At 61.1% G+C, this 57,134-nt stretch carries 57 protein-coding genes (1 of these 57 only partly in view); 23 read left to right on the forward strand and 34 right to left on the reverse strand.

The annotated features are described in order from the left end of the window. Window positions 1-1,127: hypothetical protein (locus P7F28_RS28990; protein WP_277188295.1), on the forward strand; the 1,127-nt coding region annotated here is incomplete at its 5' end. A gap of 99 nt (window positions 1,128-1,226) precedes the next feature. Here P7F28_RS28990 and P7F28_RS28995 read toward each other — a convergent pair. Then, entirely contained in the window at window positions 1,227-1,778 is a 552-nt protein-coding gene (locus P7F28_RS28995; RefSeq protein ID WP_277188297.1) for a peptidylprolyl isomerase, read from the reverse strand. Window positions 1,779-1,811: 33 nt separating this feature from the next. Here P7F28_RS28995 and P7F28_RS29000 point away from each other — a divergent pair, with 33 nt between their 5' ends. Beyond that, complete coding sequence (locus P7F28_RS29000; RefSeq protein ID WP_370467428.1) at window positions 1,812-3,047, forward strand: JmjC domain-containing protein; 1,236 nt, start codon at window positions 1,812-1,814, stop codon at window positions 3,045-3,047. Between the two features lie 657 nt (window positions 3,048-3,704). Here P7F28_RS29000 and P7F28_RS29005 read toward each other — a convergent pair. The 10 genes from P7F28_RS29005 to P7F28_RS29050 all read right to left on the reverse strand — a co-directional run bounded on the left by P7F28_RS29005 (window position 3,705) and on the right by P7F28_RS29050 (window position 12,768). After that, the gene (locus P7F28_RS29005) at window positions 3,705-4,478 is read right to left on the reverse strand and encodes an MBL fold metallo-hydrolase (RefSeq protein WP_277188417.1); all 774 of its coding nucleotides are present in this window, start codon (window positions 4,476-4,478) and stop codon (window positions 3,705-3,707) included. A 6-nt stretch (window positions 4,479-4,484) separates the two neighbouring features. Further along, window positions 4,485-5,627 carry an outer membrane protein assembly factor BamC gene (bamC, locus tag P7F28_RS29010; protein WP_277188300.1) on the reverse strand — a complete coding sequence of 381 codons (1,143 nt, stop codon included), beginning with the start codon at window positions 5,625-5,627 and terminating at the stop codon, window positions 4,485-4,487. A gap of 165 nt (window positions 5,628-5,792) precedes the next feature. Then, window positions 5,793-6,707, reverse strand: a complete 915-nt coding sequence (gene dapA, locus P7F28_RS29015) for a 4-hydroxy-tetrahydrodipicolinate synthase (protein ID WP_277188302.1) — start codon at window positions 6,705-6,707, stop codon at window positions 5,793-5,795. 74 nt (window positions 6,708-6,781) lie between these two features. Continuing rightward, window positions 6,782-7,336 carry a bifunctional 2-polyprenyl-6-hydroxyphenol methylase/3-demethylubiquinol 3-O-methyltransferase UbiG gene (locus P7F28_RS29020; RefSeq protein WP_277188304.1) on the reverse strand — a complete coding sequence of 185 codons (555 nt, stop codon included), beginning with the start codon at window positions 7,334-7,336 and terminating at the stop codon, window positions 6,782-6,784. Between the two features lie 8 nt (window positions 7,337-7,344). Beyond that, window positions 7,345-8,547, reverse strand: a complete 1,203-nt coding sequence (locus P7F28_RS29025; protein ID WP_277188306.1) for a tryptophan--tRNA ligase — start codon at window positions 8,545-8,547, stop codon at window positions 7,345-7,347. A gap of 4 nt (window positions 8,548-8,551) precedes the next feature. After that, complete coding sequence (locus P7F28_RS29030) at window positions 8,552-9,217, reverse strand: site-2 protease family protein (RefSeq protein WP_277188308.1); 666 nt, start codon at window positions 9,215-9,217, stop codon at window positions 8,552-8,554. A 128-nt stretch (window positions 9,218-9,345) separates the two neighbouring features. Beyond that, window positions 9,346-9,975, reverse strand: a complete 630-nt coding sequence (locus tag P7F28_RS29035; protein ID WP_277188310.1) for an L-threonylcarbamoyladenylate synthase — start codon at window positions 9,973-9,975, stop codon at window positions 9,346-9,348. Window positions 9,976-10,085: 110 nt separating this feature from the next. Then, complete coding sequence (locus tag P7F28_RS29040; protein ID WP_277188312.1) at window positions 10,086-10,916, reverse strand: 3',5'-nucleoside bisphosphate phosphatase; 831 nt, start codon at window positions 10,914-10,916, stop codon at window positions 10,086-10,088. Window positions 10,917-10,980: 64 nt separating this feature from the next. Continuing rightward, complete coding sequence (locus P7F28_RS29045; protein WP_277188313.1) at window positions 10,981-11,886, reverse strand: alpha/beta fold hydrolase; 906 nt, start codon at window positions 11,884-11,886, stop codon at window positions 10,981-10,983. 36 nt (window positions 11,887-11,922) lie between these two features. Further along, on the reverse strand, window positions 11,923-12,768 hold the full coding sequence (locus tag P7F28_RS29050; RefSeq protein ID WP_277188315.1) for a ferritin-like domain-containing protein: 846 nt from the start codon (window positions 12,766-12,768) through the stop codon (window positions 11,923-11,925). 232 nt (window positions 12,769-13,000) lie between these two features. Between P7F28_RS29050 and P7F28_RS29055 the strand changes: the two genes are divergently transcribed. The 3 genes from P7F28_RS29055 (at window position 13,001) to P7F28_RS29065 (ending at window position 14,949) form a co-directional block, all read left to right on the forward strand. Beyond that, window positions 13,001-13,525, forward strand: coding sequence for a gamma carbonic anhydrase family protein (locus P7F28_RS29055; protein WP_277188317.1), 525 nt, complete (start codon window positions 13,001-13,003; stop codon window positions 13,523-13,525). Window positions 13,526-13,572: 47 nt separating this feature from the next. Continuing rightward, window positions 13,573-14,523, forward strand: a complete 951-nt coding sequence (gene hslO / locus P7F28_RS29060; protein ID WP_277188319.1) for an Hsp33 family molecular chaperone HslO — start codon at window positions 13,573-13,575, stop codon at window positions 14,521-14,523. 75 nt (window positions 14,524-14,598) lie between these two features. Then, the gene (locus tag P7F28_RS29065; RefSeq protein ID WP_277188320.1) at window positions 14,599-14,949 is read left to right on the forward strand and encodes a hypothetical protein; all 351 of its coding nucleotides are present in this window, start codon (window positions 14,599-14,601) and stop codon (window positions 14,947-14,949) included. Window positions 14,950-15,020: 71 nt separating this feature from the next. Here P7F28_RS29065 and ftsB read toward each other — a convergent pair whose 3' ends face one another. From ftsB to P7F28_RS29110, 9 genes are all read right to left on the reverse strand, one after another. Then, complete coding sequence (gene ftsB, locus P7F28_RS29070) at window positions 15,021-15,476, reverse strand: cell division protein FtsB (protein ID WP_277188323.1); 456 nt, start codon at window positions 15,474-15,476, stop codon at window positions 15,021-15,023. Between the two features lie 111 nt (window positions 15,477-15,587). Beyond that, window positions 15,588-16,871: a phosphopyruvate hydratase gene (eno, locus tag P7F28_RS29075; protein WP_277188325.1), complete on the reverse strand. Its 1,284-nt coding sequence runs from the start codon at window positions 16,869-16,871 to the stop codon at window positions 15,588-15,590. 313 nt (window positions 16,872-17,184) lie between these two features. Then, entirely contained in the window at window positions 17,185-18,039 is an 855-nt protein-coding gene (gene kdsA / locus P7F28_RS29080) for a 3-deoxy-8-phosphooctulonate synthase (protein WP_277188327.1), read from the reverse strand. Next, window positions 18,036-19,727 (reverse strand): CTP synthase, encoded by a 1,692-nt coding sequence (locus P7F28_RS29085; RefSeq protein WP_277188328.1) that lies wholly within the window; start codon window positions 19,725-19,727, stop codon window positions 18,036-18,038. Before P7F28_RS29085 ends, kdsA begins: the two co-directional genes overlap by 4 nt. Before the next feature lie 134 nt (window positions 19,728-19,861). Next, entirely contained in the window at window positions 19,862-20,671 is an 810-nt protein-coding gene (locus P7F28_RS29090; RefSeq protein ID WP_277188330.1) for an alpha/beta fold hydrolase, read from the reverse strand. A 9-nt stretch (window positions 20,672-20,680) separates the two neighbouring features. Continuing rightward, window positions 20,681-23,152: a DNA internalization-related competence protein ComEC/Rec2 gene (locus tag P7F28_RS29095; RefSeq protein WP_277188332.1), complete on the reverse strand. Its 2,472-nt coding sequence runs from the start codon at window positions 23,150-23,152 to the stop codon at window positions 20,681-20,683. 33 nt (window positions 23,153-23,185) lie between these two features. Next, on the reverse strand, window positions 23,186-23,974 hold the full coding sequence (locus P7F28_RS29100; RefSeq protein WP_277188333.1) for a TatD family hydrolase: 789 nt from the start codon (window positions 23,972-23,974) through the stop codon (window positions 23,186-23,188). A 25-nt stretch (window positions 23,975-23,999) separates the two neighbouring features. Then, a complete protein-coding gene (gene lolD / locus P7F28_RS29105; protein WP_277188334.1) occupies window positions 24,000-24,719 on the reverse strand; it encodes a lipoprotein-releasing ABC transporter ATP-binding protein LolD in 720 nt (239 codons plus the stop codon). After that, entirely contained in the window at window positions 24,712-25,965 is a 1,254-nt protein-coding gene (locus P7F28_RS29110; protein WP_277188336.1) for a lipoprotein-releasing ABC transporter permease subunit, read from the reverse strand. The genes lolD and P7F28_RS29110 overlap by 8 nt, the downstream gene beginning before the upstream one ends. Before the next feature lie 232 nt (window positions 25,966-26,197). Between P7F28_RS29110 and P7F28_RS29115 the strand changes: the two genes are divergently transcribed. The 6 genes from P7F28_RS29115 to P7F28_RS29140 all read left to right on the forward strand — a co-directional run bounded on the left by P7F28_RS29115 (window position 26,198) and on the right by P7F28_RS29140 (window position 33,858). Then, entirely contained in the window at window positions 26,198-27,289 is a 1,092-nt protein-coding gene (locus tag P7F28_RS29115; protein WP_277188338.1) for a regulator, read from the forward strand. 12 nt (window positions 27,290-27,301) lie between these two features. Further along, complete coding sequence (gene recJ / locus P7F28_RS29120; RefSeq protein WP_277188339.1) at window positions 27,302-28,996, forward strand: single-stranded-DNA-specific exonuclease RecJ; 1,695 nt, start codon at window positions 27,302-27,304, stop codon at window positions 28,994-28,996. A gap of 121 nt (window positions 28,997-29,117) precedes the next feature. Further along, entirely contained in the window at window positions 29,118-30,026 is a 909-nt protein-coding gene (locus P7F28_RS29125; RefSeq protein WP_277188341.1) for a DUF5672 family protein, read from the forward strand. Between the two features lie 89 nt (window positions 30,027-30,115). Beyond that, window positions 30,116-31,220 (forward strand): peptide chain release factor 2 gene (gene prfB, locus P7F28_RS29130; RefSeq protein ID WP_277188343.1). Its coding sequence is split into 2 segments (ribosomal slippage): window positions 30,116-30,196 and window positions 30,198-31,220, totalling 1,104 coding nucleotides; the frame shifts between segments, so codons are not numbered across the junction. Window positions 31,221-31,299: 79 nt separating this feature from the next. Then, window positions 31,300-32,826: a lysine--tRNA ligase gene (lysS, locus tag P7F28_RS29135; protein WP_277188345.1), complete on the forward strand. Its 1,527-nt coding sequence runs from the start codon at window positions 31,300-31,302 to the stop codon at window positions 32,824-32,826. A gap of 270 nt (window positions 32,827-33,096) precedes the next feature. Beyond that, on the forward strand, window positions 33,097-33,858 hold the full coding sequence (locus P7F28_RS29140) for a glycine zipper 2TM domain-containing protein (RefSeq protein WP_277188346.1): 762 nt from the start codon (window positions 33,097-33,099) through the stop codon (window positions 33,856-33,858). A gap of 77 nt (window positions 33,859-33,935) precedes the next feature. Here P7F28_RS29140 and pssA read toward each other — a convergent pair whose 3' ends face one another. From pssA to P7F28_RS29165, 5 genes are all read right to left on the reverse strand, one after another. Then, window positions 33,936-34,802, reverse strand: coding sequence for a CDP-diacylglycerol--serine O-phosphatidyltransferase (pssA, locus tag P7F28_RS29145; protein WP_277188348.1), 867 nt, complete (start codon window positions 34,800-34,802; stop codon window positions 33,936-33,938). A gap of 13 nt (window positions 34,803-34,815) precedes the next feature. Next, a complete protein-coding gene (locus tag P7F28_RS29150; RefSeq protein ID WP_277188349.1) occupies window positions 34,816-35,460 on the reverse strand; it encodes a phosphatidylserine decarboxylase in 645 nt (214 codons plus the stop codon). 121 nt (window positions 35,461-35,581) lie between these two features. Further along, a complete protein-coding gene (gene ilvC / locus P7F28_RS29155; protein WP_277188351.1) occupies window positions 35,582-36,598 on the reverse strand; it encodes a ketol-acid reductoisomerase in 1,017 nt (338 codons plus the stop codon). Window positions 36,599-36,656: 58 nt separating this feature from the next. After that, entirely contained in the window at window positions 36,657-37,148 is a 492-nt protein-coding gene (gene ilvN, locus P7F28_RS29160) for an acetolactate synthase small subunit (RefSeq protein WP_035939651.1), read from the reverse strand. A gap of 107 nt (window positions 37,149-37,255) precedes the next feature. Further along, a complete protein-coding gene (locus tag P7F28_RS29165) occupies window positions 37,256-39,019 on the reverse strand; it encodes an acetolactate synthase 3 catalytic subunit (RefSeq protein WP_277188354.1) in 1,764 nt (587 codons plus the stop codon). 388 nt (window positions 39,020-39,407) lie between these two features. Here P7F28_RS29165 and P7F28_RS29170 point away from each other — a divergent pair, with 388 nt between their 5' ends. The 10 genes from P7F28_RS29170 to P7F28_RS29215 all read left to right on the forward strand — a co-directional run bounded on the left by P7F28_RS29170 (window position 39,408) and on the right by P7F28_RS29215 (window position 46,659). Beyond that, window positions 39,408-39,971: an RNA polymerase sigma factor gene (locus tag P7F28_RS29170; protein ID WP_277188355.1), complete on the forward strand. Its 564-nt coding sequence runs from the start codon at window positions 39,408-39,410 to the stop codon at window positions 39,969-39,971. Continuing rightward, window positions 39,968-40,426 (forward strand): DUF3619 family protein, encoded by a 459-nt coding sequence (locus P7F28_RS29175; protein WP_277188357.1) that lies wholly within the window; start codon window positions 39,968-39,970, stop codon window positions 40,424-40,426. The genes P7F28_RS29170 and P7F28_RS29175 overlap by 4 nt, the downstream gene beginning before the upstream one ends. Window positions 40,427-40,492: 66 nt before the next feature. Further along, complete coding sequence (locus P7F28_RS29180; RefSeq protein WP_277188359.1) at window positions 40,493-41,251, forward strand: DUF3106 domain-containing protein; 759 nt, start codon at window positions 40,493-40,495, stop codon at window positions 41,249-41,251. Window positions 41,252-41,255: 4 nt separating this feature from the next. After that, window positions 41,256-41,768, forward strand: a complete 513-nt coding sequence (locus P7F28_RS29185; protein WP_277188361.1) for an RDD family protein — start codon at window positions 41,256-41,258, stop codon at window positions 41,766-41,768. Between the two features lie 79 nt (window positions 41,769-41,847). Further along, the gene (locus P7F28_RS29190; RefSeq protein ID WP_277188419.1) at window positions 41,848-42,825 is read left to right on the forward strand and encodes a UDP-2,3-diacylglucosamine diphosphatase; all 978 of its coding nucleotides are present in this window, start codon (window positions 41,848-41,850) and stop codon (window positions 42,823-42,825) included. A 53-nt stretch (window positions 42,826-42,878) separates the two neighbouring features. Then, window positions 42,879-43,913 (forward strand): glycosyltransferase family 1 protein, encoded by a 1,035-nt coding sequence (locus P7F28_RS29195; protein ID WP_277188363.1) that lies wholly within the window; start codon window positions 42,879-42,881, stop codon window positions 43,911-43,913. Beyond that, on the forward strand, window positions 43,910-44,452 hold the full coding sequence (locus tag P7F28_RS29200) for a diacylglycerol kinase (protein ID WP_277188365.1): 543 nt from the start codon (window positions 43,910-43,912) through the stop codon (window positions 44,450-44,452). Before P7F28_RS29195 ends, P7F28_RS29200 begins: the two co-directional genes overlap by 4 nt. 143 nt (window positions 44,453-44,595) lie before the next feature. Continuing rightward, window positions 44,596-45,315, forward strand: a complete 720-nt coding sequence (locus P7F28_RS29205; RefSeq protein ID WP_277188367.1) for a TetR/AcrR family transcriptional regulator — start codon at window positions 44,596-44,598, stop codon at window positions 45,313-45,315. 2 nt (window positions 45,316-45,317) lie between these two features. Next, window positions 45,318-45,902, forward strand: coding sequence for a TIGR00730 family Rossman fold protein (locus P7F28_RS29210; RefSeq protein WP_277188368.1), 585 nt, complete (start codon window positions 45,318-45,320; stop codon window positions 45,900-45,902). A 10-nt stretch (window positions 45,903-45,912) separates the two neighbouring features. Next, a complete protein-coding gene (locus P7F28_RS29215) occupies window positions 45,913-46,659 on the forward strand; it encodes an SDR family oxidoreductase (RefSeq protein ID WP_277188370.1) in 747 nt (248 codons plus the stop codon). A gap of 6 nt (window positions 46,660-46,665) precedes the next feature. Here the strand turns inward: P7F28_RS29215 and P7F28_RS29220 are convergent, their stop codons facing one another. From P7F28_RS29220 to sugE, 6 genes are all read right to left on the reverse strand, one after another. Continuing rightward, a complete protein-coding gene (locus P7F28_RS29220) occupies window positions 46,666-47,244 on the reverse strand; it encodes a DUF924 domain-containing protein (protein ID WP_277188421.1) in 579 nt (192 codons plus the stop codon). A gap of 5 nt (window positions 47,245-47,249) precedes the next feature. Next, window positions 47,250-47,981 (reverse strand): alanyl-tRNA editing protein, encoded by a 732-nt coding sequence (locus tag P7F28_RS29225; RefSeq protein WP_277188372.1) that lies wholly within the window; start codon window positions 47,979-47,981, stop codon window positions 47,250-47,252. 83 nt (window positions 47,982-48,064) lie between these two features. Continuing rightward, complete coding sequence (locus P7F28_RS29230; RefSeq protein ID WP_277188374.1) at window positions 48,065-48,472, reverse strand: group II truncated hemoglobin; 408 nt, start codon at window positions 48,470-48,472, stop codon at window positions 48,065-48,067. Window positions 48,473-48,488: 16 nt separating this feature from the next. Further along, on the reverse strand, window positions 48,489-50,978 hold the full coding sequence (locus P7F28_RS29235) for an ABC transporter permease (RefSeq protein ID WP_277188377.1): 2,490 nt from the start codon (window positions 50,976-50,978) through the stop codon (window positions 48,489-48,491). A 98-nt stretch (window positions 50,979-51,076) separates the two neighbouring features. Further along, window positions 51,077-51,703 (reverse strand): DUF4126 domain-containing protein, encoded by a 627-nt coding sequence (locus tag P7F28_RS29240; protein ID WP_277188379.1) that lies wholly within the window; start codon window positions 51,701-51,703, stop codon window positions 51,077-51,079. Window positions 51,704-51,975: 272 nt separating this feature from the next. Further along, window positions 51,976-52,296 carry a quaternary ammonium compound efflux SMR transporter SugE gene (gene sugE, locus P7F28_RS29245; RefSeq protein WP_277188381.1) on the reverse strand — a complete coding sequence of 107 codons (321 nt, stop codon included), beginning with the start codon at window positions 52,294-52,296 and terminating at the stop codon, window positions 51,976-51,978. A gap of 231 nt (window positions 52,297-52,527) precedes the next feature. Between sugE and P7F28_RS29250 the strand changes: the two genes are divergently transcribed. After that, on the forward strand, window positions 52,528-53,973 hold the full coding sequence (locus tag P7F28_RS29250) for a cytochrome ubiquinol oxidase subunit I (RefSeq protein WP_277188383.1): 1,446 nt from the start codon (window positions 52,528-52,530) through the stop codon (window positions 53,971-53,973). 20 nt (window positions 53,974-53,993) lie between these two features. After that, the gene (gene cydB / locus P7F28_RS29255; RefSeq protein WP_277188385.1) at window positions 53,994-55,001 is read left to right on the forward strand and encodes a cytochrome d ubiquinol oxidase subunit II; all 1,008 of its coding nucleotides are present in this window, start codon (window positions 53,994-53,996) and stop codon (window positions 54,999-55,001) included. Window positions 55,002-55,008: 7 nt separating this feature from the next. Here the strand turns inward: cydB and P7F28_RS29260 are convergent, their stop codons facing one another. The 3 genes in view from P7F28_RS29260 to P7F28_RS29270 are tightly spaced (at most 55 nt apart) and all read right to left on the reverse strand, a layout consistent with a single transcriptional unit that may run on beyond the window. Continuing rightward, complete coding sequence (locus P7F28_RS29260) at window positions 55,009-55,482, reverse strand: hypothetical protein (RefSeq protein ID WP_277188387.1); 474 nt, start codon at window positions 55,480-55,482, stop codon at window positions 55,009-55,011. Between the two features lie 27 nt (window positions 55,483-55,509). Further along, on the reverse strand, window positions 55,510-56,079 hold the full coding sequence (locus P7F28_RS29265; RefSeq protein ID WP_277188389.1) for a peroxiredoxin: 570 nt from the start codon (window positions 56,077-56,079) through the stop codon (window positions 55,510-55,512). Between the two features lie 55 nt (window positions 56,080-56,134). Next, window positions 56,135-57,134, reverse strand: partial view of an EAL domain-containing protein gene (locus P7F28_RS29270; protein ID WP_277188391.1) — the 3' portion only. Its footprint extends 296 nt past the window's final position; only the last 1,000 of its 1,296 coding nucleotides appear in the window; its start codon lies beyond the right edge, outside the window; the stop codon is at window positions 56,135-56,137.

Below are 57,134 nucleotides of genomic sequence, written 5' to 3' on the forward strand. Positions count from 1 at the left end.
CTACGCGCGCCGAAACCAACTCGACACTGAGCTTCGCGGTCGTCTCCAACGCCCTCACCCGTTCATCCGATGAACCCGCCGTGCGTTCGATGCTCGACGCCATCGGACGTGATCGCAATCTTTCGTTCATCGTCTACGACGGCAATGTCAAGGGCGGCAACGAGCCATGCCGCGACAGCATCTACCAGTCACGTCACGATCTGCTCGATGCATCGCGCACGCCGGTCGTGCTGCTGCTCGGCCAACACGATTGGGCCGACTGCGGCCTCGTGCATCCGGGCGGCTACGATCCCGTCGAACGCCTCGATTTCGTGCGTCAACTGTTCTTTCCCGACGCAAACTCACTCGGACAAAATCCGCTAACTTTGGCACGCGAAAGCGATGTTGCGCGCTTTCGCACCTATCGCGAAATCGTGCGATGGCAGGATCAGGGCGTGGCGTTCATCGGCCTGAACGTTCCGAGTCCGAACAATTATTATCTGACCGCTGGCGGACGTAACGGCGAATTCGAAGATCGCGCCGTCGCAACGGGTTTCTGGATCGAACATGCAGCGGAAACCGCGCGCCGCAGCGAGATGCGCGCGCTCGTCATCATCCTTCAGGGCGATCCCGATTTCGGCCGATACGAACGTCGTGAGCGCTTCGCATGGCTGCGTTTCTCACGATCGAATCAACCGCGCGATGGCTTTCTCGAACTCAAGCGCAGTCTGGTGAAAGCTGCGGAGACGTTTCGTGGTCCGGTGATCGTCATTCATGGCACTGAAACGCCGGAGCCGAACGGCTTTCATATCGATCAGCCTTTGCGCAACGACAAAGGCATCACGGTGACCAATCTCACGCGCGTGGCCATCGCGTTCAAAAAGCCGCAATCGCAATGGCTCGAAGTGCAGACCGATGCGCAATGGCATCCGCCATTTCGCCTGCGCGTGCGCAATACGAGCGATGTCCGCAAGCGCGAGAACACGGATACGCCGCCGCCCGAAGCGCCTGCGTTACCGCGGAATGATCTTCCTGACTACCTGCCACCGCCAGCTATGCCCGCATCGGACTTGCCGCCGATACTCACGCCTCCATCGAGCATGCCGCCGATCCTTCCCGCGCCCGCATCAGGCGTACAGGACAACTGAACCGCCCAATAAGCCAAATAAGCCAAATAAAAAAGCGCAGCCGAAGCTGCGCTTTCGTATCTTGATGAACGCTTTGCGCGATGCGCTCAGTGCAACCGCTCAGTGCAGCGTCGGACCCGTGTCCTTGCGTGGCTCGCCGTCTTCATCGTCCTCGTCTTCATCGACAATGGACAGGCCGTCCGCGCCATGCGCATGCTGATGCTCAATCTCGTCTTCGGTGGCATCGCGCACTTCCTGCACCGACAGCGCGAAACGCAGCGCCATGCCGGCCAGCGGATGATTGCCGTCGAGCACAACCTTGTCTTCCGCGACGTCCGTCACCGTGTAGATGAGCGTGTCGAGTTCGTCGTCGCTGTCTTCGGGCGTGCCTTCGAACTGCATGCCGACTTCGAGCGGCTCCGGAAAGCGATTGCGTTCTTCGATCTTCACGAGTTCGGGATCGTATTCACCGAACGCGTCTTGTGGTTCGAGCTGAATGCTCGTTTCAAAACCGGGCTCGCGACCGTCGAGCGCTTCCTCGATCTTGGGGAACGTGCCATCATAGCCGCCGTGCAGATAGACCATCGGCTCGTCGCTTTCCTCGATCAGATTGCCTTGCGCATCCGATAGCTTGTAAGCGACCGAAACCACGGTGTCTTTCGCAATTTTCATTGGATCCTCCAAGATACAAGCCTCAATTATACGATGCCCAAGCGGCCCTCAGACGTAACTCACGCCCCCATCAGCCATTCGACCGATGCCCGCGCGCCAATGCCCGACGAGCCAACACCTCTGTTGGGCAATCGCACTCCCCGACAGTTCATGCGGCGTTACTGGCAAAAGAAACCACTGCTGATCCGGCAGGCGATTCCCGGCCTCGCCGCCCCGCTCGCACGCGACGAATTGTTCGCGCTCGCCGATCTCGACGATGTCGAATCGCGCCTGATCACGCACTTCCGCAACGCCTGGAATCTGGAACACGGCCCGTTCGCACCCGATGAATTGCCATCGGTCAAGAAACGTGAATGGACGCTGCTCGTGCAAGGCGTGAACCTGCACGACGACCGCGCGCATGCGTTGATGAACCGCTTTCGCTTTATCCCCGATGCGCGGCTCGACGACCTCATGATCTCGTACGCAACCGATGGCGGCGGCGTCGGCGCGCACTTCGACTCTTATGACGTGTTTCTGCTTCAGGTTCATGGCAAACGGCGCTGGCGTATCGGCGCGCAACGCGATCTGTCGTTAAATCCAGACTTGCCGTTGAAAGTTTTACAGCACTTCGAGCCTGAAGAAGAATGGGTGCTGGAGCCAGGCGACATGCTTTATCTGCCGCCGCATATCGCGCATGACGGCGTGGCCGAAGGCGAATGCATGACGTGTTCGATCGGCTTTCGCGCGCCTTCAGAGCATGAATTGACGGCACAGTTCCTCTATCACCTGGCCGAACGGATGAGTGATACGCAGGACACGCCCAAAGCGAACGCGCGTTATCGCGATCCAAATCAGGAACCGGTCGAGCATCCCGCAGCGCTGCCCGCCATGCTCACCGAAAGGGTTGGCGCGATCCTTGCGAACGTAGACTGGGATGAGACGGATGTCGCGCAGTTTCTAGGCAGCTATCTCAGCGAACCGAAATCGAATGTGGTATTCGATCCGCCTGAACGCCCATTGAATGAAGATAAATTTGTTCAGCGTGCTAAAAAATCAGGCATAAAGCTGGATCGAAAAACGATCTTGCTTTACAACGCGAAGTCATATTTTGTTAATGGAGAAGCGGAGAAGTTATCGGCGAAGGCTAAAAAATGGCTTCCCGAATTAGCCGATTCACGCGGTCTGGAAGCGAAACGCTTTGTAACACTTACAGACGATTCGGCAATGACATCGCTGCTTTACGAGTGGTATCGTGCGGGCTGGATTCAGATTGACCCTTCAGCCTGAGTATCTTGCGCTTGATGTAAGCATCGGATATCAGTGAATGAATGGTTTTTGCTGTTCCGCAATATGAAAATTTGTATGAGAAAGACAACGTACCGGCCCCCGATTGATCGACGGTCGTTACGAAAGTGCCTATAATTTCCGGCCAAGCCGTAGGTGTCTCACATCAAAAAAATATTGTGAGCCTCCACAGCGGCCCAGGTCGGTGTTGGAGCACACATTACCGGTACTTTGCGCTGTTGCTTACCTTTAACCATAAAAGGACGTGATCATGAAGAAATCCCTCCTCGTAGCATCCCTGTTGGCTGCTGTTGCTCTGGCTGCATGCAACAAGTCTAGCGATTCGGCTGCTCCGAGCGCTGCCAGCGATTCGGCTGCTGCATCGGCTCCGGCCGCTGCTGCTTCGGACGCAACCGCAGCTGCATCGAGCGCTGCTGCTGCAGCAAGCGACGCAGCCTCGGCTGCTGGCGCTGCTTCGGACGCTGCTGCTTCGAGCTCGGACGCTGCCGCTTCGGCTGCTGCTCCGGCATCGGGCGCAAGCCAGTAAGGCTTCAGGCGCTACGTCACGGACTGCTTCATCGCAGTCCGCGAAACGAAAAAACCGGCTCTTGGGCCGGTTTTTTCGTATCTGCTGTCTCTGCTTTAGCTTCGCTTCAAGCGCTATAACGCGAGCCAGTCAAAGCCCTCATCCTGCGTCGCGACCACCACATCGATCGCCGATGCACCCAGCACGCCCGCCAACGCATCCTGCGCCAGATGCGGCAGATTGTTTTGCTGACTGAGATGCGCGGCCACGATATGCCGCAGCCTGGAACGATCGATCGAGTCCAGAATAGCGGCCGCCGCTTGATTGTTAAGGTGTCCGTGCGTCCCGCCGATACGCGCCTTCAGAGAGGGCGGATAGCGGCTCGCAGCGAGCATGGCGACATCGTGATTGGATTCGAGCACGAGCCCGTCACAGCCGCTCAGAACGCTCGTGATATGCGGTGTCGATACACCGACGTCAGTCAGTACACCGAGCCGGCTGGCGCCATCAGAGAACACGTATTGGAGCGGCTCACGGGCGTCGTGAGGCACGGTATAGGGCAACACACTCAGATCGCCGATCGGGACGCTCTCGTCGCCCCATAGCACGTTGAGCGTGACATCGGCTTCATCGGCACCGACGGCGCGCGCCGTGCCCCAACTCATGTAGAGCGGAATGGAAAACTTGCGCGCGAGCGTCAGCGCACTGCCGATGTGATCCGTATGCTCGTGCGTAATGACGATGGCCGTCAGTTGCTCGGCACTGCAGCCGAGCCGCGCGAGACGACGCTGCGCTTCCTTCGCGGAGAAACCGCAATCGAGCAGAACGCGCGTCGCGGTCGTGCCACTCGCCGCCTCGACGAGCAAACCATTCCCTTCACTACCGCTGCCGAGGCTGGCGAATCGCAACATGCCTTAGTTCAGTTGCGCATGCAGCAGCGACACGATGCGCTGCGCATCCGACGATGTATCCGGCTGACCGTTTGCATCGACCACACCGACTTGCGTGAGCGTGTCAGCCTTCGGCTTCACGTTGACGAGGAACTGGCGCGTGGGCATCGGCGTATTGCTGCTGAAGAACTTGCCGAACAGGCCTTCCTTCTTCAGATCCGCCATGGAGTCCGAATAATGCACGTAGTAGATGCCCTTCTCGCGATCGCGATTGTCGACCGTGAAGTTGGTGCGATCGAGCGCGAGGCCCACACGCAGCCATGCGCGATCGAACGGCTCGGCGAGATCGAGCGTGGACGTGCCGCCGCTTTGATCCACCGCGACCTTCGCGCCCGCCGGACGCGCCTTCGCGATCAACTGCTTCGACTGGTCTTCGGTGAGGCCGAACTTCTGCATGATCTTCTGCAGGATCACGCCTTCGAGTTGCGGGTTGCGCGGACGCGTTTCCCACTTCGACGAGGTCTTGTCCTGACCCGTCAGCACTTCTTCCATCGCGCTGTGCGTGACCGAAATATCCGTCGATCCATCCGATGCGCGGTCCACCTGCGTGCGGAACATATCGCGCGTACCCGACGAATACGCGAAATCGAACAGCTTGCCGACGCTGTTGCGGAACCAGTCGCTGGGAATGTTCGCGCGATTCTCGGCCCAGTCGGTGGCCATGATGCCGGTATTCGCGGAGTCGGTCTTCAGCGTGAAGCCGTTGTCGGTCCAGAACTCCTGCAACTGCGGCCAGACCTGATCCGGCGTGCGGCCATCGACCACCAGCCAGCGGCGATCGCCATCGACTTCGACGTGCATGCCGTACGGGTCCTGCGCGTTCGGCACGCCGAGCGTCAGATTGCCCTGCGGCGTCTTGGTACGCGAAGCCGTGCCGCCGAGCGTGTTGACCGCGGGCGGCGCGGCGTAGCGCTGGCTGATATCGGCGGTGCTGAGGTCGGACGGAACCGCGAGATTCGGCGCCGTTTCCGCAGTCTTGTAGTTGACGCGGTCCGGTGCGAGCCAGTCGTTCAGCGTGTCGCAGCCGGCGAGCGCAAATACGGCGCATGCGCCCAGCGACAATACGCTCAGGCGTTGGGCTTGAGTGAAGAAAGCGGAACGTTTCATGAGGTCCTTCTTTGCTGCGAAGATCGCATGGCTTCGGGTCGATCCTTAACGCTGCCGGATGCCGAGGCCAATGGGTGAAATGTGTTGATGGGCTTTTCGATGCATGACGATTGCTTGCGGCGGCTCGAACTGATGATGTGTTCTATGCCGCCGCAGTCGATTCGATCAGGCGAGCAGCCCGGCGTCGCGCAACGCGCCACGCACGACATCGTGATAACGCGCATCGAGCGGCGTGAGCGGCAGGCGGATGCCGCCTTCCATGCGGCCGAGTACTTGCAGCGCGTACTTGGCCGGGATCGGATTCGATTCGCAGAACAACTGCTTGTGCAGCGACAAAAGCTGCATGTGAATACGACGCGCGGTGATCGCATCGCCTTCGATGGCTGCGCGGCACAACTGGCTCATTTCCTTCGGCGCGACGTTGGCCGTCACCGAGATATTGCCGTGGCCGCCCAGCAGCATCAGCGCGATGGCAGTGGGATCGTCGCCGCTGTAGATGGCGAAGTGCTTCGGCGCGTGCTTGATCAGATGCGCGGCGCGATCGATATTGCCCGTCGCTTCCTTCACGCCGATGATGCCCGCCACGTCCGCGCAACGCAGAATGGTCTCGTTGCTCATATCGGCAACGGTGCGGCCCGGCACGTTGTAGAGAATCACGGGCAAATCGACGGCTTCGGCAATCGTCTTGAAGTGACGATAGATGCCTTCCTGCGTCGGCTTGTTGTAATACGGAACCACTTGCAGCGTGGCATCGGCGCCGACTTTTTTGGCCTGCTTCGACAGTTCGATGGCTTCCGACGTGGAGTTGCCACCCGCGCCCGCGATGATCGGGATGCGTTTTGCAGCATGCTCGACTGCCGTCTGGATCATCAGCACATGCTCTTCGACCGACAAGGTCGCCGATTCGCCGCTGGTGCCGACCACGACCAGCCCGTTCGAACCCTGTTCGATGTGCCAGTCCACGAGTTTTCTAAACGCCGGCAGATCGAGACTACCGTCCTCGTGCATCGGTGTGACGATGGCAGGAATGCTGCCGCGGATCTGGATGCCGCCGTTGGTTCCACTCGTTCCGTTTGTCATGAAACTCTATGAATTTAATCGTGAATTTAATCGCGAAATTCGCGCGAAAAGCGATATTCCGCGATTGTAGCGGATTAGCCGGTCAACGCGTAACGCGGCATACCCGATGCAGTGTTACCAAACGTGAGATCGCTGACTGCGCAGATTCGCTGGATGTACGCGGGGCGCGGCGTTTCGAGGAAACCGTCCTCGAAGGCGATCACCCGCAAGCGCCCACGCACCGCATCGAGCAATTCGCCGGGTGCGAGCAGAAACGCCGGATTCGAAGGCTTGCCGACAGACTCGTTACCGATAGCGAAAGTTTCGTAAATCAGCACGCCGCCGGGCGCGAGCGAGTCGAGCAAATGCCCGAACAGCGGGCGATGCAGATAATTCGTGACGATCACCGCACCGAACGTTCGGTCGGCGGGAATGGGCCACGGTGAGCCGTTTTCGAGATCTGCCTTGAGTGTTTCGATGCCCGATGGCATGGACGCCAGCGCTTCCTCGTCACGATCGACGGCGAGCACCGTATTTCCGCGATCAGCAAAGAACCGCGCATGACGCCCGCGGCCCGATGCGACATCGAGAACACTTGCGTCGGGCGCGATCAGATGCGCCCAACGCGTGACCCAGTCACTAGGCTCCATCAGTCGCGTCAGTTGTACGAGAGGCCCATCGCCTCGCGCACATCGCGCATGGTTTCGGTGGCGAACTTGCGCGCCTTGTCGCAACCATCCGCGACGATCGCGCGCAGCAGCGACGGATCGTCCATGTACTTCTGCGCGCGCTCAAGCATCGGCTGCTGCTCGCGCAGAATGCCTTCGATCACCGGCTGCTTGCACTCCAGACAACCGATGCCCGCGCTGCGGCATTCCTTCTGCACCCACTTATGCGTGGCTTCGTCGGTGTAGACCTCGTGTAGCTTCCACACCGGACACTTGTCCGGATCGCCCGGATCGGTGCGGCGCACGCGGGCGGGGTCGGTCGGCATCTTGCGCACTTTCTGCTCGATGGTCGCCGCGTCCTCACGCAAGCCGATGGTGTTGCCATACGACTTCGACATCTTCTGGCCGTCGAGACCCGGCATGCGCGACGCTTCCGTCAGCAGCACCTGCGGCTCGACCAGAATGATCTTGCGCGCGCCTTCGAGATAGCCGAACAGACGCTCGCGATCGCTCATCGACAGGCTTTGCGACTCCTGCAACATCGCGCGCGCTTGTTCGAGCGCTTCGTCGTCGCCTTCCTGCTGATACGCGGTGCGCAACTCGTGATACAGCTTCGCGCGCTTGCCGCCGAGCTTCTTCGCGGCTTCAAGCGCCTTCTCTTCGAAGTCCGCTTCCTTGCCGTAGAGATAGTTGAAACGGCGCGCGATTTCACGCGTCATTTCGACGTGCGGCACCTGATCCTCACCCACCGGCACCAGCGACGCGCGATACAGCAAAATATCCGCCGCCATCAGCACCGGATAGCCGAGAAAGCCGTAGGTATCGAGATCCTTTTCCTTCAGTTTCTCGATCTGTTCCTTGTAGGTCGGCACGCGTTCGAGCCAGCCGAGCGGCGTGCCCATGCCGAGCAAGAGCGACAGTTCCGCATGCTCGGGCACGCGGCTCTGGATGAAGAGCGTCGCCTGTGCCGGATCGATGCCCGAAGCGAGCCAGTCGATCAGCACTTCCCAGACGTTTTTCTCGATCACCTCGGGCGTTTCGTAGTGCGTCGTCAGCGCGTGCCAGTCGACCACGGCGAAGAAGCACGGATACTCGGATTGCAGCCGCACCCAGTTTTTCAGCACGCCGTGATAGTGGCCCAGGTGCAGCGACCCGGTGGGCCGCATGCCGGAGAAGATACGGTCAGGGAACATGATCTTATGGAAAGAGTGAAGCGAGGGGATTCAGTACCGCCGATACAGCCGCGTAACCCACATTCACGAGCGGCGACAGCCAGAATCGCGTGAGCGCGTTGGTCATGATGAGCGCCATCACGATCCAGAAGCCGTACGGCTCGATCTTCTGAAACGCGATCGATGCGCGCACCGGCAACAGTGCGGACAGAATACGCCCGCCGTCGAGCGGCAGCAGCGGAAAGAGATTGAGCACGCCGAACACCAGATTCACGCTGACGCCGGCAGCGGCCATGCGCGTGAGAAACGGTTCATCGACATGAAAGGCGGCGAGCATGACGGCCAGCACGCCCCAGAGCAGCGCCTGCACGAAGTTGCTGCCGGGACCGGCTGCGGCGACCCACAGGCCGCCCCAGCGCGGATTGCGCAGATTGCCGAAGGCGACCGGCACGGGCTTGGCGTAGCCGAACATGAACGCGCCGCTCGTGACGAAATACAGCACGATAGGAATGACAATCGTGCCGATCGGGTCGATATGGCGCATCGGGTTCATGGAAACGCGGCCGAGCACGTAGGCCGTGTTGTCGCCGAGCAGACGCGCGGCGTAACCATGCGCGGCCTCGTGCAGCGTGATCGCGAAGATCACCGGGAGCGCGTAGACCGCGATGGTTTGTATCAGGGAAGGATCCATAGAGCGGTATTGTATCAAGCAGGCAGGCGTTATCAGACACACGCGAGGCGCGTGCAGCGCCCTTCTCCGCATCATGACGCGGATCGCTTAAACAAGTCTTATTGAAGCGGAAAAGCGTTTCAGCGCGCTTACACCGTCAGCCCGAACGGTTCCAGACTGCCCCGCCCCGCGCGCACCAGCACCGGCTCATCGCCGGAAAGATCGATCACGGTCGAGGGTTCCGCCGGGCACGCGCCCGAATCGATCACCAGGTCGACCTGCTTTTCCAGACGCTCGCGGATTTCCTCGGCATCGTTGAGCGGCTCGGTATCCGGCGGCACGATCAGCGTCGATGCCAACAGCGGTTCGCCCAGCGCCTCCAGCAAATCCAGCGTGATCCGGTGATCCGGCACGCGCAGCCCGATGGTCTTGCGCGACGGATGCGACAGCCGCCGCGGCACTTCCTTGGTCGCCTGCAGCACGAACACATACGGCCCCGGCGTCACGGATTTGAGCAGCCGGTATTGCTGGTTATCGACCATCGCGAAGTTGGACAGCTCGGAAAGATCGCGCACCAAGAGCGACAGCAATTGCTTATCGTCGATACCGCGAATCCGGCGGATTTTCTCGACCGCGTTCTTATCGTCCAGATGGCAGCCCAGCGCGTAGCTGGAGTCCGTCGGCAAGGCGACGATGCCGCCGTCCTTGATGATCTGCACCGCCTGATTGATCAGCCGTGGCTGCGGATTGTCCGGATGAATACGAAAGTATTGAGACATGACGACGCCTTCTTGTTTCGTTCGTGCGTGCGGAGTGGCGGAGTGGAACAGGTGGCGCAATAAGCGTGCGGCACCGTGCGCGCCTGTTTTAAAGCGCGATGGACGGATCGTTACAGCCAGCGCTCCCAGACCGGCGTGAGATCGTCCGGCAGCGGCGGCAACTGCCCCAAATCGATGCGCCCCTCGCCCGGCCCGTGGAAGTCCGACCCGCGCGACGCCTCGAAACCATAGCGGCGCGCGACATCAGCGTACTCGCGATATTGATCCGGCGTATGGCTGCCCGTGACGACTTCGATCGCGCGGCCGCCCATCTGGATAAATTCGTCGAATAGCGCGGCGAACTCGACCGGCGTGTAATCGTAGCGGCCCGGATGCGCGATCACCGGTTCGCCGCCCGCACCGCGAATCCACTTCATGCAGTCGGCGAGTCTCGACCAGCGATGGCCGACGAAGCCCGGTTTGCCATCGCCGAGAAAGCGCGCGAAGACATCCGATGTCGATTTCGCGTAGCCCGCGTCCACCAAATAGCGCGCGAAGTGCGTGCGCGAAATCATGTCGGGATCCTCGGTGTAGCGCAGTGCGCCTTTGTAGCAATCCGGAATGCCGACCGCCGCCAACGCTTCGCCGATCGCCACGCCGCGTGCCGCACGGCCGTTGCGCGTCGCTTCCAGCCCTTTGACGAGCGCTTCGTTCTCCGGATCGACATTCATGCCGACGACGTGAATGGTGCGCCCTGCCCACGTCACCGAAATCTCCACGCCCGGCAAATACGCCATACCAAGCGATTCCGCCGCCGCGCGTGCTTCACGCTGGCCGCCGAGTTGATCGTGATCGGTGAGCGACCACAATGTGACGCCGCCTGCGTGCGCACGCGCCGCGACCTCCGTCGGGGTCAACTGACCATCGGATACGGTGGAGTGGCAGTGCAGATCGGCGTTCATCGTTTTATTCGGAATGTTCTTTCACATTCTACTTTAACGGCATGACAGCCCGCTTATGGAGGCTTCACGTGTCACTGCGCACAGAAGGCGCACAGAACGCCTCGATCAGCGCCGCGACGCGCTCTGGCTGATCGTGGTGAATCATGTGCCCCGCCTCATCGATAAATTCCTCGCGCCAGTCGGGAATGGCCAGAAAACGCGTCTTGAACTCGGGAATCGGCACTTCGCCGGCCATCCATGCGAGCGTCGGCGAATTCTTCGCCTCGACGTGCAGCACACGTGCCCGGATTTGCGACCAGATCGCCTTCACCTCATCCAGCCGATACGGCAGCGGTCCGCGCAGCTTGTGCGCCGGATCGGCGAGCAGATGAAACTGCCCATCGCTTTCCTGCCGCGACCAGTGCTGCGCGAGATAACGCGCGCGCGCCAGCGGAAGACGCGGATTGGTGCGGATCAGCCGATCGGCGACGTCGTCGAGCGTGGCGTAGCTGCGCAGTTCGGGCGGCGTGCGCAGATCGTCGAGCCATTGCGCGAGGCGTTTCGGCGCTTGCGATGGCCGCGCATCGGGGAGTCCGAAGCCTTCGAGATCGACCAGGCGGCGCACGCGCTCCGGCCGCACGCCCGCGTAGTGCATGGCGACGTTCGCGCCCATGCTGTGCCCGACGAGATTCACCTGACCGTGCGGCGCAAAGTGGTCGAGGATCGCGTCGAGATCGGAGAGATAGTCGGGAAAATAGTAGTTGCCGCCGCCCTGCTCGGCCACCTGCCAGTCGGACAGGCCGAAGCCGCGCGCGTCCGGCGCGAGCACTTGCCAGTCGCCATTCAGCGCATCCACGACGAACTGGAACGATGCGGACACGTCCATCCAGCCGTGCAGCATGAACAGCATTGGCGCATCGGGCGCGCCCCAGCGACGCACGTGCAAGCGCACGCCTTGTGTATCGACGAACTCGGAGCGCCAGTCTTTCATTGCATCTTCTCTCAGCAAAAACGTATGGTCGTTCGATTATAAAGGTGCTGCCGGTTTTTGAGATGCAGCCTCGTCGAGTTCGGCGAGCGCGCGGAGTTCGGCCTCATCGAAACCGGCGTCGCGACGGGCGTCGAAATTGAACGGGCCGCGCAGTTTTGGCGCGTGATATTGCTCGGCCAGACGCGCGTATGTGGGATGCGGATCGAGATTGGCCGCATCGCATAGATGGCGAAACCAGCGATTGCCGATCAAAACATGGCCGACTTCATCGCGCAAAATGATGTCCAAAATCGCCGCCGATGCATGATCGCCCGCCTGCGCGAGGCGCTTGCGAATGGGCGGCGATGCGTCGAGGCCGCGCGCTTCAAGCGTGCGCGGCACCAGCGCCATGCGCGCCAGCACGTCGTTGCGCGTGCGCTGCGCCATGTCCCAGAGGCCGTCGTGCGCGGGGAAATCGCCGTAGACGTGGCCGAATTCGGCCAACCGCGACGTCAAAAGCGAAAAGTGATACGCCTCTTCCGCCGCAACTTTCAACCAATCGCGATAAAAATCCTGCGGCATCGACGGAAAACGCCAAACCGCGTCGAGCGCAAGATTGATCGCGTTGAACTCGATGTGCGCGAGCGCGTGCAGCAGCACCGCGCGCCCCGCATCCGACTGCATGCTCCGCCGCTTCAGCGATGACGGCGCGACGAGTTCGGGCTTGTCGGGACGTCCGGGAAGGCTGTCTGGCTCGGCAAAAGACGTGTCCGTATCGATCCGAAAAGCGCTTTCGTACAGCGCGCGAGCACGCGCCGCCTTCTCCACCGGATCGCGCAGACAGAGAATCTCAAGCGCGGCGCGGCGCGCGCAGGCATCGGAAGAAGGCAAAGCATTCGGCATCAAATCATTCCAAATATCGGAGCGCGCGGCGGAAAAACGGCGCAAACGGCTAAAATACGCATTCCGGCGCATCAAACACAAGATCAGATTCATCGGCGCAATATCCAGCGCACTACTCACTCGGCAAGATATTCAGCGCAATCGAGATGGCGCGCATTCTAGCGCCGACTCCGATCATCCCCGCAGCGGCGCGCAGCACAGACCGCACATTCGATCAGCGACAGGAGACACAGTGGCCATTTACAAGCTCGGCGAGCACGCCCCCAACATTCACGAAAGCGTGTTTCTCGCGGATAACGCGACCATCATCGGCCGCGTGACGCTGGAGGAAAATGCGAGCGTCTGGCCGGGCGCGACGCTGCGCGGCGATAACGAGCCGATTCGCGTCGGGCGCGACTCGAACGTGCAGGAAGGCGCGGTGCTGCACGCCGATCCGGGCTATCCGCTGAACATTGGCGAAGGTGTCACGGTCGGCCATCAGGCGATGCTGCACGGCTGCACGATCGGCGAAAACACGCTGATCGCCATTCAGGCGGTGGTCTTGAATGGTGCGGTCATCGGCCGCAACTGTCTGGTTGGCGCGGGCGCGCTGGTCACCGAAGGCAAGGTGTTTCCGGACAATACCGTGATTCTCGGCTCGCCCGCGCGGGCGGTGCGTCAGGTCACGGAAAGCGATATCGCCCGAATCCGCGCGTCCGCGGCGAGTTATACGGATCGGCGGGAATTTTATAAGGCGCAGCTCGTGCGCATCGGCTGAAATCGGCTGATGAAACCCGAGCGAAGCATCGACACCAAGGAAGAGTTGTGAACGACCAGTTGCAAAAATTCATGTTCAACGCAGCGCCCGTGCGCGGCGAGATCGTCTCGCTGCGCGACACGTGGCAGGAAGTGCTCGCGCGCCGTACGTATCCGTCCGCCGTGCGCAACGTACTCGGCGAGATGATGGCCGCGTGCGCACTGCTGTCGGCGAATCTCAAGTTCGACGGCACGCTCGTCATGCAGATTTACGGCGATGGCCCGGTGAAGATGCTGGTCGTACAGTGCAATTCGGACCTGTCGCTGCGCGCGACGGCCAAGCTTGCCGAAGGCGTGGAAGATCAGCTCGACGGCGAAGTATCGCTGCCGGATCTGCTGAATCGTCACGGCCAAGGACGCTGCGTCATCACGCTCGATCCGGCGAACAAGAAGCCGGGACAACAGCCGTATCAGGGCATCGTGCCGCTGTCCGGCGAGCACGGCCCGCTTTTGTCGATGTCGGAAGTGCTCGAACAGTACATGCACCACTCCGAGCAACTGGACACGCGCATGTGGCCCGCGGCGGACACCGACCGCGCGGTCGGCATGCTGCTGCAAAAGCTGCCGGGCGATGGCGGCATCGTCCCGCATCCCGGCGAACATGACGCGGATACGTGGCAGCGTGTGTGCCATCTCGGCAGCACGCTTTCGAATGAAGAATTGCTCAAGGAAGAACCGGAGACGGTGTTCAAGCGGCTGTTCTGGCAGGAGAACGTGCAGCATTTCGAGCCGGCGCAGGCGCGGTTCCAGTGCACGTGTTCGCGTGAGAAGGTCGGCGGCATGCTGAAGATGCTAGGACGCGAGGAAGTGGACAGCGTGATCGCGGAGCGTGGCGGTGTGGAAGTGCACTGCGAGTTCTGCAATCAACGTTATGACTTCGATCCGGTCGATGTCGAGCAACTTTTTGTATCGAAAGAACTCTCACAGGGAGTGAGTCCGGCGGCCGACCAGCGGCATTGATCCACGGAAACGAACGCCCGGCGCGCTATGATTGGATTCCTGATTAGTTTGTCCGGCGCGCCGGAGGTCGTAACCATGAAAACCGCATCATTGAACTGGAAACTGGGCGCTTGCATTGCAAGCGCCGCGCTCGTCACCGGTTGCGCGATGGACCCGCCCGGTCCATCGCCTATCTACAGCCGTCTGCCGAATACGCCTGTTCCGCCGCAGCAAACGCTGACGCCCGAGCAGGAGATGCAGCGCTATAACGCGATCGATAAACAAGCGCTGGCGGAATCGCAGAAAGCCGCGCAAATGGGCAACGACGCGAAAATGATGTCGAACTACTACACGCCGCCGGTCAATGTGTACGGCGGTTACTCCAGCGGTGGCTGGGGCGGCGGTCCTTACTGGGGCACGGGCGTGGGATTCGGCACCTGGTGGTAAATACGCGAGACGCGTAAAAGCAAAAAAGCGCAGCCGATACCGACTGCGCTTTTTTTATCCCATCACGACTTTCACTGCTGCTTCTTCCTCGCCTCAGCCGCTTTTTCCTTCTGCGCTTTCTTGTCCAGATCGCGCAATTCCTGCTTCGAACGCGATACCGGATTCGGCACCACCCGCAACGGCGCCGCCGATACCTGCCCGCGCGTCGAGCTATTCATGCCCGGCACGTTCGCCGAATTCACCGGCGCAGTCGAATTAGGCGCGACGAACTGCACGAACACCTCGCTGTCCTTGACCATGCCCATTTCATAACGGGCGCGTTCTTCGATAGCACTGGTGCCGCTCTGCAAATCCTGCACTTCGCCTTGCACGCGTTCGTTGCGCAGCTTGAGGGTGTTGTTCTTGTCGCTCTGTTGCGCGAGTTGCTGCTGCAATTCGTGCACGCGCAGCCAGCCGCCATGACCCCACCAAAGCGGATATTGGATGACTGCGAGCAACGAAATCAAGACGACTGTGACGAGCCGCATTCGAGTAGCCGAAAGAAGCGCCGCCTGCGGCAAACAAACCACGGGCGGCGGGCTGAAAAATAGGACCAGACGATGTCCTTATCGACCAAAGCGGCGGAAGCTTTAGCGTACTTAACGCAGATTATAAAAAGCCGACTTGCCGGGATAGCTGGCGATATCACCGAGATCTTCCTCGATACGCAGCAACTGGTTGTACTTCGAAATACGATCGCTGCGCGACAGCGAACCGGTCTTGATCTGACCAGCATTCAGACCGACGGCGATATCCGCAATCGTCGAATCTTCCGTCTCGCCCGAGCGATGCGAAATCACCGCCGTATAACCCGCGCGCTTGGCCATTTCGATTGCCGCGAAAGTTTCCGTCAGCGTGCCGATCTGATTGATCTTGATGAGGATCGAGTTGGCAATACCCTTCTCGATGCCTTCCTTCAGAATGCGCGTGTTCGTCACAAACAGATCGTCGCCGACGAGCTGAATCTTCTTGCCGAGTTTGTCGGTGAGAATCTTCCAGCCTTCCCAGTCCGACTCGTGCATGCCGTCTTCGATCGACACGATCGGGAACTTGTCCGCGAGCGTGGCGAGGTAGTCGGCGAATTCGCTCGACGACAGTTGCAGACCTTCGCCGGCCAGTTGGTACTTGCCATCGTGATAGAACTCGCTCGCCGCGCAGTCCAGCGCGAGCAGCACGTCTTCACCGGCGCGATAACCCGCCTTTTCGATAGCTTGCAGAATGGTCGAAAGACACTCGTCGTTGCTGCCGAAGTTCGGCGCGAAACCGCCTTCGTCGCCCACGGCCGTGCTCATACCGCGATCGGCCAGAATCTTCTTGAGCGCGTGGAACACTTCCGCGCCGCAACGCAGCGCTTCGCGGAACGTCGGCTGGCTCACCGGCACGATCATGAATTCCTGGATATCCAGGCTGTTATTGGCGTGCGCGCCGCCGTTGACGATGTTCATCATCGGCACCGGCAGTTGCATAGCGCCCGAACCGCCGAAATAGCGATACAGCGGCAAACCGGCTTCTTCAGCCGCAGCCTTGGCGACGGCCATCGACACGGCGAGCATCGCATTCGCGCCGAGGCGCGACTTGTTTTCGGTGCCGTCGAGTTCGAGCAGGGTCTTGTCGAGGAAAGCCTGTTCCGAGGCGTCGAGGCCCATGATGGCTTCGGAAATCTCGGTGTTGATGTGTTCGACGGCCTTCAGCACGCCTTTGCCGCTGTAGCGGCCAGCTTCGCCGTCGCGCAATTCGATGGCTTCGCGCGAACCGGTCGATGCACCCGACGGGACCGCAGCGCGGCCCATCGTGCCCGATTCGAGCAACACGTCGCATTCGACGGTCGGATTGCCTCGCGAATCGAGAATCTCGCGGCCGATGATATCTACGATAGCACTCATGGTTTCCTCAAGAAATGACGATGAATTCTGTCAGTCACACCGAAGCCGCGCGTACTTGCGGGCTTCGTTCAGACTCTTCGATGACCGCCGGGTTCAGGCCCGAGGATAGCAAACGGTCATGTCGGAATCGGCGATTCAATCGCGATCCGGCATAACTGATAAGCGCCGGGTCGCATCACAATCCAACTCAATCCGTCTCGCATTCGTGGGGAGCGGGCGTATCCGTTTGTGTGGATGCCGCCCTCGTGCGCTGCACGCTCCTTACGTCTCCGATCACTTCACGTGATCTTGCTTCTAATATCTTTCAGTTGCTTCAGGCGAAGTTGTTCTCGAGGAACGGCCCGCTTTTCACCGCACGATCAATGGTGATGAGCGTCTCCAGCAACGCTTCCATGCGATGCAGCGGCACCGCGTTCGGTCCGTCCGACTTCGCGCACGCCGGGTCCGGATGCGTCTCCATGAACAAGCCCGAAATACCGACCGCCACCGCCGCACGCGCCAGCACCGGCACGAATTCACGCTGACCGCCCGAACTCGTACCCTGCCCGCCCGGCAACTGCACCGAGTGGGTGGCATCGAACACGACCGGCGCGTTGGTTTCGCGCATGATCGCGAGCGACCGCATATCCGACACGAGGTTGTTATACCCGAACGACACACCGCGCTCGCACGCCATGAAACGGTCATCAGACAGCCCCGCATCACGCGCCGCGTCGCGCGCCTTGTCGATCACGTTCTTCATGTCGTGAGGCGCGAGAAACTGGCCCTTCTTGATATTCACCGGCTTGCCCGAACGCGCGCAAGCGTGGATGAAATCGGTCTGACGGCACAGGAACGCGGGCGTCTGCAACACGTCCACCACCGATGCCACCGCTTCGATCTCATGCTCCGAGTGCACATCCGTCAGCACCGGCAAACCGAGCTGCTTCTTCACTTCGCCGAGAATGCGCAAGCCTTCGTCCATGCCGAGCCCGCGAAACGACTTGCCCGAGCTGCGGTTCGCCTTGTCATACGACGATTTGTAGATGAACGGAATGCCCAACTTGTCGGTCATCTCTTTCAGACGGCCGGCGACGTCGATGGTCATCTGTTCCGACTCGACCACGCACGTGCCCGCGATCAGAAAGAACGGCTTGTCCAGACCCGCTTCGAAGTGACACAGCTTCATGCCTGCGCTCCTGCAGTAGCCTTGCTCGCCGCGTCCGACGCATTCTCGCCATGCGCATGACTGCGCGCGGCTTCGACGAATGCCTTGAACAGCGGATGCCCGTCACGCGGCGTCGAGGTGAATTCCGGGTGGAACTGCACGCCCACGAACCACGGATGCAGCGATTGCGGCAGTTCCATCATTTCCGGCAAATCCTCGCTCGGCGTCCGCGCGCTGATGATAAGCCCACCGGCTTCGAGCTGGGGCACGAAGCGGTTATTCACCTCATAACGGTGACGATGACGCTCGTTCACATCCGTGCCGTAAATCTTTTCGGCCATCGTGCCGGCCTTGATCGGGCACTTCTGCGAACCGAGGCGCATGGTGCCGCCCAGATCCGATTCTTCGCTGCGCTTTTCGACGCGGCCCGCGCGGTCGTACCACTCGGTAATGAGCGCGACGACCGGGTTCTGCGTGTCCTGATCGAACTCGGTGGAGTTGGCGTCGCTCAATCCGGCGACGTCGCGTGCGAATTCGATCACCGCCAACTGCATGCCGAGACAGATGCCGAGATACGGCGTCTTCGATTCGCGTGCGTAACGGATCGCCTTGATCTTGCCTTCGGTGCCACGACGGCCGAAACCGCCCGGCACCAGCACGGCGTCCAGATGCTTGAGCGCATCCGTGCCTTCGGCGTCGATCTGCTCCGAATCGATATATTCGATGTTGACCTTGGTCGATGTATGAATGGCCGCGTGGCGTAGCGCTTCGATCAGCGACTTGTACGACTCGGTGAGTTCGACATACTTGCCGACCATGCCGATGGTCACCGTGCTCTTCGGATTTTCGAGGCGCTCGACGAGGCTCGACCACATCGACAGATCGGCGGGCGGCGGCGCGAGCTTCAGCTCCTCGCAGACGATATCGTCCAGACGCTGATCGTTCAGCATCTGCGGAATCTTGTAGATGCTGTCCGCGTCCCAAACCGAAATGACCGCGTCTTCGTGCACGTTCGAGAACAACGAAATCTTCTGGCGCTCGTCGTCCGGAATCGGGCGATCGGCGCGGCACAGCAGCACGTTCGGATAGATACCGATTTCGCGCAGCTTCTGCACGCTGTGCTGCGTCGGCTTGGTCTTCAGTTCACCGGCTGTCGCGATGTACGGCACCAGCGTCAGGTGCACGAAGCACGCGCTGTTGCGGCCCATGCGCAGGCTCATCTGACGCGCGGCTTCGAGGAACGGCAGCGATTCGATGTCGCCAACCGTTCCGCCGATTTCCACGATAGCCACGTCCGGCTGACCGCACGTCGCAGCGGCCGCGCCCCGCTCGACGAAGGCCTGAATTTCATTGGTGATATGCGGAATGACCTGCACCGTCTTGCCGAGATACTCGCCGCGGCGTTCCTTGCGGATCACCGATTCGTAAATCTGGCCCGTGGTGAAGTTATTGGCCTTGCGCATCTTCGTGCTGATGAAGCGCTCATAGTGGCCGAGGTCGAGGTCGGTCTCCGCGCCGTCTTCCGTCACGAACACTTCACCGTGTTGAAACGGGGACATCGTGCCGGGGTCTACGTTGATGTAGGGATCGAGCTTGAGGAGAGTGACTTTGAGACCGCGCGATTCGAGGATCGCGGCGAGGGAAGCGGCGGCAATACCCTTGCCGAGGGAAGAAACTACGCCGCCGGTGACGAATACATATTTGGTCATCGCTAGATGCTCGCGGGAAAAACGGATTATACCGTAAAGGAAGGCTCCCACGAAGCGCGCGCGGCGCGTAAATCCGTCACGAACGGTTGTTGTCTGCGGCGGTTATTTCAGAGTATGTCGATGTATGCGGCCCCTTATTTCTGCTTCGACAGCGCGTTGAGCCGCCGCCGTATGGCGTGCGCGGTTTCGATCGGGCGTTCCATCGGGAAAAGGTGGCTGCCGTCCATCCACTCGAAATTTTCCCCGGCGATGCGCCGCGTCATTTCCAGTCCCACGTGCTTCACTTCGCGCGAATGCGTGCCCGCGAGAAAGCCGACCGGCACCGGCGCGCCATGCGCCAGCCGCGCGCCGAGCGTGCCCGGCAGCGTGCGGTAGATCAGATATTCGACGTGTCGATCGAAGGCGAGCGTGCGCGTGCCGTCGGGCTGCGTCTGCGGAATCGCGAAGTCGATGTAGTCGGACAGCATGCGCTCGTCCCAACGCGCGAACGCGGGCTTCGAATGGAAATGACGCCACGCTTCGTCGCGGCTCGCCCAGTGCGTGCGGCGATTTTTCGTGGCTGCGGCAGGCGACAGACGTTCGTCCAGTCCGGTCCATTGCGATACGCGCAACAGCCCGCTTTTCCATCCCGCGATCACGGGGGAATCGATCATCACGACGCCTTTTACCCATTGCGGACGCTTGCACGCCGCGAGCATCGACAGATATCCGCCGAGCGAATGGCCGACCAGCCAGACTTTGCGTTGCGTATCGCTATGACGGCTCATATCGTCGAGAAGCTGATCGACGAGATTCGGCCAGTCGCGCGTGACCGGAAAACGCGGATCGTGTCCATATCGTTCGATGCTGCGGATTTCGTAGTCATCCGCGAGTTCGGCAAAGATCGTGCGATAGGTCGAGGCCGGAAAACCGTTCGCGTGTGAGAAATGGATGATGTCTTTCATTTTTAGTTGTCAGCGATTCATCCAGTAACGCGCGTGGCTTTGTCGGTAGCGCTCCAGCGAAATTTCCGAGCCAATGTCGATGCGCGCCGCGCCGTCTTCGTCGCTGCGGGCGAGCGGGATATCGCGCATTTGATAACGCGCGAACACCGTCGCATTCGGATGATGAAATCGGTTGCGGTAGCCTACCTGAAAAATCGCCGCCAACGGCCCGACAGAATCGAGGAAAGGCTCGGTCGATGATGTGCGGCTGCCGTGATGCGGCACGATCAGCACATCGGCGTGTAACGCGGCTTTGTCGCGCGCGATGAGCGTGCGTTCGACGTCGGCTTCGATATCGGCGGTGAAGAGTGCCGAGCGTCCGGATGCGCTGGTTGCCTTCATCACGCAGGCTTGGTGGTTCGGCGAGCCTTCGAGCGGGCCAGCGTCTGGCCAGAGGATTTGGAAGTCCACGCGGTCCCATGTCCAGTGTTGGCCTGCTACGCAACGAATGACGTCCGCGCCGTGTGTGCGAGCATCGGACCAAAGTGCGTTAGCCGCCGGAAGCGACGCGAGCAGTTGCTTCACGCCGATGCTCTCAAGCACAGCAGGCGCGCCACCTGAATGATCCGAATCGGAATGGCTGATGAGCATGGTATCGAGCGTATTCACGCCCGCCGCCAGCAGATACGGCGCGGTGATGCGCTCGCCCGCATGCGTCGATTCGGGGCCGGGACCGGCATCGAATAGCAAGGCGTGGTGCGCGGTTTGGACCACAAGCGCCGAGCCTTGGCCGATATCGAGCGCCGTCACGCGAAAGTCTCCAATCGGCACGGTGTGCGATGCAGGCGCAAGCAGCGGCAACCACGTCAGCGGCGCGGCAAAACGCATCGGCCAGCCGCGCGGGGCCAACGCCCAGATCACGCCGATGCACGCCGCCGCCATCGCCCACGCGCTCGGCTGCGGCAGACGCCACAACGGCGATGCGAGTCGCGAATGCGCGGCGAGATAAGCAAGTGCATCGCAGAGAAGCGAAAGCGCGGCGTGCGCCGCATGGAACGCGATGGCATCGAGCGGTGCGGGCAGCATCAAGCCTGCCAAAACCGCAGGCGTCACGAAGAAACTGACCCACGGAATCGCGAATGCGTTGGCGAGCGGACCGATCAAGGGAATCTGCGAAAACCAATAAACCGTAAGCGGCGCGAGTGCGAGCGTTACGGCATATTGAACGCGGGCGCTTGAACGTATGTGATTGATGAGCTTCGAAGGAACGCGGATCGAAGGCAAGCGCAAAACGTATTTCCTCCGCGCAACCGGTTCGTCATAGTCCACTTCGATACCAACCGACTCGTGCTCGATATCGCGATCCTTCCAGTCGATCTCTGCATCGATATCTTCGAGCGCTTTCGTTGCCTGCCGTCCGCGCGCATCGATCGCATAGAGAATGGCCGCGACCGCGCCGAACGAGAGCCAGAATCCCGGCGATGTCACCGCCCACGGATCGGCCAGCAACACGAACGCGAGCGCCCAGCACAGGATCATCGACGATGCCGGACGTCGCCCGCATGCGTACGCGATTGCCACGACGGCGAGCATCCACAACGTGCGTTGCGCGGGCACGTTGAAACCGGCGAGCGCGGCATAGAACGCAGCGAAGATCGCGCCGCCGAGTGCGGCGATTTTCGGCGCGGCGATGAACAACGGCGCATGCCATCGTCGCCACTTCAAGCGCCGCCAGACAAAGCCGCACAGCAAGGCCGCAAGCCCCGCGACAAAGCCGATATGCAGGCCCGAAATCGCGACCAAATGGCTCGTGCCGGTTGCGCGCATCAGCGACCAGTCGGTATCGCTGACGGCGTCTTGTGCGCCGACTGCCAGCGCAATCACGATTCCCCGATGCGGCGCATCGCCCAGCACGTGTTCGATACGCCCACGCATCCGCGCACGCAAGCGATCGATCATCAGCGATGGACCGATCGCATCATGCGAAAGACGCCGCGCGCCGGAGACGTAACCTGTCGCGCGAATGCCGCGTTCAAGCATCGACACTTCCATGTCGCGCAGCAGGAAGTTCGCTTCGCTGTGAGGGCGTTTCAGGCGCGCGTGAAGCTTCCATCTTTGCCCCGCTTCAAGGGCAAAGCCAGGCGCCATCCACGACAACCTCACAATCCGCGGAAAGTCCCGCAAACCCGCATCGTTCGATTCGACTTCGAAGAGAAAACGCGTGCCGTCATCGCCCGGTTCGGGCAGGCCGCGCACGAAGCCCGTCAACGCGATTTCGCGCTGTTCGTAAGCGACAGGAAGATGCGGCGTCAGCCTGAGATCGGCGCGCCACGCGGCATAAGAGAAACCGAAAACACACGCAGCCGCGATAACGGCGAAAGCGTATTGGCGGAAAAACAATACGCAAAGACAACACGTCGCGCAGAAATAAACCGAAGGCAAACTCGCCTGCTGCTGCAAGCACCACACGCCGAACGCAAAACCCAACAACACAGCACGCACACGCCCTCTCTCCAAACCATTCAGGAGAGACGATTATGCGGACGTACTCGCCAGCCGTGGCAGCGCGGCAAGCGCATTAGCCGTTGTGCCTAGGGAAAGCGCGTGCTCGTCGATACCGCGCAATTCCGCCAGCACCTTCGCAATCGCGGGCACCTGATCGGGCGTGTTGCGGCCTTTATAGCGCCAAGAAGGCGCGATATCCGGCGCATCGGTTTCGAGCACGATCGAATCGAGTGGTAAATCAGCCGCCAGACGCCGTATCTGCCGCGCCCGTTCGAAGGTCAGATTGCCGCCAAACCCAAGCCGCATGCCCTGCGCGATAAACGCTTGCGCCTGCTGAAAACTGCCGTTGAACGCATGCGCGATACCGCAATGAATATCGTGCACGCGCAGCCCTTTCAGCACTTTGTCCTGCGATTTGCGCACATGGCAAATCACCGGCAGGCCAAATTGTCGCGCAAGCTTAAGCTGTTCGTTATAGAAAAATTTCTGGCGGGCATCGTCGAGCGTCGGCACGAAATAATCCAACCCGATTTCGCCGATACCAACGAACCGCGGATCATCCATACTCGCTTCGATTTCCTCACGCAGAACGCGCAGGTCGTCATCGGTGGCGCGCGGCGTGAACAGCGGATGAATGCCAAGCGCATACGCTCCGCCCTCGATCCGATGCGCCAACTCACGCACGGTCGCGAAGTTCGCGCGCTCCACGCCCGGAATCACGATGCGATCCACGCCCGATCGAAGCGCGTCCTGAGCTACGGCGTCACGGTCGGCGTCGAACTCGCCTGCATCGAGATGGCAGTGTGTATCGATCCACATGACGCACCTCGACAGGAAGACGACGTTAGACGGGAACCGGCGGCTCTTCGTGCAACACGCCGTCGCGCAGACGCATGACGCGGTCGCAGCGCGCGGCGATATCGGCATCGTGCGTGACGATCACGAAGCTCGTGTTCAGCGTCTGCGATAACTCCATCATCAGATCGAAGACATTGTCCGCGGTGCCGGTATCGAGATTGCCAGTGGGTTCATCGGCGAGTACGCAGGCGGGATGCGTGACCAGCGCGCGCGCAATCGCCACGCGCTGGCGCTCGCCTCCCGACAACTCGCCCGGCCGATGCTTCGCCCGATGCCCGATGCCCACACGCTCCAGCATCACCAATGCCTCCTTGCGCGCCGCCTCTTCCGACATGCGGCGGATGCGCAGCGGCATCGCGACGTTATCGAGCGCGGTGAATTCCGGCAGCAGATGGTGAAACTGATACACGAAGCCGAGCGCGCGATTACGCAACTCGTTGCGCTCCTTTTCCTTCAGCTCCGTGAACGGCTTGCCGAGCAGCGAGACCTTGCCGGCGCTGGGTTCATCGAGTCCGCCGAGCACGTGAAGCAGCGTGCTCTTGCCCGAACCGGACGCGCCGACGATCGCCAGCTTTTCGCCGCGCCGCACGGCCAATTGCGCGTTGTTCAACACCTGCACGTTGAAGCCGCCCTGCACGAACGTCTTCGATACCGACGTCGCGTGCAGAACAATATCGTTCTCTTTCATATCACTCGGGTTACTCATAGCGCAGCGCCTCCGCCGGGCGCACCTTCGCGCCGCGATAGCTCGGATAGAGCGTTGCCAGCGACGACAGCAGGAATGCGATCACGCCGATCTTCGCGACATCGCCCGGCACGAGTTCGGACGGCAGTTCGCTGATGAAGTACACCGACGGCGGCAGGAATTGCACATGGAACAATTGTTCGATCATCGGCACCAGCCACGGAATGCTCCATGCGATCAGACAGCCGAGCGTGACACCAATCGCCGTGCCGATAAAACCGATCGTCACGCCTTGCACCACGAATATTTTCATGATGGAACCGGGCTGCGCGCCGAGCGTACGCAAGATGGCGATATCGGCTTGTTTGTCCGTCACGGTCATGACCAGCGACGAGACCAGATTGAACGCCGCCACCGCAATGATCAGCGTCAGGATGATGAACATCATGCGCTTTTCGATCTGCACGGCGGAGAACCAGGTCTTGTTCTGCTGCGTCCAGTCGCGCAGGTATAAGTCGCCCGAAAGCGTATGCGCGAGTTGGCGCGTGACTTCGGGCGCGCGCTGCATGTCTTTAAGACGTAAGCGCACGCCGGTCGGCGCGGGCAATCGGAACAGCGCTTCAGCGTCTTGAATGGAGATGAGCGCGAGCGTCGAATCGTATTCATAGTGGCCGGATTCGAAGATGCCGACCACGGTGAACTGCTTCAGACGCGGCATCATCCCGGCTGGCGTGATGGTGCCTTCGGGCGCGACGAGCGTGATCTTGTCGCCGTCCATCACGCCGAGATTGGTGGCGAGATCGCGTCCGAGCACGATGCCGAATTCGCCCGCCTTCAGGTTATTGAGCGACCCGGCGCGCATTTCCTTGCCAATATCCGACACCTGCGGCTCCAGCGACGGCTCCACGCCGCGCAAGGCCACGCCACTCACCGCGCCCTGACGCGTAAGCAGCGCCTGCGCTTCGACATAGGGCGCAGCGCCGATCACCTCCGGATTCTTGCGCGCTTCCTGCGCGGTGAGTTGCCATTGGGGCATCGAACCGGTCGGCGAGAAGATTTCGACGTGCGCGAGCACCGACAACATGCGGTCGCGCACTTCCTTCTGAAAACCGTTCATCACGGAAAGCACGACGATCAGCGCCGCGACGCCGAGCGCGATGCCGGACATCGATACGAGCGCGATAAAGGAAATAAAACCGTTACCAGTCGTGCGTTTGCTGGCGCGCGTGTAGCGCCAGCCGATCTGCCATTCGTACGGGAGTTTCAAGCGAATCCTTGTCTCTGCGGTGACTGCGTCGTTTCTTTCGATACGCGGCGGCTTGCGCAATGGATGCGCGTCGTGGCAAGACGACGCATCAAAGGCATGGCCGAATGCGAAATTTGCGAAAGTTTGCCATATGTGGCGAACATCACGTCATATCGGATGAGAATCGGCACGCTTTCGTGCTTCAGGAAAAGGACCGCCGCAGCGCCGATCACACCCGCCGCTTTGCCCTACAATGCCGACCATGCCCGCCGCCGACCTTCACCTTCTTCTCCCCTTTTCCCTGCCCTCGGCCGCCGATGCCGCCACCGCCCTGCACGGACTGCAAAGCCCGGCGCTCGACCGCTTGCTCGCCCGCGCGACGTTGGTCGAACGCGTGATCGGCGAGGATTTTCAGCGCACGCTGCCGCACGAACGCTGGATCGCGCGCAGCTTCGGCGCGGTCACGCCCGCCGATCAGCGTTATGCCGATGACGCCCCGCTCGCGCCCTTCATGCTGCTCGCCGATGGCGGCACGCCCGGCGATGCGTCGTGGGCCTGCATCGAACCGGTTCACGTGCGGATTGCGCACGATCACCTCGTTCTGATCGATCCGGACACGCTCGGCGTGCGCACCGAAGAAGCGCGCGCGTTGTTCGAAGCGGCGCGGCCGGTGATCGAAGATATGGGCGTGACATTGCAAGCGCCGACGCCGTTGCGCTGGTATGTATCGGGCGAAAAACTCGGCGCGCTGGCGGGTGCATCGCCGTTGCGGGCGACGGGGCGCAATATCGAAATCTGGCTGCCGCACGAAGCGCGCACCGGCGAACGCTCGCGCGCGTGGATGAAGCTGCAAAACGAAGTGCAGATGGCGTGGTTCGAGCATCCGCTGAACGTCGAACGCGAGTCGCGCGGCCTGCCCGCGATCAACTCGATCTGGCTGCACGCGCAAGGCACGCTGCGCCCTGTCACCGGCGTCTACAACCACGTCATGTCCGATGCCGCCGCCACGCGCGGTCTGGCGCTCGCGTCGGGCGTGACGCCGTCGTCGCCGGTGGAATCGTATGCGGCGTTTGCGAAAGCCGATCCCGAAGGCGCGACGCTGATCGAACTCGATCCGTTCTCTGCGCCGTTCATCGAACAGGATTGGGCGCGCTGGAATCAGGCGCTGCGTGAACTCGAAGCCGCGTGGTTCGCGCCCGCGCTGCAAGCGCTCACCAACGGCACGCTCGGCAAACTCGGCCTCACGCTCTGCGGCGATACCGGTTCGGTCACGCTCACCATCACACGCGCGGACTTGCGCAAGTTCTGGCGTCGCCGGCCGATCGCCGCACTTTTCATCGAATAAGGTTGTTTTGATATGACGCGAATCGTCACCCGCGCCTCCTCTCCCGCCGATGCCGAAGCACTCGCGCGCCACGGTCTGCATCCTGTTATCGCACGTTTGTATGCCGCGCGCGGCGTGACTTCGCCCGATGAAGTCGAAACGGAATTCAAGCGCCTCCATGCGCCCGTCGCGCTCAAAGGCTGCGAAGACGCCGCCGTCGTGCTCGCGGATGCGCTCGCCGCGAACAAGCGCATGCTCGTCGTCGCCGATTACGACTGCGACGGCGCGACCGCGTGTGCGGTGGCCGTGCGCGGGCTGCGCATGTTCGGCGCGACCATCGATTATCTGGTGCCGAATCGCTTTGAATATGGCTATGGCTTGACGCCGGAGATCGTCGAACTGGCGGCGCGCTCGCAGCCGGAACTGCTGATCACCGTCGATAACGGCATCGCCAGTGTGGAGGGCGTGGCGGCGGCGAATGCGCGCGGTATCGAAGTGCTGGTGACCGATCATCACCTTCCAGGCGATGAATTGCCCGCCGCCCGCGCGATCGTCAATCCGAATCAGCCGGGCTGCGCGTTTCCGAGCAAGTGCATCGCGGGCGTCGGCGTGATGTTCTACGTGCTCCTCGCGTTGCGCGCCGAATTGCGCAAGCGCGGCGCTTATGCAGATGGCGCGCCCGAACCGCGACTCGATGGTCTGCTCGACTTGGTCGCGCTCGGCACCGTCGCCGATGTCGTCAAACTCGATTGCAACAACCGCATTCTCGTCGCGCAAGGGCTGAAGCGCATCCGTTCGGGACGCATGCAGCCGGGCATCGCCGCGCTGTTCCGCGCCGCCGCCCGCGATGCGCGCGCCGCCTCCGGCTTCGATCTGGGCTTCGCGCTCGGGCCGCGTCTGAACGCAGCGGGACGGCTGGCGGATATGTCGCTCGGTATCGAATGTCTGACGACAGACGATATCGGCCGCGCGTGGGAACTCGCGCAGCAACTCGACGGCATGAATCGCGAGCGGCGCGAAATCGAAGCGGGCATGCAGCAGCAGGCACTGGCCGAATTGCAGACCTTCGATCCCGGCGAGCGCGCCACGCTCACGCTCTACGATGCAAGCTGGCATCAGGGCGTGATCGGCATCGTCGCGGGACGGCTGAAGGAAAAGTTTCACCGGCCATCGTTTACGTTCGCGCATGCGGACGACAGCGGTACGCTCAGCAAAGGCTCGGGCCGTTCGATTCCCGGCTTCCATCTGCGCGATGCCGTCGATCTCATCTCCAAACGCGAACCCGGTCTGATCCACAAATTCGGCGGCCACGCGATGGCCGCGGGCCTCACGCTCGCCACCGCCGATATCCCGCGCTTCACCGCCGCATTCGAAGCGGTCGGTCGCGAATGGCTCACGGCGGACGCGTTATCGCGCACCATCGAAACGGATGGCGAGCTGGAGGACGCGTACTTCACGCCGCAATTCGTCGAATTGATCGATGCAGCCGTGTGGGGCCAGGGCTTCCCCGCGCCGACGTTTTCCGGCGAATTCGAAGTGGCGTCGCAGGCGCTGGTGAAGGACAAGCATCTGAAGCTGTCGCTGCTGCGCGGACGGCAGCGCTTCAACGCCATCTGGTTCAATCACGTCGATCCGCTGCCGGCGCGCGCGACGGTGGCGTATCGGCTGGTCAGTGATTCGTGGAATGGCGTGGCGCGCGTGCAATTGATCGTGGAACACGCGGGTTAGAAGGCCGCCTCATTGCGTTCGGACAATCCTGATTTTTAGCGAGTGCCCCGGCGTCGGTGAACAGCGCCTTCTAGAATGCTGTCCCCACTTCTCGCAGCTTTCGACGCCATTCTGCTCGCCGATGAACGAACCTAAGCTCAACCTGCGCAACGTCACGCTTTGCGCCGTAGATTGCCTGAACCCGCTGCTCGCCGCGCGGGCGCTTGATATTTCCCGGCAGCATGGCCTCTTCGGCGATACGCTTTTGCTGACCGACCAGCGCCTCGAAGTGAACGCGCGAATCGCGCTGATTCCCTCGATCCGCTCCCGCGAGGAATACAGCGAATTCATTCTGAAACGGCTCGCCGAACATATTCACACGCCGTGGGTTCTGCTCGTTCAATGGGACGGATATGTTTTGAACCCGGCCGCGTGGACAGAAGATTTCTTCGCGTTCGATTATGTCGGCGCACGTTGGCCGCATCGTCCAGACGGCATGAATGTCGGTAATGGCGGCTTCTCGCTGCGTTCAAAACGCCTTCTCGACATTCTGTCGAACGACGATCGTTTCACAGCCGATTCGCAGGCAGTGGAAGATGAACTCATCTGCCGGGAATATCGGCCGTTGCTGGAAAGCGAATATGGAATCCGCTTCGCTACGACATCTTTGGCCGATCGCTTTTCTGTCGAATTTCTGCCGATTTCGGATATCGAATTGGGATTTGCGCCGTCATCGGAACGGCGCTTCGGTTTTCACGGCATTTTTCACCTGGCGCGGTACGCCACGGAAAGCGAACTCGAATATATCGCGGAAAACGCGCACCCCCGAACCGTGCACACCGGCGATTTCGTCTCCTTTTGCGTAGACTGCGCCGAGCAAGAAAAAATGTTGGCGGCGGGCAAAGCTTATTGGCGTCTGCGTCGGTTCCTCAGTGTGGCAGAAATGCAGTCGATCCTCGCCGATAGGGCTGCTCGGTTGTCCCGGCACACGCCCGCCGGCCTCATCGACCGGTTCGAATCGATGCCGCGCGAAGCGCTCACCGCAGCCTGACGCAACACCCGCCCGGCGTGTCATCCGGCGGGCGGCGGCGCTTACCGATCGGCTATAATTGCAGCTTTTTACGAAGCCGAAGATCGACAATGGAAGCGGAACGTCTCAACGCGATCGAAAGCCTTCTGGCCGACCTGCGCCGTCGCGCGGGCGAGCTACGGGGGTATCTTTGACTACGACGCCAAGTCTGCGCGTCTGGCCGAAGTCAACAAGGAACTAGAAGACCCCAACGTCTGGAACGACTCGAAGAACGCTCAGGCGCTCGGTCGTGAAAAGAAATTGCTCGACGGCGTGGTGACCACGCTCACCGATCTCGACAACGATCTGCGCGACGCCAACGATCTGTTCGGGATGGCGCACGAAGAAAACGACGAAGACACGCTGATCGCCTGCGAAGCGGATGCAGACGCGCTCAAAGCACGCGTGGAAGACGTCGAATTCCGCCGGATGTTCTCCAACCCGGCCGATCCGAACAACTGCTTTATCGACATTCAGGCCGGCGCCGGCGGCACCGAAGCGTGCGACTGGGCGTCCATGCTGCTGCGTCAATATCTGCGCTACTGCGAACGCAAGGGCTTCAAGACCGAAGTGCTCGAAGAATCCGAAGGCGATGTCGCCGGGATCAAAAGCGCGACCATTAAGGTCGAAGGCGAATACGCGTACGGCTATCTGCGCACCGAAACCGGCATTCACCGCCTCGTGCGCAAGTCGCCGTTCGACTCGTCGGGCGGGCGTCATACGTCGTTCTCGTCGGTGTTCGTGTACCCGGAAATCGACGATTCGATCGAGATCGAAATCAATCCGGCCGACATTCGCACGGACACGTATCGCGCGTCGGGCGCGGGTGGCCAGCACATCAACAAGACCGACTCCGCCGTGCGTCTGACGCATGCGCCGACCGGCATTGTCGTGCAGTGCCAGAACGACCGCTCGCAGCACCGCAACCGCGCGGAAGCCATGCAGATGCTGAAAGCGCGTCTGTACGAGTTCGAAATGCGCAAGCGCCAGGCCGAACAGGACAAGCTCGAATCGAGCAAGACCGACGTGGGCTGGGGCCATCAGATTCGTTCCTACGTGCTCGACCAGAGCCGCGTGAAGGATCTGCGCACCAGCGTGGAAATGAGCAACACGCGCGCCGTGCTCGACGGCGATCTCGACGACTTCATCAGCGCGAGTCTGAAACAGGGCGTCTAACGCCATCGAACGCGGAGATCGGATCAGATTTCCGCGTTTTTGTTTCGCTCTGCATCGTTTCAAAAAGCCACACATCATCATGACCGAACCGACTCAACCGGGCGCCGCTCCGGAACTGGAAGAGAACCAGATCATCGCCGAGCGCCGCGACAAGCTGCGCGCGCTGCGCGAGCAAGGCGTCGCTTATCCGAACGACTTTCGTCCGACGCATCAAGCCGCCGCCCTGCAAACCGAATACGCCGATACCGACAAGGACGCGCTCGAAGCGACCGCCCTGCCCGTCGCGCTCGCCGGCCGCATGATGCTCAAACGCGTAATGGGCAAAGCGAGCTTCGCCACGGTTCAGGACGGCAGCGGCCAGATCCAGTTCTTCATCACGCCTGCGGACGTCGGCGCGGAAACCTACGACGCGTTCAAGAAGTGGGACCTGGGCGATATCGTCGCCGCCAAGGGCGTTTTGTTCCGCACCAACAAGGGCGAACTGTCGGTGCGATGCACGGAGTTGCGCCTGCTGTCGAAAGCGCTGCGTCCGCTGCCGGACAAGTTTCACGGCCTCGCCGATCAGGAAATGCGCTATCGCCAGCGCTATGTCGATCTGATCGTCACGCCGGAAGCGCGCAAGACCTTCGTCGCGCGCACCAAGGCGTTCACGTCGATCCGCAATTTCATGGCGAAGGCCGAGTTCATGGAAGTCGAAACGCCGATGCTGCATCCCATTCCGGGCGGCGCGGCGGCCAAGCCTTTCGTCACGCATCACAACGCGCTGGATATGCAGATGTTCCTGCGTATCGCGCCGGAGTTGTATCTGAAGCGGCTGATCGTCGGCGGCTTCGAGCGTGTGTTCGAGATCAACCGTAACTTCCGGAACGAAGGCGTATCGCCGCGTCACAACCCGGAATTCACGATGATGGAGTTCTACGCCGCGTACACGGATTACGCGTGGCTGATGGACTTCACCGAATCGCTGATCCGTCAGGCCGCGATCGATGCACTCGGCACCGCGACCATCACGTATCAGGGCCGCGAACTGGATCTGGCGAAGCCGTTCCATCGACTGACCATCAATCAGGCGATTCAGAAGTACGCGCCGCAATACACCGACGAGCAGTTGGGCGACGGCACGTTCATGCGTGCCGAACTCAAAAAGTTCGGTGTCGATACGACGCAGCCCGCGTTCCTCAATGCCGGTATCGGCGCGCTGCAACTGGCGCTGTTCGAAGAGACCGCCGAATCGCAATTGTGGGAACCGACGTATATCGTCGATTACCCGATCGAAGTGTCGCCGCTGGCGCGTGAGTCGGATACGGTGCCGGGCATTACCGAGCGCTTCGAGTTGTTCATCACGGGCCGTGAAATCGCCAACGGCTTCTCCGAGTTGAACGATCCGGAAGATCAGGCCGCGCGCTTCCAGAAGCAGGTCGATCAGAAAGATGCCGGCGACGAAGAAGCGATGTACTTCGACGCCGACTATATCCGCGCGCTCGAACACGGCATGCCGCCGACGGGTGGCTGCGGTATCGGCATCGACCGGTTGGTGATGTTGCTGACCGATAGCCCGAGCATCCGCGATGTGATCCTGTTCCCGCATCTGCGTCGCGAGGACTGAGCACTGCGTTTTGCCAGTAGCGAGAAAGCGCGCCCTTCGAGGCGCGCTTTTTTTCGTCTGCAGGTTTTGTTGTAACTGCTGGTAAATCTTTCAAGGCGGTTTTGCCCGGCAGGACTGGAACGCAAGGCGTTTCAAGGCTGGCATCGGTCGTGCTTTTCTTCGTGCGCTTAGGTTCCGAGGAATTGTTACAAGCGGAAAAAGCGAGAAGTTCGGGTTTCCACCAAAATACGAAGAACAGCGGCATTCCGCCTCGAATGGAGGTTTTAGAAAATGGATAACGGGACCAATAAACTCAGCACGTCGCCCTCTTCTGCTGGCGGCGGTCAGACTTCGCAGCGGCGTTTGCATCCGCTCGTCGCGACGGCGGCGGGCGCGGTGATTGTCGCAAGCCTCGTGGCAACGGCTGCCATGACGGGACTGTTCCCGAAGGCATCGAGCACGTCCGGGCAGAATCCGCAGACGCAGACGGCGGCGGTAGCTCAACAGCCGGTGGTCGATTCGGCAGCGCCCGCCCAGCAGAACGCGGCACAGGCCCAGCAGGAGGCGGCGGCACAGCAACAAGCGGCCGCTCAGGCACAGCAACAGGCGGCGGCACAGCAAGCCGCAGCGCAACAGCAGGCTCAGCAGCAAGCTCAGCAGCAGCCGCCCGCGCAGCCCAACTATGCTCAGCAACAGCAACCGCCTCAGCACGTCGCCGCATGCACGACCTGCGGAACGGTCGAAGCGATTTCAGCGGTGAAGCGTGAAGGCCACGGCACGGGTATCGGCGCAGTCGGTGGCGCGGTGGCGGGCGGTGTCGTCGGTAATCAGTTTGGACGCGGCGGTGGCCGTACGGCAATGACGCTGCTCGGCGCACTCGGCGGGGGTCTCGCGGGTAACTCGGTCGAAAAGCATATCCGCAGCGAAACTGACTATTCGGTGCGCGTGCGGATGGAGAACGGCCATACGCGTTACTTCACGTACAAGAACCCGCCTCCGTTCCAGCAAGGCGAACGCGTGCATATTTCGAACGGTGCGCTGGTTTCGGGTTAAAGACGCGCTGATTAATGCAAAAAAGGCGACGGGTTATCGAAAACCCGTCGCCTTTTTCTTTTCCAGCGCAAAACCAATCAATGATCCCGCTGCGAACTCCGCGCCGGATTTGGCCGTCCACGCGCCGCCAGATAACCCCACCAGATATAGCCCGAGAAGCCATACAGCACGAACAGACAGAACAGCATGACGGGCGGATCGGACGATACGAGCACGAACGCCACCACCACCAGCAACACGCCCGCAAACGGCACGCGATATCGCACGTTCAGCGCCTTGCCGCTATAGAACGGCGCGTTCGATACCATCGTCACGCCCGCATACACGGTCAGCGCGAACGCGACCCACGGCAGCCACACGAGCTTGAGCGGCACGCGATTATCGGTCGCGAGCCACACGAAGCCTGCGATCAGCGCCGCCGCAGCTGGCGAAGGCAAGCCCTGGAAATACCGCTTATCGACCACGCCGACATTCGTATTGAAGCGCGCCAGCCGCAGCGCAGCGCCCGAGCAATACACGAAGGCCGCGAGCCAGCCCCATCGACCGAGGTCCTTCAACACCCATTCGTACATGACCAGCGCCGGCGCAACACCGAACGACACCATGTCCGACAGGCTATCAAACTGCCCGCCGAACGCGCTCTGCGTGTTCGTCATACGCGCGACGCGGCCGTCCATGCCATCCAGCACCATCGCCACGAAAATGGCGATGGCCGCGATCTCGAAGCGCACGTTCATCGCCTGCACCACCGCGAAGAAGCCGCAGAACAGCGCGGCCGTGGTGAACGCATTCGGCAGCAGATAAATGCCACGCTTCTTGAGAAACTGCTGCCGCTTAGCGCGCCGCGTCTCCACAGCGCCCACGTCCTGCACGGCCTTGTTGCGCCGGAACGCGCGCGGCGTCGCTCCGTTGACGCGATTACGGCGCGGTTTGAATGCCGCCATCGAGCCTCCCGCGTTATTCCGCGAATTCAGCGAGGATCGTCGACGAAGCCGACACCTTTTCGCCGATCGACACGCGCGGCCGGCTTCCGACCGGCAGATACACATCGACACGCGAGCCGAAGCGGATAAAGCCGTAGCGCTGACCGCGCGTGAGCGGCTCGCCGTTGTGCACGTAGCAGAGAATGCGTCGCGCGATCAGACCGGCGATTTGCACCGACGTCACCGTATGCCCCGCCGCCGTCTGAATGACAACCGCGTTGCGCTCGTTTTCCGTCGATGCCTTATCGACCGCTGCGTTCAGGTAGGCGCCAGGAAAGTATTGGACCTTGCTGATCGCGCCATCGACCGGCGAACGTTGCGAATGCACGTTGAACACGTTCATGAACACGCTGATCTTCAGCGCGTCGCGGTCGGCGTAGACATCGCGCGTGGTTTCGATCGCGACGATACGGCCATCGGCGGGACAAAGCACGGCGTTGGCTTGCGTAGGAATCGGGCGCGGCGGATCGCGGAAAAACTGTACGACGAAGATCACGATCAGCCAGAAGATCCAGGCGAAGCCGAAGCCGCCCAGCGCTTGCACGAGGATGGCAACGACTGCCGCGATGGCGATGAACGGCCAGCCTTCGCGGGCGATGATCGGATGTGGATAGTTCATGAACGAGTTCTGTGTTTTATAAAAACGGTAGGATAGCAAAAGCCGCCCGGACCTCGATGGCCACGGGCGGCTTTCATATCAGCAAAAACTGTGACTAGCGAAGATTTAGTTCTTCGACTGCTTAGTTTTTGGACTGATCAACCAGCTTGTTCTTCGCGATCCACGGCATCATCGCGCGCAGCTTTTCACCGACCACTTCGATCTGGTGCTCAGCCGTGATACGACGACGCGATTGCAGCGTCGGCGCACCCGCGCGGTTTTCCAGAATGAAGTTCTTCGCGTACTCGCCGGTTTGAATGTCCGTCAGCACGGCCTTCATCGCCTGCTTCGTTTCCGCCGTCACGATGCGCGGACCCGTCACGTACTCGCCGAACTCTGCATTGTTCGAGATCGAGTAGTTCATGTTGGCGATACCGCCTTCATAGATCAGATCGACGATCAGCTTCAGTTCGTGCAGGCACTCGAAGTAAGCCATTTCCGGCGCGTAGCCCGCTTCCACCAGCGTTTCGAAGCCGGCCTTGATCAGATCGACCGTACCGCCGCACAGCACGGCTTGTTCGCCGAACAGATCGGTTTCGGTTTCTTCACGGAAGTTCGTTTCGATGATGCCGGCACGGCCGCCGCCGTTGGCGACAGCGTACGACAGCGCCACGTCACGTGCCGAACCCGTCTTGTCCTGCGCGACCGCGATCAGGTGCGGCACGCCGCCACCGTTCTGATACGTGTTGCGGACCGTGTGGCCCGGTGCCTTCGGCGCGATCATGATGACGTCGAGATCGGCGCGCGGAATCACTTGGCCGTAGTGGATGTTGAAGCCGTGAGCGAAGGCCAGCGCCGCGCCTTGCTTGGCGTTCTCATGCACTTCGTTCTTGTAGACTTCGGCGATCTGCTCGTCCGGCAGCAACATCATGACGACGTCTGCGCCCTTCACGGCTTCGCCCACTTCCTTGACCTTGAGGCCCGCGTTCTCGGCCTTGCTCCACGATGCGCCGCCTTTACGCAGACCAACGGTCACGTTCACGCCGCTTTCCTTCAGGTTCAGCGCGTGTGCATGGCCTTGCGAGCCATAACCGATGATGGTGACTTGCTTGCCCTTGATGAGGGAGAGGTCGGCGTCTTTGTCGTAGAAAACTTTCATGGTGTGTCCTTGATCTTGAAAATGGTTGCGCTACGGTGCTGCTTATTTGATTTGGCGGTCAGACCTTGAGAATGCGCTCGCCGCGCCCGATGCCGGAGCTGCCGGTGCGAACCGTCTCCAGAATCGCGGTGGCGTCGAGCCCCTGGATGAACGCGTCGAGCTTGTCGGACGCGCCCGTCAGTTCCATCGTGTAGGTCTTCTCGGTCACGTCGATGATGCGGCCGCGGAAGATATCCGCCATGCGCTTCATCTCTTCGCGTTCCTTGCCGACCGCCCTTACCTTGATGAGCATCAGCTCGCGCTCGATGTGGGCGCCCTCTGTCAGGTCGACCACTTTCACCACCTCGATCAGGCGGTTCAGGTGCTTCGTGATCTGTTCGATCACGTCGTCCGAGCCAATGGAGACGATGGTCAGCCGCGACAGCGAACTGTCTTCGGTCGGCGCCACCGTCAGCGTTTCGATGTTATAGCCGCGTGCGGAAAACAGCCCGACGACACGCGATAACGCGCCCGGTTCGTTTTCCAGCAAAACGGAGATGATGTGTTTCATGTTCTATTCCCGATGAATATCCAGTGAAAGCTCGTCTTTGAAACCCGCGCGCCACGCATGTCCTTTGTGAAGACAGGCGCGCGCGAGCCTCGCGAGACAAACCCGCGTTACAGATCCTCAGACCCGAGCAGCATTTCCGTGATGCCTTTACCTGCCTGCACCATCGGGAATACGTTTTCGGTCGGATCGGTCTGGAAGTCGAGAAATACGGTGCGATCCTTCAGGCGTAGCGCTTCCTTCAGCGCCGGCTCGACGTCCGCGGTCTTTTCGACGCGAATGCCGACATGGCCATACGCCTCGGCCAGCTTCACGAAGTCGGGCAGCGCGTCCATATACGAACTGGAATAGCGCTTCTTGTATTCGATCTGCTGCCACTGGCGAACCATGCCCAGATAGCGGTTATTGAGCGAGATGATCTTGACGGGCGTGTTGTACTGCTTGCACGTGGAAAGCTCCTGAATACACATCTGAATGGAGCCTTCGCCGGTGATGCAGACCACTTCTTCGTCCGGATACGCCATCTTCACGCCCATTGCGGCGGGAAGACCGAAGCCCATCGTGCCGAGACCGCCCGAGTTGATCCAGCGGCGCGGCTTGTTGAACGGATAGAACTGCGCCGCCCACATTTGATGCTGGCCGACATCCGAACACACGAACGCGTTGCCGTCGGTCAGCTCATGGAGCTTTTCCACGACGTACTGCGGCTTGATGATGTCGCTCTTGCGGTCGAACGAGAGGCAATCCTTCGAGCGCCAGCCCTCGATCTCGTCCCACCACGTCTTGAGCGCGGCTGTGTCCGGTCCGTGTTCGGCGTGCTGAAGCTGTTCGATCAGTTCCTTCAGCACTTCCTTCACATCGCCGACGATGGGGATATCTACCTTGACGCGCTTGGAAATGGACGAAGGATCGATATCGATATGGATGATCTTGCGCGGCGACGAAGCGAAGTGCTTCGGATCGCCGATCACGCGGTCGTCGAAGCGCGCGCCGATGGCGATCAGCACGTCGCAGTGCTGCATGGCCATATTGGCTTCGTACGTGCCGTGCATGCCGAGCATGCCCAAGAACTTCTTGTCGGAGGCGCGATAGCCGCCGAGGCCCATCAGCGTGTTCGTGACCGGATAGCCCAGCAGATCGGCAAACTGATTCAGCTCGCGCGATGCATCCGCCAGAATGATCCCGCCGCCGGTATAGATATACGGACGCTTCGCCGACAGCAGCAGTTGCACGGCCTTGCGAATCTGGCCCGAATGACCTTTGGTAACCGGATTATACGAACGCAGCGACACGCTCTTGACCGGCTCGTACTTGCACGGCGCCTTCGACACATCTTTCGGAATGTCGATCAGCACCGGACCCGGACGGCCCGTGCGCGCGATATAGAACGCTTTCTTGACGGTTTCGGCCAGGTCGCGCACATCCTTCACGAGGAAGTTGTGCTTCACGCAAGGCCGCGTGATGCCGACGGTATCGCACTCCTGGAACGCGTCCAGGCCGATGGCCGCGGTCGGAACCTGTCCGCTGATGACGACCAGCGGAATGGAATCCATATAGGCGGTGGCGATGCCCGTCACGGCATTGGTGACGCCCGGACCCGAAGTCACGAGACACACGCCGACGTTGCCGGTGGCGCGCGCATAGGCGTCGGCAGCGTGGACAGCGGCTTGTTCGTGGCGCACGAGGATGTGCTGGATCTGGTCCTGCTTGTACAGCTCGTCGTAGATGTAAAGTACCGAGCCGCCGGGATAGCCCCAGATAAATTCGACGTTTTCATCGGCCAGTGCACGCATGAGCACGGTTCCGCCGATGGAGTCAGCTTCGTGAGGGGGTGTGGTATCCGACGTGGAGAATTCCGCGCTAGGCATATTCATTCGTGACCTTTCGAATTTTCGGCAAAAAATTGATCGGGTGCTCTCTGCCGGGCTTGTGGCTCGGGTTCAAGCGGCGCGTCTATTTGACAGGCGTGCTTCTTGGGCTCGCCTCAAAGCAGACATATTTCACTGATGATGCGAGTCAGAAAATGTAACAGTGGCTCACGAGATGGGTCAAGCAAAAAGTAACGGAATCGTCTTGACGACGCTTCCGAGCACCAGAACGGAGCGCGAACGAATGGTTTTATCCTCATCGGAGCGCAACAAAACGTCCCTAAAATTTCCGGGTATGACGAAAATTTGCTAGCATCCGCTGGTTTTCCCAGAACTCCACGACCCCTTCGACGCAAAAACGGACGCAAATTTTCGTGGCGTCCGGCTCCATAGGATGGCATCAGACAAGGAACTTGCCGATTTCCTGGCGGGCGTCGAACGACGCGCGTTCAAGCAGACTGTCTACACCGTGCGCGACGACGACGCGGCGCTGGACATCGTGCAGGACGCCATGATCAAGCTGGCGGAAAAATACGGCGACCGCCCCCCTTCCGAGCTTCCGCTCCTTTTCCAGCGTATTCTCCAGAATGCGACGCACGACTATTTCCGTCGCCAGAAGGTGCGCAACACCTGGGTGAGCCTGTTCTCCTCATTCGGCAGCGCCGACGACGACGAATTCGACCCGCTCGAAACCTTCGAATCGCAGGACAGCGCCACCGGCCACGAAAGCAGCGAGAACAAACTCGAGCGCGAACAGGTACTCAATCTGATCGATGCCGAAATTCAGAAACTGCCGGCGCGTCAACGAGAAGCTTTTCTCATGCGTTACTGGGAGGATATGGATGTCGCAGAGACGGCTGCCGCGATGGGCTGCTCCGAGGGTAGCGTGAAAACGCACTGCTCTCGCGCTACGCACACACTCGCGCAGGCCCTGAAAGCGAAGGGGATCACGCTATGAGTTCCAATCTCGAAACGAAGGAAAATGAGTTCGCGCTAAAAGTAGTCCGTGCGCTGGACGAAAATACGTCGAACATTCCGGCTGCGGCCGTGGACCGGCTCGCGCAGGCGCGCCGGGCTGCCATCGCGCGCAAGAAGCCGGAGAAAGTCGCGGTTGCCGCGCCGGCTTTCACGCCGGTTCTGGCGGGCGCGGGTGCATCGGTGACGATGGGCAGCGGGGAATCGCGTGCGCCGAAGGGTCGGCTGGGCCGCTTTGCACGGCTCGGCGGCCTCAACCTGATTTGGCCGGTGGCGGCGCTTGTCATCGGGCTGGCCGGTATCGCTTATTGGGAAGATCAGCAGCGAAAAGCCGAACTCGCCGATATCGACGCAGCCATGCTGTCCGACAGCCTGCCGCTCGACGCTTATCTCGATCACGGCTTCAACGCGTATCTGTCGCGCGATCGCGATCATTAAGCAAGTTACTGAGCGCATCACTGAGTCAGTCACCAAGTCAACGATTTACAGCGGGGGAAAGTTCGGGTGAGTTACAAGCGCGGTCTCGCGATTGTCTTCGGTTGCGCGATTGCGGGTCTGGTCGCGTTTGCCGCGACATATCCGCGCTTTTATCCCACCACGGCATCGACTCCCGCAGCCGCCGCTGCGCCCAATGGCGCAAGCGCTGGTACGGACGCAAGCACATCGCCGCTGGCGGCTCTGTCGTCCGATAGTCCGCTTTCCTGGAGCCACCTGACCGACGCGCAACGCGTCGCGCTCGCGCCTTTCGACAAACAGTGGGATTCCTTCAGCGATGAGCGCAAGCAAAAATGGCTGAAGATCGCATCGCGTTATCACAAGATGTCGGTGGAATCGCAGGAACGGCTGCATAAGCGCATGGAAGAATGGGTGCGCATGACGCCCGATGAGCGCAAGGTCGCGCGCGAAAACTATCAGGTGTCGAAATCCGTGCCGCTGGAAAAGCGCGAAAAGGCGTGGGACGCGTATCAGAAGCTCACCGAAGAGCAGAAAAGGAAGCTCGCCGCGACCGAGCGTACGCGTCGTCCGAATGTGGTGTCCGCGCCGCCTACGGGCAAGACCGAAGTGAAGGACATCAATCGGCTGGTTGCGCAGCGTGAGCAAGGGCATGCGTCGTCAGGGCATGGAGAAGCGGGATCGGCGGTTGTGCCGAACTCGTCCGCCGCGCCCGCGCAGCCCGCGATTCCCAACGCCGCGAGCATCGTGCCGGCCGCGCCGATTCCCGTGTCGCCGCAACAGGCGCCGTCGATGTACAACGGTTCCTGAGCGCATGAGCGCGCCTGCATCGGTCGGTATCGAATCCACTTTGCGCGCGCCGTCACTGCGCCGCCGTCTCGCCGCCATGCTCTACGAGAGCATCATTCTGTTTGGCGTCGTCTTTATCTCCGGTTATCTTTTCAGCACGCTCACGCAGCAACGTAACGGCCTCACGCATCACAACTGGCTGATGTCGTGGATCGGTCTCGTGCTCGCCGCGTATTTCGTGTGGTTTTGGAGCCACGGTGGCCAGACTTTGCCGATGAAAACCTGGCGTCTGAAACTGGTCGATTCGCACGGTCAGCCCGTCAAACCGCTGCGTGCTTTCGTGCGCTATCTGCTGGCGTGGTTGTGGTTTTTGCCGCCGCTTGCGCTGCATCCGCTGCTGTCGCTGGCCGTGCCACAGACGCTCATCGTATTTGGCGTGTGGGTCGCGTTGTGGGCGGCCACGGCATGGCTCGATCCCGCACGCCAGTTTCTGCACGACCGTCTCGCCGGCACACGCGTTATCGCTGTCGGCAAGTAATAAGAACTTCTCATGACTGTCATGGCTTAGTCACGCTCGCGTGGCGCAATGCGCATACCGAAACTCGATGCGCGAGCCAATGGCCTTGAACTCGACAGTCACACCGGCAATCGAGCCGTCCACCCTGCGCTTCCGCAACGCCGACCCGCGCGTCGCCCCCTTCGCCCTCAAGCCTTCCGATGCTCCCGATTCGACCGAAGCCTCCGGTGCATCGAACGCGCCGGCGATGGACGCGTCGCGGCTCTCCGAATCGGATCACGACGGCGACGCGCCCGATGGTCAGCATCGCTATCGAACGATCTGGCTGTCGGATATTCACCTCGGTTCGGGCGGCTGCCAGGCGCCGTATCTGCTCGATTTTCTGCGGCACAACGAATCGGAATATCTGTATCTGGTCGGCGACATCATCGACGGATGGCAGTTGCGCAAAGGCTGGTTCTGGCCGCAGGCGCACAACGACGTAGTGCAAAAGATTCTGCGCAAGGCGCGCAAGGGTACGCAAGTCGTCTTCATCCCCGGCAATCACGATGAAGCCGCACGCCAGTTCTGCGACCTCGCTTTCGGCGACATCCACGTGCGCGGCGAAGCTTTCCATACGACGCTCGCGGGCAAGCGCCTGTGGATCGTGCACGGCGATTTGTTCGATGGCGTGATCCAGCACGCCAAGTGGCTCGCCTATCTCGGTGACACCGCCTATACGCTGATTCTGCTGCTCAACCGCTGGTTCAATCGTGTGCGCACGCGGCTCGGGCTGAACTACTGGTCGCTGTCGCAGTACCTGAAGCATCAGGTCAAGAACGCGGTCAACTTTATCTCGCAGTTCGAAAAGGTCATGACCGACGAAGCGCGCCGTCGCGGCTGCGACGGCGTGGTGTGCGGGCATATCCACAAGGCGGAAATCCGCGAGATCGACGGCACGCTTTACTGCAACGACGGCGACTGGGTCGAAAGCCTGTCGGCGCTGGTCGAGACTTATGACGGTGAACTGAAGATCGTCTACTGGACCGTCATGCGTTCGCCGGAAGCGCGCTCCAGCAAAGCCAAAGCGACCGTCTGAACATGACCCTCCGATCCACGAACCGATCCACAAACGTTAGCGGGCAAAAGCGTATGAAAATCATGATCGTTACCGACGCATGGGAGCCGCAAGTCAACGGCGTCGTGCGCACGCTCAAGAACACGACGAAGGAACTGACCGCGCTCGGCCATCACGTCGATCTGCTCACGCCGCTCGAATTCAAAACGATTCCCTGCCCGACCTACCCCGAAATTCGTTTATCGCTGATGCCGGGCAAGCATGTGAACGAGCGTATCGACGCGTTCGATCCGGATGCGCTTCATATCGCGACGGAAGGGCCGCTCGGCATGGCCGCGCGTTCGTACGCGATCAAGCACAAGCTGCCGTTCACGACCGCGTATCACACGCGTTTTCCGGAGTATGTAAAGGCGCGCTTCGGCATTCCGCTGGTGGCGACGTACAAGTTCCTGCACTGGTTCCACAAGCCGTCACAGGCAGTGATGGCACCGACGCCCGTGGTCAAGAGCGATCTCGAAAAATACGGCTTCACCAATGTCGTGCTGTGGACGCGCGGCGTCGATCTCGACATCTTCCATATGATGGATTCGAAGGTGCTGAACACCGCGCGCCCGATCTTTCTGTACGTGGGACGCGTGGCCGTCGAAAAGAATGTGGAAGCGTTTCTGAAGCTCGATTTGCCCGGTTCGAAGTGGGTTGCGGGCGAAGGTCCGGCGCTGGCCGAACTGAAGGCGCGCTATACCGATGTCAACTATCTCGGCGTGCTCTCGCAGCCGGAACTGGCGAAGGTCTACGCCGCCGCGGACGTGTTCGTGTTCCCGAGCAAGACCGACACCTTCGGCCTCGTGCTGCTCGAAGCGATGGCCTGCGGCACGCCGGTCGCGGCGTATCCGGTCACCGGTCCGATCGATGTGCTCGGCACCGACGGCCCCGGCGCGATGAACGCCGACCTGCGCGAAGCCTGCCTCGATGCGCTGAAAATCCAGCGTGCCGATGCGCGCGCGTGGGCGGAACGCTTCTCGTGGCGCGCGGCATCGGAACAATTCGCTTCGCATCTGCGCAAGTTCGGCCCGCGCGGCGGCGCGAGCACCGACCGGGCGGCCGCATGACGCGACGCGCACTTGCGCAAGAGCGGGCGTCGGCAGGCAGCAATTCACGCGATCCCTTCGATGACGACATCGAAGAATTGGTCGATACACCTGCGAGATCGGCCGAACCGCCTAGCGAGCCGTTAAGTCCCGACGATCTGCCCTTTAATCCGTACAAGGGCAATCGCGGCTTCACGCGCGCGTGGCACGCGATGAAGAATTCGCTCTACGGCTTTCAGGTGGCGATCCGCGAGGAAAGCGCGTTTCGCCAGGAACTGACGCTCGCCGCCATTCTGCTGCCGTGCAGTCTGTTCGTGCCGGTCGCGCCGGTGGAGCGCGTGGCGCTGATCGCGTCGGTATTGCTGGTGCTGATCGTCGAATTGCTGAATTCGAGCGTGGAGGCGGCCATCGACCGAATCTCGCTGGAACGGCACGAACTGTCCAAGCGCGCCAAGGATCTCGGCAGCGCGGCCGTGATGGTCGCGCTGGTCTTGTGCGTGCTCACGTGGGCGCTGATTCTCTGGCCGCTTGCGTCCGCGTGGCTGACGCGTATCTTATAAAGACGAAGACTCTCCAGAGAGCCGCGTCCGTCATGCCGAACGACCGGTTTATAATCGTCCGACATTCTCAAAAAAGAGCAACGGAAGCGGATGCTGAAGCGCCCATCCCGGGCGCGCGCGTTTCGATGCCAAGGTCGGACGACATGGAAGCCAAACCACCCCGCCGCACCCGCGAACGGATACTCGAGCTATCGCTGAAGCTGTTCAACGATATCGGCGAGCCGAACGTCACCACGACGACCATCGCCGAGGAAATGGAGATTAGTCCAGGAAATCTGTACTACCACTTCCGCAACAAGGACGACATCATCAACAGCATCTTTGCTCAGTTCGAGCAACAGATACAGAAGCGCCTGCGCTTCCCGGACGATCATCGCCCGACGATCGACGAGATGTGGTCGTACCTGCAATACATGGCGGATTTTCTCTGGACTTACCGCTTTCTGTATCGCGATCTCAACGATCTGCTGGCGCGCAACCGCACGCTCGAGACGCACTTCAAGCAGATCATCACGCACAAGCAGCACTTTGCGCGGCAGTTGTGCGAAGCGCTCGTCACCGATGGCGAGATGGTCGCCACGCCCGATGAAATCAGCGTGATCGCGACGAATATGGGGCTGCTCGCGACGTACTGGCTGTCGTATCAGTACGTGATGAATCCGCGCAAATATAACGATCAGGAAGCGATTCGCGCGGAGCTGCATCAGGCGAGTCTGAATATCATTTCGATCATGGCGCCGTATCTGCGCGGGCGTTCGCGTCAACTCTTCGACGACCTCGTTTCCGGTAAGCTGCCGAAGCGCCAGTTCGCGGATTTCCTGCCGCAGCGCGAAGACAAAACGGATACCCCGAAGGATTCTTGAGCATGAAAGCAGTCTGTGTTTATTGCGGCTCCGCGACCGGCGCCCGCCCCGTTTATGCCGAAGCCGCGAAGGCGTTCGGCCGCGCATTGGTCGATGCCGGTTTATCGCTGGTGTATGGCGGCGGACGCGTCGGCCTGATGGGTCTGATCGCCGATGAAGTGCTGAACGCGGGCGGCCGCGCGATCGGCGTGATTCCGGAATTGTTGCTGGCCAAGGAAGTCGGCCACACGGATTTGACGGAACTGATCGTCGTGCCCGACATGCACGAGCGCAAAAAGAAAATGGCCGATCTCGCCGATGCCTTCGTCGCCATGCCCGGCGGCGTCGGCACCTTCGAAGAGTTTTTCGAGGTCTATACGTGGGCGCAACTCGGCTATCACCAGAAGCCGGTCGGCCTGCTCGACGTCAATGGCTACTACGATCCGATGATGGCGATGCTGCGTCATACGGTCGAAGAAGGCTTTATGCGCGCGTCGTTGCTCGACATGATTCAGGTGGCCGAAGATCCTGTTGAGATGCTGGCGAAACTCGAACGTTATACGCCGCCCGCGCATGACAAGTGGACGGATCATAGAAACGCTGTCTGAGGATTAATCGATGTCCAAAGTCATCCTGATCACCGGCGCGAGCCGTGGCATCGGCCGCTCGGCGGCGATTCTCGCGGGCGCGCGTGGCTGGTCGGTCGGCGTGAACTACGCATCGAACCGTGCTGCCGCCGATGAAACCGTCGCGGCGGTCGAAGCAGCAGGCGGCATGGCGATCGCGATCGAAGGTGACGTGAGCGACGAAGCCGCGATCATCGCCATGTTCGATGCCACTGAGCACGCCTTCGGCAAGCTCGATGGCGTGGTGAATAACGCGGGCATCGTCGCACCGGGTTCGATGCTCGCGGATATGGACATCGCCCGCATGAAGCGCATGTTCGATGTCAACGTGCTCGGCGCGTATCTGTGCGCGCGCGAAGCGGCGCGCAGGATGATGACATCGCGTGGCGGCAAGGGTGGATCGCTGGTGAATATTTCGTCGGCGGCGGCGCGGATCGGCGGACCGGGCGAGTACGTGGATTACGCCGGCTCGAAAGGCGCGATCGATACGCTCACGCTGGGTCTTGCGAAAGAACTGGGCCGCGACGGCGTACGCGTGAACGCGATCCGGCCCGGCCTGATCGAAACGGATATTCATGCGAGCGGCGGCAAGCCCGATCGCGCGCAGCAGCTTGGCGTGACAACGCCGATCGGACGGCCGGGTACGGCGGATGAAGTCGGTGAATCGATCGTGTGGCTGTTGTCGGATGCGGCGTCTTACGTGACTGGCGCGATTCTCGACGTCGCGGGCGGACGCTGACAGGCATCAGAAGCCGCCGTGCGCTTTCAGCCACGCTTCTTCTTCGGGCGATGTCACACGCCCAAGAATCCGATTCCGATGTGGAAAATGTCCAAAGCGTTCGATGACTTTGAGATGCTTGAACGCGTATTCGAGGTTCGAATCCACGCCGGTTTCGGCTTTTAGCTTTTCGAATAGGCGCACCGCTTCGCGCTGACTCGCCAGCGTTTCATCGTGCTCGAACGGCATATAGATAAACGCACGATGATGCGCGCTTGGCATCTTCATATCGTCGCCTGAGGCGATCATTCGGCGTGCCAGTGAAAGCGCGCGTGCATCGCCTGAATACGCGCGCGGCGTGTTCCGATGGCAATTGCGCGAGAACTGATCCAGCAGCACGATCAGCGCGAGCGTGCCAAGCGGCGTCGCTTCCCACTCGCGCAAACCGCCCGACTGCGCTTCGTCTAACAGCGCTCCGAAATGCTCGGTGAGCATTGCATCGAAGGCGCGCTTTTTCTTCCACCAGAATTTTCGCTCGGTGCCGAATTCGGGCGAATCAGGCGCGCCGAACCAAAGGTCGAGGACGGCCTGTGCGCGCGGATCGATGATCGTCAAACCAACTCCAGCACCAGGCGACGCGTACGCGCGCTTTTCTTCTCAAGCTTCGCAATTCGCAACGCGCCGATCTCGCTCGTATTGCGCACATGCGTGCCGCCGCACGGCTGCAAATCCACCTCGTCGATACGCAGCAGACGCACGCGCCCGAGGCCCATCGGCGGTTTTACGCTCATGGTGCGCACGAGTTCGGGACGCGCGGCCATTTCGTCATCGGTGATCCATTCGGTGCGCACCGCATGCGATCCGCCGATCAGTTCGTTCAGCTTCGCTTCCACCGCTTCGCGTTCGATCGGCTCGACGGTCGCGAGATCAAGCCGCGCGTAATCGGTCGTGATGCTGCATCCATCAACCGGATACGGCAGCGCCGCGCAGATCAGATGGCTGGCCGTATGCAGCCGCATGCGGTTGTATCGCTGCTCCCAGTCGATCTCCGCGCGTACTCTGTCGCCTACGCGCAGATTTGCGAGCGCGTCTTCCTGACCGGGCGCGGGAACGTGAACGGCATCGTCGGGCGTCGCGCCTTCGAATTTGGCTTTGCGTGTATCGGCGATGGCGATCTTCGTGCCGTCGTCGAGCGTGAACGTGCCGGCATCGCCCGCCTGACCGCCGCCGAGCGGATAGAACACGGTCTGATCGAGCTGAATGCCCATCTCGTCGATAGCCGTGATGGTCGCTTCGCAGTGCGTGAGGTAAGCGTCTTCGCGAAACAGTGCGCGTGTACTCATGATTCCGATTCCTGACGATGTTGCCGAAACCGCCGATGATGCACCCCGCGCACCCCGCCTGAACCGATACAAAAACGCGCGAATCAACCGGGACGGTTGCGCATCCAGTCGGCTGTGTCGAAGAACGACGTGAGCAAGCGTTCGCGCAAACTTTTGTCGATGCCGACATCTTCCATCGCCCAGGCCATGCAGCGCAGCCATTGATCGCGCTCGCTCGATGCAATCGCGAACGGCAGATGCCGCGCGCGCAATCGCGGATGGCCAAATCGGCTGATGTAGTGATCCGGACCGCCCATCCAGCCGCACAGAAACCAAAAAGTTTTGTCGCGCGAATTGTCGAGCGTCGGCGGATGCAGCGCGCGGATGCCGGCGAATTCGGGTTCGAGATCCATCAGATCGTAGAAACGATCCACCATCGCGCGCACGCGTTCTTCGCCGCCAATCAGTTCGAACGCGGTCGGCTGCGGGCTTTGCTCATTCACTTCGGTCATGACGCTCTACAAAAAATTACGCATCGCGCAGCGATTGCAGCGCGGGACGCGACAACACGCGGCGCAAACTCAGCCAGCCGCCGACGCCCGCACACACGATGCCCGCCACGATGCCCGTGGGCACGAGCCACGGATTGAAATCGATATGAAACTCGAACACGCGCGAAGCCAGCACGTAACCGATGCCCTGCGCACCCAGCGCCGCCATCAGCCCCGACAACGCGCCGACGGCGACGAACTCCGCAATCTGCACCGAGCGCACCTGTTTATGCGATGCCCCGAGCGCGCGCAACAAAGCCGACTCGCGCATACGCTCATCGCGCGTACCGGCCAGTGCTGCGTACAGCACCAGCACGCCGGCCGCGAGCGTAAACAGAAACAGGAACTGCACCGCGCCAATCACCTGCGCGAGCGTGCGCTGAATCTGCGCGAGGATCGGCGTGGTATCGATCGCGGTGATGTTCGGATAAACGTTGATGAGTCCGTCGATGGTGCGCTGCTCGGACGTCGGCAAGTGGAAACTGGTGATGAAGGTCGCGGGGAGATCGGAGAGCGCTTCGGGCGGCATCAGCACGAAAAAGTTGACCTTGAACGAGTTCCAATCGACCTTGCGCTCGCTTGTGACCGGCGCTTCGACCTGCATCCCGGCCACATCGAAACGCAGCACATCGCCGGTTTTGACGCGGATCGTTTTGGCGATGCCCTCTTCGATCGACACTTGCGGCTTCTTGTCCGTGCCGAACCAGGTGCCTTGCGTCACGCGGTTATCGTCAGGAAGCTGCGTGGTGTACGAGAGGTTGAATTCGCGGTCCACCAGGCGCTTGGCTTCGGGCTTGTCGTAGCTGTCCGGATTGACCGGCTTGCCGTTGATGGCGACCAGACGCGCGCGGACCATCGGTGACAGCGCGGCATCGGGCTGGCCGTGATTGTGCAGATAGTCGAGCACGCCCGCGCGCTGATCGGGCTGAATGTCGATCAGGAATTGGTTGGGCGCATCGGGCGGCGTGGCGTCCTGCCAGCCTTTGATGAGATCGTTGCGCGTCATGCCGATCAGCAACAAACACATCAATCCGATACCCAGCGCCGTAATCTGCAAGGAACTCGATCCGCTGCGCCGCTCCAGCGATGCCATCGCGTAGCGCCAGCCGACGCCCGCGCCGCTTTTCTCGCGCCGCACGAAGCGCGCCGCCGCCCATAACGCGACGCGCGCAATCGCGCCGAACAGCAGCAGCCCCACCGCAAATCCGCCCGCGACGATGCCGCCGAGCTTCAACTCGCCCGCCGCGACGATCAGCAGCGCCGAGAACAACAGCACGCCGACGCCGTACGCCGCATACGCGACGCGTTGGGCATCGCCGATTTCGCGGCGGATCACGTGGACGGGCGGCACGCGAGTGAGCGGGAGAATCGGCGGCAGCGCGAAGCCGAGCAGCAGCACGAGGCCCATCGCGATACCTTGCAGCGCGGGCCAGATCGTGGGCTGCGGCAATTCGACATCGATGAGCGAGCCCAGCCAGTTCAGCAGCACGAGATGCCCGCCGAAGCCGAGCGCGATGCCCGTCACGCTGCCGATCAGACCAATCGCCAGAAATTCGTTGAGGAACAGCGCGCGCAGCGTTCTTTGACTGACGCCGAGGCATCGCATCTGCGCGCAGCCATCCAGATGCCGACGCGCGAAGCGATGCGCGGCCATCGCGATGGCCACGGCCGCGAGCAGCGCCGTCAGCAGCGACACGAGCGTGAGAAAGTGGCTCGCGCGATCGATCGTCTGGCGCACCTGCGGCTGTCCGTCCGACAGCGATTCGAGCGCGACGCCGCGCAGCTTGCCGCCATCGACCTTGCTGCGTGCGAAGGTGGCGAAGCGCTCCACTTGCGCGTCCGGCCCCGCCACCAGCAAGCGATACGTCACGCGGCTTCCATAGCCGATCAAACCGGTTCCGGCGACTTCATCGGCGCGCATCATCAGACGCGGCGAAAAGCTGACGAAGGAGAATCCGCGATCCAGTTCGCGCGTGATGATGCCCGCCACAGTGAACGTGCGCGTGCCGACCTTGAGCGAACCGCCGACTTGCGTGTGAAGCGCGTCCAGCAACGCCTGATCTGCCCAAACCGTGCCGGGCGCGGGGATGCCTTGCGCAGCGGCATCGGGCGAATTCGGTGCGTTCGATAAACGCAGCACGCCGCGCAACGGATAGCCCGAGGTCACGCCCTTCACCGCCGCGAGCCGCGACACAGGCTGCGTCGCGGTCGAGCTGATCATGCTCGGGAAAATCGTCGTGCCGGCGGTTTCGAGGCCGAGCGAGCGCGCTTCGCCGGTGAACATCGGATCGACGGGATGATCGGCGCGCACGACGAAATCGGCGGCGATCATCTGGCGGGCATCGCGCGCGAGACCCTGACGCATGCGATCGGCAAGGAACCCGACGCTGGACAGCGCGGCCACGGCCAAGACCAGCGCGAGCAGCAACATGGTCAACTCGCCCGCGCGCCAGTCGCGTGCGGTCATGCGCCAGGCCTGGCGCACGGTCTGAGTGAAGCCGAGTCGGATAGTGGGATGAGAGTGGCCTGCTTTAAAGGCCGATGCGTCGGGTTTTGCAGCCGTGCTCAATCGTGCTTGCTCCGCAGCCGGTTCATGGGCGTATGCGATGGCAGCATATGCTTCGCCATCCGCGAGACGCCGCCGTGCACGCCGCGTACCAGACGCGGCAGCGCCCAGCCGGCGCCGATCAGAAACACGATCAGCATAACGAGAAACAACAAGGGCACGAACATCGACAGCGCGATTCCAAGCAGCGCGCCGACATCTTCCGTGGCGGAAGCCGCCCAGTTCGATACCGGCTCCGGCGACAGATTGATGAGCGCGCGCGTGCCCGCCTTCGCAAAATGCGATGCGCCGGCAAGCGTCCCGCCCGCGAGCGCGGCGATGGTCAGCATGGCGGGATCGGCATGGCCGAGCGATCCGGCGGCGAGCACGGCACCGGCCGGAATGCGGATAAACGTATGAATGGCGTCCCAGAGCGAATCGAACGCGGGGATTTTATCGGCGAGGAATTCGAGCACGGCAAGCACGGCCGCGACGCCGATCACCCACGGTGAACCGAGCACGGACAAGGAATCCGGCAGATGAATCAGCCCGAGCCGCTCGAACAGTCCGGCGATGAACACGGTGAGATACAGGCGCAGACCGCTCGCCCACGAAAGGCCCGCTGCGAGCGAGAGTGACTCAAGCATTGCCGCCTCCTGATGCGCCTGGGTGCCGACGTGCGTTGCGTCGGCGTGTTCGGCGCTGATGCGCGCCGTTCGCCTAAAGAAAAGAATCCGCCCGAAGCCGTGGCGCTTTTGTGTCGATAGGTGCTGAGAGCACAAAAAGAGTGCGCCTATTGACAAATCGCGCCAAACCGGCTTGACCTCAGACCATTATATCCACGCAAAAGCGGGCGGTGCAGCAAAGCTTTTAGCGATTGTCATTCCCGCTGGCGCGAAACAACACTGAAATTACCGATTCAGTGCCCAGACGACATTTTCAGGCCGATCAAGCCCGCCACGATCAGGACCGCGCTGAAAATCCGCGCCGCCGATACCGCCTCGCCCATAAACACGATCCCGAACACGAACGCGCCAACCGCGCCGATACCCGTCCAGACGGCATAAGCCGTTCCGAGCGGCAACTGCTTCATGGCCATCGCGAGCAGGATGAAACTGCCGAGCGCGGTGACGATCGTAAATACGGAAGGCCCGAGCCGCGTAAAGCCTTCGGACGATTTCAGCCCCGCCGCCCAGGCGACTTCGAGCAAACCGGCGATAAATAAAAGAATCCAGGACATCGGATGAACTCCCATCAGAAATGGGGCCGTCCCCGATGAAAAGACGCGCACGCGGTCGTCCGCGCGGCAAAAAACGAGATTGAACGTCAAATTCTAGCAAATCGGGGCGTCCCGGCGACGCACGAAACATGATGTTTCCATCGAATCCGTGTATTAAAGTGAAACGCACCGGCGTGATGCTCGCTGTCACGTCCTACCTAACGGTACCAAAGAGCCCCGAAAGGAGCGTTCATGGATGTCGATGCCGTCCTGCTCTCCCGCTTTCAGTTCGCTTGGGTCGTCGCTTTCCATATTTTGTTGCCCGCGTTCACGGTCGGGCTGTCGTGCTTTATCGCCACGCTGGAATTCAACTGGTGGGTCACCAAGCGCGATGTCTATCGCCGGTTATCGGCGTTCTGGCTGAAGGTTTTCGCGGTGTCGTTCGGAATGGGCGTGGTGTCGGGCATCGTCATGCCGTTTCAGTTCGGCACCAACTGGAGCCGCTTCTCCGATCTGACCGCGAACGTCGTCGGCCCGCTGATGGGCTACGAAGTGCTGACCGCGTTCTTCCTCGAATCCGCGTTTCTGGGCGTGCTGCTGTTCGGCCGCAAGCTCGTGCCGCAATGGGCACATGTGATGTCCGCGTGCTTTGTCGCGGCGGGCACCATCATTTCGTCGTTCTGGATTCTCGCCGTCAATAGCTGGATGCAGACGCCCGCCGGTTACACGCGCCTGCCCGACGGTCGCTTCGAAGTCACCAGCTTTTTCGATGCGATCTTCACGCCCTCCTTCCCCTACCGCTTAGGCCACACGGTCAGCGCGTTTCTCGTCACCGCGGGCTTCGTGATTCTCGGCGTCGGCGCAATGTACATGCTGCAAAAGCGCGCGCAGGAAGAAAGCCGCGTGATGCTGAAAATGTCGCTGATCTTTCTGATCATCATGGTGCCGGTGCAGATGGTGATCGGCGATTCGCACGGTCTGAACACGCTCAAGCATCAGCCCGCCAAGCTCGCCGCGATGGAAGGTCTGTGGGAATCCGGCACGCGCGTTCCGGCCAATCTCTTTTCCATTCCCGATCAGGAAGCGGAACGCAACCGCTTCGAAATATCGATTCCGGTCCTCGGCAGCCTTTACCTCACGCACGATCCGAACGGCTATGTGCGCGGCCTGAAAGACTTTCCGCGCGAAGACCGGCCGAATGTCGCGGTGGTGTTCTTCGCCTTCCACATCATGGTCGGCATTGCCTTGCTGATGTTCGCGATGGTGCTGTCGGGCATCGTGTTGTTCGCGCGCGGCAAGCTGGAAACGTCCACACGCTGGCTGCGATGCGCGACCTGGTGCATGCCGCTCGGTTTTATCGCCGTGATTGCGGGATGGACGACGACCGAAGCGGGCCGTCAGCCGTGGACCGTGTACGGCCTGCTGCGCACCAGGGATTCGGTCACGCCGTCGCTTACCGCTGCCGATGTCGGTCTGTCCTGGCTGCTGTATGTGCTGGCCTATCTGGTGATCTTCGGCGCGGGCTTCATTTTGCTGCGGCGGATCGTGCGGGTCGGGCCGGCGGAAGTGTCGCATGCGCATGAGAGCGCGCAACTGGAGCCGAAGTCGCGCGCGGCGCGGCCGTTGTCGGCGGTATCGGCGGGCAGTGGCGCGGGCGCGGTGGAATCGAGCGACGACATCGTGCCGCCGCGCGCATAAAAACAACCGGAGAAATCGCGATGCTCGATCTCGTGCCGCTGTGGGCCTGCATTCTGGCGCTGGCAGTGTTCATGTACGTGCTGCTCGACGGCTTCGATTTGGGCGTCGGCATGTTGTTTCTGCTGCGCCGCGACTCCGACGAACGCAATCTGATGATCAACTCCGTCGCGCCGGTGTGGGACTTCAACGAAACGTGGCTGATTCTCGGCGGCGGCGGATTGTTCGCGGTGTTTCCGCTGGCCTTCGCCATCATCATTCCAGCGGTTTATTTTCCGATTCTCTTTATGCTGCTCGGCCTGATCTTTCGCGGCGTGGCCTTCGAATTCCGCGAAGTGATCGGCGCGCGCAAATGGCTGTGGGATGCCGCGTTCGGCGTCGGCTCGCTGATCGCAACGTTCGCGCAGGGCTGCGTGCTCGGCATGTTCATTCAGGGCTTTCCGATCCAAGGCCGCGTCTACGTCGGCACGAGCTGGAACTGGGTCGCACCCTTTCCGATGCTTGTCGGCCTTGGCATGATCTTCGGCTATTCGCTGCAAGGCGCGACATGGCTCGTGCTGAAAACCGAAGGCGATTTGCAGCAATGGGCCGGCAAGATGGCGCGTTATGCGCTGATCGGCGTGATTGCGTTCGTGCTGCTCATCAGCATCTGGACACCGCTCGCCGATGCGCGTATCGCGGCGCGCTGGTTCGGCTTTCCGCAGAGCTTCATCTTTTCGCCGGTGCCGGTGTTGACTGCGCTGCTGGCTTATACGCTCTGGTCGAGTTTGAACAAAGGGCAAGAAATCGTGCCCTTCCTTTGCTCGATGGGACTGTTCTTTCTCGCGTTCACCGGGCTCGTGATCAGCTTGTGGCCGTTTATCGCGCCGCCGTCGGTGACGTTATGGGATGCGTCCGCCGCGCCGCTGTCGCATCAGTTTCTGCTAATCGGCACGATGTTCCTGCTGCCCGTGTTGATGATCTACGTGGTCTGGTCGTACTGGGTGTTTCGCGGGAAAGTGCGCGGCGATATGGGTTATCACGCGGAATAGCGCCTTTTTAAAGCTTCTCCTGCGTCGCCAAAGAAAGAATGCGCGCCCACTTGTGCGCTTCGCTGCGGTCACGCATCGGCAGATTCCAGGCGCTGTGTTTCGCGTCCTTTACATCGAGCACGACCTGCCACGCGCCGCTCGCCTCCTGCATACGCGCGCCGCGCAGGTCGGCGAAAATATAGCTGCCGGTTTCATCGCGCAAACGCACGTCGCATAAACGCTTGTCTTTAGCGACGCGCACGCCGCCCCACTCCGACTTCAACTCATGCGTCCAGTCGCCGTCGTGCCCTTTCGGCACGTTCGGCGCAATCTCGCGACGGCTCGCCAGCCAGCGCATCACGCCCGCCGCGATGATCGCGATCGCCACCACCGCCGCGCCGATCGCGACGCCCAGCCCGAAGTGCGCATCGATCGTGGTGAACGACCAGTACGCGCCATAAATCAGCAATCCTAATGCGATGAACGCAACGACGATCGGCATGACGCACTCACGTTTCGATAAAAAGAATTACTGCGTCTTGTGCTTCGCGTTCCAGTCGCGCAGCGCCTGCAAGGTGTTCGCGACGTGCTGGTCCGGCGAAAGGCTCGTGTATTCGTAGATAATCTTGCCATCCGGCGCGATCACGTAAGACACGCGATTCGCCATCGTGGCCTTCATCGGCAGCGAAGCATCGTAGGACTTGATGATCTTCGAATCCGCGTCCGCCGCGACCGGGAATTTGCTGCGGCATTCGCTGACGGAGAACTTCTTGAGCGTGTCGATATCATCGTGCGATACACCGATCACCGTCGCGCCTTCCGCCTTGTATTGATCGACGGCTTCGGCGAATTCGTGCGCTTCGATCGTGCAGCCTTTGGTGAAGGCGGCCGGATAGAAGTACAGCACTACCGGACCTTTCTTCAGCGCATCGGCCAGGGAATAGTCGTACACGTTGCCGCCCAGCGATGCAGGCGCGTTGAAGTTCGGCGCGGCATCGCCCGGTTTGAGCGTGGCGCCCGCCGTGAGCGGATACATGGCCACCGCGATGCTCGTCAGCGCCGCCGCCGAAGCAATCAATTTGACGATGCTCTTCTTCATACGCACTCCGTAGCTTGAAAGTCATGAAAGGCGAGCCACTGCGGACAACGTTTCTTCAGACAGTGTCCGCGTCCTCGTCCATCTGATGTTCGGCAAACCACGCCGCCGCTTCCACCTGAAGCCGCGCGAGCACCGCGGGCGTCAGCGCGTCGAAGCTCGGCTGATGCGTGCTGGCATCGATGGCATGCACATCGCCGCGTTCGGCCGCATGCGCGATATCGAGCAGCGCGCCCAGTTCGCCTTCCTGCGCGAGAATGGCTGCGCGGATCGGCGCGGCCAGATGCAGCATATCGAGAATCTCGGCGGGCTGCATATCCAGCACCACATGGACCAGCGAGAAGATGCCGGTCATAAAGGCGGAATCCGCAAAGGCTTCGTCGTCTTCACGCAGGGTACGCGCGGTCAGTTCCATGAAACGCGCGCGCGTGCCGACCAGTTGCAGCAGCGGATCGAGACTCCACGGCAACTGACGGCCTTCCGCGTACAGCAGCAGTTGTGCCCAGCGCGATAACTGCCGCGTGCCAGCCGCGGCGATGGCATCGCGCAAAGAAGCCACGCGCCGCCCGCGCGCGAACGCGCCCGAGTTCGCCAGCCGCAGCAATTGCACGACGATATCCGGATTGCGCTTGAGTTCGCTTTCCAGTTCCTTCAAGGCCGGATCGCTGGAGAGCACGGCGAGCAGACGCATCAGCGAGCCGCGTGCGGGACTGGCACGCCGCACCGACAGCACTTGCGGACGCGCGAAGAAGTATCCCTGAAAGTAATCGAAGCCCAGACGCTTGGCGCTCTTGAAGTCGTCGGTGGTTTCCACTTTTTCGGCGACCAGCAGCTTGCCGTGCGCCTTCACCGCGCGCGCCAGCGCAGGCAGCTTCGCGCGATCCGTCGCCAGCAGATCGACCTTGACGATATCGACGGACGGCAGCACGGCGAGCAGCGATTCGTCGAGACGGGTGACGTCGTCGAGTGCAAGCCGGAAGCCTGCGCGCCGCAACTGTTCGCATCGCCGGATAAGCGCGGCGTCGAATTCGATGGTCTCCAGCAACTCCAGCACGAAC

The sequence above is a fragment of the Caballeronia sp. BR00000012568055 genome, from assembly GCF_029439455.1.
GTDB lineage: Bacteria > Pseudomonadota > Gammaproteobacteria > Burkholderiales > Burkholderiaceae > Caballeronia.

Coding starts and splice junctions, on each gene's coding strand:
- P7F28_RS28995 (WP_277188297.1), bottom strand. CDS start 1,778: ATGAAAATTGCGAAAGACACCGTGGTTTCGGTCGCTTACAAGCTATCG.
- P7F28_RS29000 (WP_370467428.1), top strand. CDS start 1,812: ATGCCCAAGCGGCCCTCAGACGTAACTCACGCCCCCATCAGCCATTCG.
- bamC (WP_277188300.1), bottom strand. CDS start 5,627: ATGAAACGTTCCGCTTTCTTCACTCAAGCCCAACGCCTGAGCGTATTG.
- dapA (WP_277188302.1), bottom strand. CDS start 6,707: ATGACAAACGGAACGAGTGGAACCAACGGCGGCATCCAGATCCGCGGC.
- P7F28_RS29020 (WP_277188304.1), bottom strand. CDS start 7,336: ATGGAGCCTAGTGACTGGGTCACGCGTTGGGCGCATCTGATCGCGCCC.
- P7F28_RS29025 (WP_277188306.1), bottom strand. CDS start 8,547: ATGTTCCCTGACCGTATCTTCTCCGGCATGCGGCCCACCGGGTCGCTG.
- P7F28_RS29030 (WP_277188308.1), bottom strand. CDS start 9,217: ATGGATCCTTCCCTGATACAAACCATCGCGGTCTACGCGCTCCCGGTG.
- P7F28_RS29035 (WP_277188310.1), bottom strand. CDS start 9,975: ATGTCTCAATACTTTCGTATTCATCCGGACAATCCGCAGCCACGGCTG.
- P7F28_RS29040 (WP_277188312.1), bottom strand. CDS start 10,916: ATGAACGCCGATCTGCACTGCCACTCCACCGTATCCGATGGTCAGTTG.
- P7F28_RS29045 (WP_277188313.1), bottom strand. CDS start 11,886: ATGAAAGACTGGCGCTCCGAGTTCGTCGATACACAAGGCGTGCGCTTG.
- P7F28_RS29050 (WP_277188315.1), bottom strand. CDS start 12,768: ATGCCGAATGCTTTGCCTTCTTCCGATGCCTGCGCGCGCCGCGCCGCG.
- P7F28_RS29065 (WP_277188320.1), top strand. CDS start 14,599: ATGAAAACCGCATCATTGAACTGGAAACTGGGCGCTTGCATTGCAAGC.
- ftsB (WP_277188323.1), bottom strand. CDS start 15,476: ATGCGGCTCGTCACAGTCGTCTTGATTTCGTTGCTCGCAGTCATCCAA.
- eno (WP_277188325.1), bottom strand. CDS start 16,871: ATGAGTGCTATCGTAGATATCATCGGCCGCGAGATTCTCGATTCGCGA.
- kdsA (WP_277188327.1), bottom strand. CDS start 18,039: ATGAAGCTGTGTCACTTCGAAGCGGGTCTGGACAAGCCGTTCTTTCTG.
- P7F28_RS29085 (WP_277188328.1), bottom strand. CDS start 19,727: ATGACCAAATATGTATTCGTCACCGGCGGCGTAGTTTCTTCCCTCGGC.
- P7F28_RS29090 (WP_277188330.1), bottom strand. CDS start 20,671: ATGAAAGACATCATCCATTTCTCACACGCGAACGGTTTTCCGGCCTCG.
- P7F28_RS29100 (WP_277188333.1), bottom strand. CDS start 23,974: ATGTGGATCGATACACACTGCCATCTCGATGCAGGCGAGTTCGACGCC.
- lolD (WP_277188334.1), bottom strand. CDS start 24,719: ATGAGTAACCCGAGTGATATGAAAGAGAACGATATTGTTCTGCACGCG.
- P7F28_RS29115 (WP_277188338.1), top strand. CDS start 26,198: ATGCCGACCATGCCCGCCGCCGACCTTCACCTTCTTCTCCCCTTTTCC.
- recJ (WP_277188339.1), top strand. CDS start 27,302: ATGACGCGAATCGTCACCCGCGCCTCCTCTCCCGCCGATGCCGAAGCA.
- P7F28_RS29125 (WP_277188341.1), top strand. CDS start 29,118: ATGAACGAACCTAAGCTCAACCTGCGCAACGTCACGCTTTGCGCCGTA.
- lysS (WP_277188345.1), top strand. CDS start 31,300: ATGACCGAACCGACTCAACCGGGCGCCGCTCCGGAACTGGAAGAGAAC.
- P7F28_RS29140 (WP_277188346.1), top strand. CDS start 33,097: ATGGATAACGGGACCAATAAACTCAGCACGTCGCCCTCTTCTGCTGGC.
- pssA (WP_277188348.1), bottom strand. CDS start 34,802: ATGGCGGCATTCAAACCGCGCCGTAATCGCGTCAACGGAGCGACGCCG.
- P7F28_RS29150 (WP_277188349.1), bottom strand. CDS start 35,460: ATGAACTATCCACATCCGATCATCGCCCGCGAAGGCTGGCCGTTCATC.
- ilvC (WP_277188351.1), bottom strand. CDS start 36,598: ATGAAAGTTTTCTACGACAAAGACGCCGACCTCTCCCTCATCAAGGGC.
- ilvN (WP_035939651.1), bottom strand. CDS start 37,148: ATGAAACACATCATCTCCGTTTTGCTGGAAAACGAACCGGGCGCGTTA.
- P7F28_RS29165 (WP_277188354.1), bottom strand. CDS start 39,019: ATGAATATGCCTAGCGCGGAATTCTCCACGTCGGATACCACACCCCCT.
- P7F28_RS29170 (WP_277188355.1), top strand. CDS start 39,408: ATGGCATCAGACAAGGAACTTGCCGATTTCCTGGCGGGCGTCGAACGA.
- P7F28_RS29175 (WP_277188357.1), top strand. CDS start 39,968: ATGAGTTCCAATCTCGAAACGAAGGAAAATGAGTTCGCGCTAAAAGTA.
- P7F28_RS29185 (WP_277188361.1), top strand. CDS start 41,256: ATGAGCGCGCCTGCATCGGTCGGTATCGAATCCACTTTGCGCGCGCCG.
- P7F28_RS29190 (WP_277188419.1), top strand. CDS start 41,848: ATGGCCTTGAACTCGACAGTCACACCGGCAATCGAGCCGTCCACCCTG.
- P7F28_RS29195 (WP_277188363.1), top strand. CDS start 42,879: ATGAAAATCATGATCGTTACCGACGCATGGGAGCCGCAAGTCAACGGC.
- P7F28_RS29200 (WP_277188365.1), top strand. CDS start 43,910: ATGACGCGACGCGCACTTGCGCAAGAGCGGGCGTCGGCAGGCAGCAAT.
- P7F28_RS29205 (WP_277188367.1), top strand. CDS start 44,596: ATGGAAGCCAAACCACCCCGCCGCACCCGCGAACGGATACTCGAGCTA.
- P7F28_RS29210 (WP_277188368.1), top strand. CDS start 45,318: ATGAAAGCAGTCTGTGTTTATTGCGGCTCCGCGACCGGCGCCCGCCCC.
- P7F28_RS29215 (WP_277188370.1), top strand. CDS start 45,913: ATGTCCAAAGTCATCCTGATCACCGGCGCGAGCCGTGGCATCGGCCGC.
- P7F28_RS29225 (WP_277188372.1), bottom strand. CDS start 47,981: ATGAGTACACGCGCACTGTTTCGCGAAGACGCTTACCTCACGCACTGC.
- P7F28_RS29230 (WP_277188374.1), bottom strand. CDS start 48,472: ATGACCGAAGTGAATGAGCAAAGCCCGCAGCCGACCGCGTTCGAACTG.
- P7F28_RS29235 (WP_277188377.1), bottom strand. CDS start 50,978: ATGACCGCACGCGACTGGCGCGCGGGCGAGTTGACCATGTTGCTGCTC.
- P7F28_RS29240 (WP_277188379.1), bottom strand. CDS start 51,703: ATGCTTGAGTCACTCTCGCTCGCAGCGGGCCTTTCGTGGGCGAGCGGT.
- sugE (WP_277188381.1), bottom strand. CDS start 52,296: ATGTCCTGGATTCTTTTATTTATCGCCGGTTTGCTCGAAGTCGCCTGG.
- P7F28_RS29250 (WP_277188383.1), top strand. CDS start 52,528: ATGGATGTCGATGCCGTCCTGCTCTCCCGCTTTCAGTTCGCTTGGGTC.
- cydB (WP_277188385.1), top strand. CDS start 53,994: ATGCTCGATCTCGTGCCGCTGTGGGCCTGCATTCTGGCGCTGGCAGTG.
- P7F28_RS29260 (WP_277188387.1), bottom strand. CDS start 55,482: ATGCCGATCGTCGTTGCGTTCATCGCATTAGGATTGCTGATTTATGGC.
- P7F28_RS29265 (WP_277188389.1), bottom strand. CDS start 56,079: ATGAAGAAGAGCATCGTCAAATTGATTGCTTCGGCGGCGGCGCTGACG.